We start from the raw sequence: 54,781 nt of genomic DNA on the forward strand, positions 1-54,781 counted from the left end.
CGGATGTGGAAGCCCAGTAATGGGTGGAGCTGACCGGTACTAATAGGCCGAGGGCTTGTCCTCAGTTGCTCGCGTCCACTGTGTTAGTTCTGAAGTAACGAACACGCCCCCCTTTGGGTGGTGCGGCGGTTCATATCTTCATAGAGTTTCGGTGGTCATAGCGTTAGGGAAACGCCCGGTTACATTCCGAACCCGGAAGCTAAGCCTTTCAGCGCCGATGGTACTGCAGGGGGGACCCTGTGGGAGAGTAGGACGCCGCCGAACAATCATTGTGGGAAAGCCCCGCACCTTATGGTGCGGGGCTTTTCTGCGTTCCGGGGCAGAAATGGGACTGCCTGTGCTTCTTATGCCGGTTATGCCGGCGCTACCAGTTGGGTGTCGTAGGCCAGGATGACCGCCTGGACGCGGTCGCGGGCGCCCGTCTTCGCGAGGATGCGGCCGATGTGCGTCTTCACCGTGGACTCCGCGAGATGGAGGCGTTCGGCGATCTCCGTGTTCGTCCAGCCCTGGCCGACGACCGTGAGGATCTCGCGTTCCCGTTCCGTGAGGGTGGAGAGGCGCGGGTCCTCCTCGGGCGGGGCCGGCGGCGCGGTGGGCCGGGGCAGGTGCTGGATGTAGGCGTCCAGGAGACGGCGCGTCAGGCTCGGGGCCACGACGGCGTCGCCGCTCGCGACCGCGCGGATGCCCGCGAGGAGCTCCTCCGGCTGGGCGTCCTTCACCAGGAAGCCGCTCGCACCCGCGCGCAGGCCCTCGTACGCGTACTCGTCGAGGTCGAAGGTGGTGACGATCAGGATCCGGGTGCGGGCGCCCGTCGTGACGATGCGGCGGGTGGCCTCGATGCCGTCGAGACCGGGCATGCGGATGTCCATCAGGACGACGTCCGGGTGGTGGCGGTCGACCAGGCGGATCGCCTCGGTGCCGTTCGACGCCTCGCCGACGACGGTCATGTCGTCCTGGCTCTCCAGCAACATGCGGAAACCGAAGCGCTGCATCGGCTGGTCGTCGGCGATGAGTACGGTCGTCACGAGGGGGAGTCCTCCAGGGGGAGTAGGAGACGGACGCGCCAGCCGCCGGCCGGCAGGGGGCCGCAGTCGAGTCGGCCATCGTAGAGGGCGGCGCGTTCGCGCATGCCGGTGAGGCCTTGGCCCGTGCCGTCGGTGAGGGGTGGGGTCGTGGTGGTCGTGCCTGTGTCGGCTACTTCCACCAGGAGTTCCTTCGGGGACCAGGACAGGAGCACGGTCGCTCGTGCCGAGGGGCCCGCGTGCTTGAGGGTGTTCGTCAGGGCTTCCTGGACCACCCGGTAGACCGTCAGCTGGGCACCCGGCGCGAGGGGTTGGGCGGTCGGCTCGTCGCGGATGTCGAGCTCCACCGCGAGGCCCGCCTTCCGTACACCGGTCAGGAGTGTGCCCAGGTCGGCCAGGGTGGGCTGGGGGTCGCGGACCGCCTCCTGCTCGTCGTCGCGCAGGACGCCGAGGAGGCGGCGGAGGTCGTCGAGGGCCTGACGGCTCGTCGTACCGATGGCGTCGAGGGCCTGGGCGGCGCGCTCGGGGCTCTTGGCCGCCGCGTACCTGCCGCCGTCGGCGAGACCGGTGATGACCGAGAGGTTGTGGCCGATGATGTCGTGCATCTCCCTCGCGATCCTGGTGCGTTCGGCTGCGGCGGCGAGCCGGACCTCCTGGTCGCGTTCGATCTCCAGGCGGCGGGCCCTGTCGACGAGGGAGGTGGTGTGGTCCCGGCGGGAGCGGACGACCAGGCCGAGGAGGGCGACGAGGGCGTACCCCCACAGGGTGGGGATGACGCGCTGGTCCCAGGTCTCGTGGGGGAAGCGGAGTGCGCCCGTCACCAGCGGCGGCAGGATGAGGGCGAAGGCCCAGAGGAGTGCGCGGGGCGGGCGGGTGAGCGCGAGGTGGAACACCGGGAGCATCTGGAGGTAGCCGGCTTGGAGGAAGGCCCCGGAGCCTTCGCTGACGAGCGTCGCGCAGGCCATCACGCCGAGGGCCGTCATGGGCCGGCTGCGGCGCCAGTAGAGCGGCAGGGTGAGGGCGAGGCTCAGGGCGAACACGAGCCGGCCGGGGACGGACGGGTCGCGGGCGGTGTTCTGCCAGCCGCCGGCCGCGTCCACGAGCGCCGCGACCGTCCAGACGAGCGTCAGGCCGGCGTCCCACACCGCGGGGTGTCGGATGTCGAAGGCCCGTGCCCGGGCCAGCAGGCGCTGGATGTACCTGCTCAGGCCCGTCGCCTCGGCAGTCGTCTCCTGTGTGGTCACCCGGTCATCATCCTCATACGTCACGGGACTTGAGCAACAGAGCGGGGACCGCGAGTGTCGCCGCCGCCCACAGGAGCAGGGCGAGGAGTGCGGCGCCGGGGGAGGCCGCGCCGGGCATCGGGGTCGCGGAACCGAGGGCGCCGGCCGCCTGGGTGGGGAAGTACCGGATGGCGGTGTCCATCGCCTCGTACGGGAGCATCCCGAGGATCTCGGGGACGATCAGGACCCCGCCGACGAACGCGCCGATCGCGCCCGGCACGGAGCGCAGGCCGGCGCCGAGGCCGAGGGCGATGACGCCGAGGAGCGTGACGCCGGCGGCGTTGCCCGCGATCGCGGTGAGGACGCCGTCGTCGGTGAGGGAGGCGGCCTGGTCGGTGCCGGAGAGGAAGGCCTGGGCCGTGAGGAAGGTGGCGAGGGCGGTGACCAGGGAGACCGTGAAGACGACGGCCGTGTAGACGGCGGCCTTCGCCCACAGGACGGGGAGGCGGCGGGGGACCGCGGTGAGGGAGGCGCGGACCATGCCCGTCGCGTACTCGCCGGCGGTGACGAGGATGCCGAGGACGGCGAGGGCGATGCCGCCGAGCTGGGAGCCGTAGAGGGTGAGGACGACGGTGTCGACGTCGGAGTCGCCGCCGTCGGAGGTGTACGTGGAGCCCATGAGGATGCCGACGCCGAGGACGAGCGCGGCGGCGGCGAGGACGGTGATCCAGGTGGAGCGGACGGTCCGGAGCTTGTGCCATTCGGAGCGGAGGATCCGGGTGAAGGTGAGGCCGTAGGGCGAAGGGGTGGTGGTGGCGGCCGTGGTGGTCGTGGTCGTCGTCATGCGGGGGCTCCCTGGTATTCGACGGAGTCGCGGGTGAGGTCCATGAACGCCTGCTCCAGTGAGGCGGCCTGCGGGGTGAGTTCGTGGAGGGGGAGGCCGTGGGCGGCGGCCGTGCGGCCGATCTCCGGGGCGTCGAGGCCGGTGACGAGGAGGGTGTCGGGTGCCTCGGTGGTGCAGCGCGCGTCGGGGAGGAGTGCGCGCAGCCGGTCCGCCTCCGGGGTGACGACCTTGACCGAGGCGCCGCCGGAGGTGCGTACGAGCTCGTCGACCGTGGTGTCGGCGAGGAGGCGGCCCTTGCCGATGACGATCAGGTGGTCGGCGGTGAGGGCCATCTCGCTCATGAGGTGGGAGGAGACGAGGACGGTACGGCCCTCGGCGGCCAGGGACCTGAGGAGGGTGCGGATCCACAGCACGCCCTCGGGGTCGAGGCCGTTGACCGGTTCGTCGAGGACGACGGTGGCCGGGTCGCCGAGGAGCGCGGCGGCGATGCCGAGGCGCTGGCCCATGCCGAGGGAGAAGCCCTTGACGCGCTTGTGGGCGACGTGGGTGAGGCCGGTGAGGGCGAGGACGCGGTCCACGCGGGTGCGGGGGAGGCCGTGGGTGTGGGCGAGGGCCATGAGGTGGTGGTACGCGGAGCGGCCCGGGTGCAGGGAGCGGGCTTCGAGGAGGGCGCCGACCCGGGTGAGCGGGGCGCGGTGGTCGGCGTAGGGGCGGCCGTCGACGGTGGCGTGGCCGCGGGTCGGGGTGTCGAGGCCGAGGATCATGCGGAGAGTGGTGGACTTTCCGGCGCCGTTGGGGCCGAGGAAGCCGGTGACGGTGCCGGGGCGGACGGTGAAGCTGAGGTCCTGGACGACGGTGGTGTCCCCGTACCGCTTGGTGAGGTTCTCTGCTCGGATCATGTCGTCGACGCTACGGAGCGGGGGGTGGCCGGACGTCGGACCCGGGGAGGGGACCGGGGCGCGGGGGTGGTACCGCGGTACGACGGGGCGGGTGTGAGAGGAAATGCCTTGTCAGGGGCGTCCTGTCGTGGCGAGGATCGTGGGCATGGACTATTCGATACGTACTCTCCGCGCCGACGAGTGGGAGAAGGCCCGTGAGCTGCGGCTCGCCGCCCTCCAGGACCCGGTCGCGCACCTCGCGTTCCTCGACACGTACGAGGACGCCGTGGAGCGGCCGGACAGCTTCTGGCAGGAGCGTGGTGCGGGGGCCTCGGAGAGCGGGGACGGTTCCGTGCGTCAGTTCGTCGCGGAGGCGGCGGACGGGCGGTGGGTCGGCTCGGTGACGGTGCTGGTGGAGCGGGCGTCGGCGGACGCGGTGTTCGGCGCGTCGGCGAAGGTCGACCAGACGCACATCGTGGGGGTGTACGTACGGCCGGAGGCGCGGGGCGGCGGGGCGATCGACGGGCTGTTCCGGGCGGCCGTGGAGTGGTCCTGGACGCTGTCGGATCCGGTGGTGGAGCGGGTGCGGCTGTACGTCCACGAGGACAACGCGCGGGCCGCGGCCTTCTACCGGCGCTTCGGGTTCGTGGCGTCGGGGGCGCGCGTGACCCTGGAGAGCGGTGTGAGCGCGGGCGCGGAGGAAGTGGAGTACGAGCTGCCGCGCCCGGGCGCGTAACGCGTGCTCAGGGGGTGAGCGCGCCCTCCGGCCAGCGGCTGCGGGCCTGTTCGCGGGAGCGGAGGAGGGCCAGGGTCGGGAGGCCCTGGTCGTGGCCGGTGGCGAGGAGCTCCGGGAGGTCGGGGAGCGGGGCCACGGCGGCGACGTCGTCGAGGACGAGCGTCAGTGGTGGGTCGAGCCGACCGTCGGATGACCGTGCGGCCATGCGGCGGCCGTGCTCGACCACGCTGGTGGCGAGGGCCGTGAGGAGCGGCATCGCGCCGGGGTGGGCTCGGGGGTCCTCGATCGCTTCGCCCACCAGGTAGAGGGTGCCCCCTTCGGCGAGGAAAGATGCGAGCGCCAGCGAATCCGTTCGATTCGGGACGCAGGACTCCCTGATGTGGATCGAGGAGAGCGCGGCGAGCGCACGGGCCGTCAGTTCCTGGGCGAGGCGGCGGCTTTCGGGGTGGGCGGTGAGCGCCGATTCGAGGAGGCCGGCGAGGCCCGAGGCGGCCTTGGGGTGGCTGCGGAGGATGCGTACGGGCTCGTGGGCGCCGGCGCCCTGGGCCCAGCGGTGGACCTGGCGGAAGGAGCGGCCGTCGACGGCGGCGGCGTGCAGCCAGCACCGCAGGAGCGTTTCGGCGGTCTCGGCGGTGGTGGCGTCGAGGCGGGAGTGCGGGCGTACGGGGGCGAGCAGGGCGGCGGCCCGCTGCTGGGCGACGGCCGGGTCCTCGCAGTGCTCGGACGGGGACCAGTGGAGCCGGGCGGGGGTGTCACAGAGGTGGCCCGGGTCGTGGACGAGGACCGGGCCGAGTTTGCCGCGCGCGTCCTTCGTCGCCGACCAGACGGTGGGGTCCGAGGTGACGACGAGGACGGGGCCTTCGGCGTCCCGGATCGCCTGGACGGCGAGGGGGTGGCGGGTCTCCGGGGGGCCGAGGAGGAGCCGGGGGGTGGCGGCGCCCAGGGGGGTGGCGGCGGGGGCGACGGCGGGGGTGACGGTCGGGGTGGTCGGGAGGACCGGTGGGACGGTCGGCGGGGCGGGCTGCGGGAGGGTGAGCCCGGGCGGTTCCGGGGCGTGTTCCTCCGCGGAGCGGCGTGGGGCCGGTGGGGCGCGGTCCGGGAGGGGCGCGGGGGCTTCCCGTACGAGCGTGGGGTCTTCCCGTACGGGAAGGGGCTTGCGGTCTCGTGCGCGGGACGGCTCGTACGCGCCGGACTTGCGGTTCGCGCGGACCGCGCGCCAGCGGGCGATCGTGCCGAGGGCGAAGATCGCGAGGACGAGCAGGATCATCGCCTCGCCGATCAGCAGGCCCCAGAACAGCCCGTATCCCGACAGCCCGCCGGCCGGGGTGGCGGGCCAGGCGGCCGCCAGGTCGGTCGGGGCGGTCGCGAGGGAGCGCAGGGCCGCGGGGGTGCGGGTGAGGGCGACCCCCTCCGGCCAGGCGCCGTGGGCGAGGAGACCGCCCAGGCCGGTGGCCGCCCAGACCAGGACCGTGAGGCAGAGGAGGAGGCCGAACAGGCTGAGCAGCAGCCCGTCGGAGATGCCTCCTCCTCTCTTCGCCGGTTCCATCTACGCCACCGTCGACTGCGACGTGCCGTTCATCTGCTGCTCGATGAGGATCGCGCGCTGCTCCGTCTCCCACTCGAGTTCCGGGTCGGCGACGACCGAGGACTCGGTCATCGCGCGGTCGGTGTAGACGAGGGGGCGTTCGCGCTCGGTGATGAGGTGTTTGACCACCTGTACGTTGCCGTTGACGTCCCAGACCGCGATGCCGGGGGTGAGGGTCGGGATGATCTCGACGGCCCAGCGGGGCAGGCCGAGGACCCGGCCCGTGTTGCGTGCCTCGTCGGCCTTCTGGGCGTAGATGGTCCGGGTGGAGGCCATCTTGAGGATCGCCGCGGCCTCCTTGGCCGCCGCTCCGTCGACGACGTCGGAGAGGTGGTGGACGACGGCGACGAACGACAGGCCGAGGCGGCGGCCGAACTTGAGCAGCCGCTGGAACAGCTGCGCCACGAACGGGCTGTTGATGATGTGCCAGGCCTCCTCGACGAGGAAGATGCGCTTCTTCCGGTCGGGGCGGATCCAGGTGTGCTCCAGCCAGACGCCGACGATCGCCATGAGGATCGGCATGGCGATGGAGTTGCGGTCGATGTGGGAGAGGTCGAAGACGATGAGGGGCGCGTCGAGGTCGATGCCGACGGTCGTCGGGCCGTCGAACATGCCGCGGAGGTCGCCGTCGACCAGCCGGTCCAGGACGAGGGCGACGTCCAGGCCCCAGGCCCGTACGTCGTCTATGTCGACGTTCATGGCCTCCGCCGATTCGGGTTCGGGGTGGCGGAGCTGCTCGACGATGTCGGTGAGGATCGGCTGGCGGTCGGTGGTGTGGCTGGTGACGTAGGCGTGGGCGACCTTGAGGGCGAAGCCGGAGCGCTCGTCGAGGCCGTGGCCCATCGCCACCTCGATGATCGTGCGGAGCAGCGCGAGCTGTCCCGTGGTGGTGATCGAGGGGTCGAGGGGGTTGAGGCGGATGCCGGAGTCGTTGGCGACCATCGGGTCGAGCCGGATGGGAGTTATTCCCAGCTCCTGCGCGATGAGGTTCCATTCGCCGACGCCGTCCTCGCCCTGGGCGTCGAGGACGACGACCTGCCGGTCGCGGAAGCGGAGCTGGCGGAGCACGTACGTCTTCTCCAGCGCCGACTTGCCGTTTCCGGACTCGCCGAGGACCAGCCAGTGCGGGGCGGGGAGCTGCTGCCCGTACAGCTGGAAGGGGTCGTAGATGTATCCCTTGCCGCTGTAGACCTCGCGGCCGATGATCACGCCGGAGTCGCCGAGGCCGGGGGCGGCGGTCGGCAGGTAGACGGCCTGGGCCTGTCCGGTGGAGGTGCGGACGGGTAGGCGGGTCGTCTCCACCTTGCCGAGGACGAAGGAGGTGAAGGCGTCGGTGAGTGCGGACAGCGGATCTCGCATCGGTCGGTGCCCCTTCGGCCTTAGCGGCGGATGCCGGTCGCGAACGGCAGGGTGTTCACAAAGGCCCGGTGGTGCTCGCGGTCGCACCACTCCAGCTTCAGGTACGACTTGCCGGCGGAGGCCCTGATCGTGCGCTTGTCCCGGGCGAGGGCCTCGGGTGAACGCGACGACACCGTGATGTACCCGACGAGGTTCACTCCGGCCGCGCCGCTGGCGAGATCTTCACCCCGCTGGTCGAGCCGGCCGTGGGCGGCGATGTCGCGGGGGTCGACGGTGCGGTTCATCTTGGCGGCGCGGCTGGCGTCGGCCTCGTCGTTGGTCTTCTCGGTGAGCATGCGCTCGATGGCGACCTCGGTGGGCTCCAGGTCCATGGTGACGGCGACCGTGCGGATGACGTCGGGGGTGTGGACGAGGAGCGGGGCGAGGAAGTTGACGCCGACCGGGGTCATCGGCCACTCCTTCACCCAGGCCGTGGCGTGGCACCAGGGGGCGCGGGTGGAGGACTCGCGGGTCTTGGCCTGGAGGTACGTCGGTTCCATCGCGTCGAGTTCGGCCGGCCAAGCGTTTCGTTTCGTCATGGCCTGGATGTGGTCGATGGGGTGGTCCGGGTCGTACATGGAGTGGACGAGGGAGGCGAGCCGGGACTGGCCGAGGGGCTGGCGTACGCGGATGTCGGCCTCGGCGAGGCGGGCGCAGATGTCGGTGAGCTCGCGGGCCATGACGACGGCGAGGCCGGCGTCGCGGTCGAGCTTGCGGGCGCCGGAGGCGTGGCGGGCGGCGCGGGCCATGACGTTGGCCTCGGCGGCGAGTTCGCGCGTGTAGTGCATGCAGGCGACGAGGTAGGCGCGGTGCTGCTCGCTGGAGGTGGAGACCATCGACTGGAGCTGCTCGTACGACTCCTTGAGCCAGCCGGGGGCGGTGGCGTCGCCGCGCTGGGTGACGTCCTTGGCGTGGGCGTCGGGGTCGGCGGGGAGGGTGCGGGCCAGCATCTGGATGCGGGTCACGAAGCCGTCGCCGTTGGCGACGTGCTTGAGGAGGGTGCCGAAGCGGTCGACGAGGGCTTCCTGGTCCTCGCTGTCGCGCAGGCCGACGCCGGGGCCCTCGATCTCGATGGCGGCGGTGACGGTGCGGCGGTCGGCGTGGAGGAGGACGGCGATCTCGTCGGGGCCGAAGGGGGCGGCGAGCCAGCCGACGCGGCCGATGCCGGGGGGCGGGCCGACCTCGACCTCGCGGCCGTCGAGGCGGGTGCCGGACTCGGCGGCGACGGAACGGTAGGCCGTGCCGCGCTTGAGCATGCGCTTGAAGCTGCGGTTGATCTCGAACCACTTGTAGAACGTGCGGCCCTTGTACGGGAGGTACACGGCGGCGATGCCGACCATGGGGAGGCCGGCGAGGAGCGCGATCCGGAGGGGGAGGACGGGGACGAGGAGTCCGCTCATCATGCCGAGGAAGGCGCCGACGATGATGAGGGCGATCTCGCCCGTCTCACGGTTCTTGCCGACGATCGCGTTCGGCCGGGCGCGGCCGACGAGATACGTGCGGCGGGGCGCGACCGGCTGGGACTGGGTCGTCAACGCCCTCCACCTCCAGAGTTGCGGTTGCTGTGCGGGGTACCCGTGGTGGGACTGCTGCTACGGGGTGCGGGCGGGGGTGTGGCCCCGCCGCCGCGGTTGTCGCCGCCGCGGCTGCTGTGGGCGGCGACGCCGCCGGCGAGGGGGTTGGCGGGGCGGGCCTGGGAGCCCTGGCCGCCGCCGCTGTCGCGGGTGCTGTGGGTCTTGATGCCCTGGGAGACGAGGGAGGCGGGGGAGGAGATGACGGCGGCGGCCGTGTTCTCGCCGGCGCGGTGGAGCCGGTTGTTGCGGGAGGCGGCGATCTCGTCGCCGAAGCCGGGGACGAAGCGGTAGATGACCGCGGAGGAGAAGATGGCGAGCAGGATGATCGCGAGGCCGGAGACGACGGCGGAGAACGAGTCGGGGCCGGTGCCGGAGGAGAGGGCGCCGGCGAGGCCGAGGACGATCACGATGACCGGCTTGACGAGGATCACCGCGATCATGATTCCGGCCCAGCGGCGGACGTGGCCCCACATGTTCTTGTCGACGAGGCCGGAGTAGACGACGACGCCGAGGAGGGCGCCGACGTAGAGCATCACGGCGCGGAGGAACAGCTCCAGGTAGAGGACGCCGGCGGCGAGGACGGTCACCAGCGACACGATGATCAGCATGATGGGGCCGCCACCGATGCTGTCGCCCTTCTGGAGGGCCTGTTTGAAGCTGCCGAAGAAGACGTCGGTCTGCTGGCCGGTGCCGGAGGCGATGACCTCGGTGACGGCGTCGGTGGCGTTGACGACGGTGTAGAGGATGAGCGGGGTGAAGGCGGAGGCGAGGACCGTCAGCCAGAGGAAGCCGATGGCCTCGGAGAGTGCGGTGGTGAGGGGGACGCCGCGGATGGCTCGTTTGGCGACGGCGAGGAGCCAGAGGAGGAGGGTGAGGAAGGTGGCGGCGGCGAAGACGATCGCGTACCGGCCGAGGAACTCCAGGTTGGTGAAGTCGACGTCGGCGGTTTCTTTGACGGCCTTGGAGAGGTAGTCGATGGTGGCGATGGCGGCGTCGGCGCAGCCGCGGGCGAGGGAGGAGAGGGGGTCGAGGGCGGTGGTCGGGTTGGGCAGGGGTGCCTGGGTGCCGCCGCCGGACTCGCTCCTCTCGCAGAGCTGGCGGGCCGTTCCCGTGAGGAGCTCGCACGCCTTGTTGCCCGGGGTCGGGGTCGGAGTGGGGGCCGTCGGGGTCGGGGTGGGGGCCGCGTGGGCAGCCGGGGCGAGCAGGAGGGGGGCGGCGAGGAAGGCGGCGAAGGCCGCGGTCGTCGCGCGCCCGGCCAGGCTTCGGCTAGCGGGCATAGGTGAACGCTCCGTATCCCTCGACGGCCTCGGCGATCTCGTCGGCCGTGGAGGCGCGGTTGTCGCCGTTGACCGGGGTGGGGCCTTCGCTCTGGCTGAAGGACTCGATGCGCCAGTCGCCCCCGACCCACGTGAGCTTCTGCGTGACGGTGAACCAGGTGGCGGTGACGGGCTTGGTCGATCCTGCGCCGGCGAGGCCGCCCAGACCGGTGCACCAGACGTCGACCGTCGCGGAGTTCTCCGTGTAGTCACGGACCTTGGCGCCGACGGGGACGGTGCGTGAGACGAGGGTCGTGCCGGCGGGCGCGGTGCCGTTCTCGTCGAGTCCCATGCCGGCCATGAGGCCGGCGGAGTAGGAGGCGTCGAGCTTCTTCAGGAGGTCTTCCACGACGGCGGGGTCGTGGATGGCGCGCACGATCTCCTCGCGCGGGCCGTCCTGGAACATCTCGGCCGAGCCGAGCACCACCGCGTAGTTCGTCGCCGCGCTCTGCGCGCCCTGCTCGGTGCGGGCGAAGCCTGCGGGGAGGCGGCCGTTCTTGCCGGTGACCGGGCGGATGCCTGTTGCTGCCGTCGGGGCCGTCTTGCCCGGGGTGCCTGCTGCGGGGGCCGCGTCCGCCGGGTCTCCGCCGCCGCGGTTGGCGAAGGCGATCGCCGCGATGAGGAGGACCACCACGCCCACGACCGTGAGGAGGGAGCGGGAGCTGCGGACGGGGCGGCGGGCGCCTCCGTAGACGTCGCCGCTGTTGCCCTCGGGCAGGCGGGTCCGGGTCTGGCCCGAGCCGCCCACGCCGCCGAAGCCGTCGTGCTCGTCGCCGAGGCTCATGCCGGGTACGCCCCCTCACTCGTTCGCGGGTACGACAGTGCTGCAGGATGGCTGGCCATCAGGGAACGCACACACAACATCAGCAGGCCTCAGGAGGATGGAGTCCGACGGGGGATCAGACGGCCATCCCGTACACGATGGTGAAGAGCGTCCCCAGCGATCCGATGATGAAGACGCCGGTGAGGCCGGCCACGATCAGGCCCTTGCCCTGTTCCGCGCTGAACGTGTCGCGGAGTGCGGTCGCGCCGATGCGCTGCTTGGCCGCTCCCCAGATGGCGATGCCGAGGCAGAGCAGGATGGCCACGGCCATCACGACCTCGATCATCACCTTGGCTTCGTTGCCCAGGCTGCCGAAAGGCCCCCAGTTCGGGGCGATTCCACCGATGATGGTGGTGATGTCGCCCTTTTCTGCCGCCAGGTACATGTAACTCACCGCCCCTGTTGGGTAGTTAACTGCCCTTGCCGGACGGCATGGGTCATCGCCCTATCTTCGCTGATGAAACCGCTCGCGTGTGACGGCTTGACGGCTCTCTTTACCCGATCCCCGCACACTTGACCGGTCTGACCGTCTTGACCTGCGGTGGTGTGGCCGGTTTCTATGCGAAGAAGCGTATGGTCACTCTGTGTATCACGGAGGGTGACTCCGGGCAATGATTGTCGTTGTTGCACTCTTGGGGCGCCGTCGCGCCGCCGGTTCGGTCGTCGGTGCGCGTCCTGCGGAAGAACTGACGGCACGTCGCGCAACCACCCCGTCGGGCCCCTCGCCGCCTAGACTGACTCCGGGGCGTACTGCCAAGAGCCAAGGGGTGGTTGACGGTGCGTAAGGCTGGCAAGGCGTGGCTGGTGGCCGGTGGGGCCCTCGGGGTCTGCCTCGGCTTCGTCGCCCTGCTCGTCGTCGGGACGTACTCCGCGGCGGCGGGTCTCATCGGCGGAGCGGGCAGCGGCAAGAACGGCACCGTGGGGCTGGCCAAGGGCTCGGTCCCCGCCGCCTACCAGGGGCTCGTGCAGAAGTGGGGCAACCTCTGCCCCGCGATCAACCCCGCCCTGCTCGCCGCGCAGCTCTACCAGGAGAGCGGCTGGAACCCGCGGGCCGTCTCCCCGGCCGACGCGCGGGGCATCGCCCAGTTCATCCCGGGGACCTGGGCCGGGCACGGCATCGACGGGGACGGCGACGGGGACCGCGACATCTGGGACCCGGCGGACGCGATCCCCTCGGCCGCCTCGTACGACTGCGAGATCGCCGGCTACGTGAAGAACGTGCCCGGGGACCCGGCGAACAACATGCTGGCCGCGTACAACGCGGGCGCGTACCGGGTCATCCGGCACAGCGGGGTGCCGCCCATCAGCGAGACGCAGAACTACGTGCGGATCATCCGCTCCCTGGAGAAGAGCTTCGCCCGGCCGGTGGGCCGCGTCGAGCCCTCCCGGCAGGCCGCCGGCGCCATCCACTACGCCCAGCAGAAGCTCGGCACCCCCTATCTCTGGGGTGGTACGGGCACGGCCGCGCAGAATGGCCGGTTCGACTGCTCCGGGCTGACCAAGGCCGCGTACGAGAACGTCGGCATCGAGCTGCCGCGCGTCGCCAACGACCAGTACAACGCCGGGCCGCACCCGAGCAGGGACGAGCTCCTCCCCGGCGATCTCGTGTTCTTCTCCGACGATCTGACGAACTCGCGGGCCATCCGCCACGTCGGTATCTACGTCGGCGGCGGGTACATGATCGACGCCCCGCGCACCGGTGCGGTGATCCGTTTCGACCGGATCGACACCCCCGATTACTTCGGTGCGACCCGGGTCACCAAGGAAGGCGCCGCCGCGCTGCCCACCCATCTTCCGCAGGCGTAGGGGCAGGAGACGGACCGTCGGGTCGTAAGGGACATGGCCGGAACTCTCCGTCATGCAGTGGCCCTGAGCTGCGGTGAACCGTCACTCTTCGATAACGTCCTCATGATCCACCGGCGACAGCGGAACGCGCGCCTCAGGCAGTTCGTTCCCTGATCCGAACGCTCTGACCACGGGGGTGGGAAGACAGACACGAGAAGCAAGGGGCCGCAGCAGATGGCTGGACTCGCATCGGACGGTTCCAACCCCGATGTCAGCCTGCTCTACGACATCAACGGCCTCGCGAAGGCCGCTCCGCCGTGGTTCGACCGCGTCATGGAGTTCGTCGGCGAGTACGGGATCATGCTCGGGATGGTCCTCGTCGTGCTCTGGTGCTGGTGGAGCGTCCGCCGCGGCGGCACCCTCGGGGACTCCGTGTCCGCCGTCGCCGGGCTCGTCTGGGCCCCGCTGGCCGCCGGTATCGCCCTTCTCGTCAACATCCCCATCCGGGGCTTCGTCGAGCGCCCCCGGCCCTTCAACGACCACCAGGGCCTCGACGTCCTCGTCGCGGGCAAGACCGACTTCTCGTTCGTCAGCGACCACGCCACCATGGCCATGGCGCTCGGCGTCGGCCTCTTCGTCGCCCATCGGAAGTTCGGCCTCGCCGCCATCGGCCTCGCCCTCGCCGAGGGCTTCGCCCGGGTCTACATGGGCGTGCACTACCCGACCGACGTGATCGGCGGATTCGCCCTCGGTACGGCGGTGGCGCTGCTCCTCGCCCCCGTCGCGCTCGCCCTGCTGACCCCGCTCGTCTCCGCCGTCGCCCGCTCCGGCCGCGGCGCCCGGCTCGTCCGCTCCCGGCGCGCCCCGGAACCGCGCAGGCCGGAGGCCGTCGGCATCCCCGAGCCCCGGCTCGGCGGCCCCGCCACCGGCACGGACCAGAACGACCTCGCGGCCTAGGGGGTACACGGCCCAGGGCGTACACGGCCCAGGCCTGACACGGCCCAAGCCGGACACGGCCCAGGGGCTCAGCCGCTCAGGGGCCTTCGGGGGATGTCGTGCGGAGATGTTCCGAGGCGTCCGTACGGGCTCTGTCCCGCGATCTGCGGGCCGGCCCCGACCAGCCGCAGCTGCACCTGGCCAGCGCGAACGAGCCGCGCTCCGTCGTCGTGGTCGCGTGAGGGGAGGACTGCGCATGCACACGACCACCGTACTGCGCGTGACGGCTCGCCCGGGCCGTCGTTATGCGGAGCGGGTGTCCCCGAGCCCGCGGGATCCGGGGACGTGCGGGTCCCGGGCAAACAGCGGTGAGGCGTTGGGGGTTGGCAGGCGATGGTGGTGCAGGGGTACGGGCGTCCGCACGGTCGCGGGAGCGGGGCGTTCGCCGTCACCGCCGCCCTGGTCGGCTCACTCGTCGGGGGTTCGGCGGTCGCGGGCTGCGCCGCACCGGAAGACCCGAAGCCGGCGGTGGACCCGCTCCTCGCCGTACGGAACGCCGCCGACGCGCTGACCAGGGCCGGGACCTCCAAGGCGAGCACCTCCATGGAGATGGCCGCCGGCGGGACCCGGGTCACCATCCGGGGCGAGGGCGGCTACGACTTCCGCCGCCGCACCGGCCGGCTCCAGGTGGTGCTGCCCAAGGACGCGGCCGGGACCGACGAGCACCGGCCGATCACCGAGCTCCTCACCCCCGGCGCCCTCTACATGAAGAACCGGGGCGCGGGAGTGCCCGCCGACAAGTGGGTCCGCGTCGACACCACGGCCCTCGACGACGGGAACCTCGTCACGGGCGGGGCCACCGACCCGGCGGCCGCGGCGGAGCTGCTGCGGGGCGCCCGGGAGGTCACGTACCTCGGCGAGGTCGAGCTGGCAGGGGTGAAAGTCGGCCACTACCGAGGCGTCGCCGACATCGCCCACGCGGCACGCGTCGCCTCGCCGCAGCTGCGCGGGGCGCTCGCCGCGGCGGCGAAAGGGTTCGCCAAGGACACGGTGCCCTTCGACGCGTATCTGGACGCGGAGGGCCGGCTGCGGAAGGTCCGCCACCAGTTCAGCTTCAGCAACCAGGGCCGTACGGTCGCGGTCGCGTCGACCACCCTGCTGTACGGCTTCGGGGTCCGCGTCCAGGTGACGCTGCCGGACCGGCGGGACATCTACGCCGGGAAGATCAAGGCCTGAGCAGGGCCGCGGCCGGGCCCGGGTGGTTCGGACCATCGCCAAATGGTCCGGACGTGTCATGCGCGCTGGGTGGCGCTCTCCCTACGCTGGGAGACCGCCGGGAACCCTGGGAGACAGACGCCGGCAGGAAGAGGTGACCGCACGTGGCCCCGCCCGGTACAGCGACCATCCCCGCAGACCCGGACTGCGTCGCCCTCGCCGAGATCGAACTGTGCGGCGAACTGATCATCGCGGCCTCCGCCGCGGACGGGGAGCGCCTCAGCGCCGACCGGATCGACGAGATCCTGAGGGTCGCGGCCGAGCGGGCCGTACGGGAACGCTGACCGTACGGCCCCCCCCACCGCGCAGAAGGGGCCCGCTCAGGTGCGCATCATGCGGGCGATGGCCTTCGTGGCCTCCTCGACCTTGGCGTCGATGCCCTCGCCGCCCTTGGCGGCCGCGTCCGCGACGCAGTGCCGCAGGTGCTCCTCCAGGAGCTGGAGCGCGAAGGACTGGAGCGCCTTCGTCGACGCCGAGACCTGCGTGAGTATGTCGATGCAGTAGACGTCCTCGTCGACCATCCGCTGGAGACCGCGGATCTGGCCCTCGATCCGGCGGAGCCGCTTGAGGTGCTCGTCCTTCTGCTTGTGGTAGCCGTGCACGCCGTGGTCGTGGTCGGCAGGCTCGACGGCCCCGACAGCCTCGACGGTCTCGGGGGTGACCTGGTCCGCCTCGGTGGTCGTCATCGCGTCCTCCCGTTGTCCAGAAAGGGGGTGTATACCCCTCGTGGGTATATGGTACCGATCCCCGCCGGTCCGGGCGGGGGCCCGTGCAGTTCACTGTGCCTGATGGGCGACACTGAGAGGACGCCGGTTAGCCGTGGCCGGATGATGCGCCTAGCATCAGCCTGACCGAAACCCAGCACCCCGAGGACCTCACGTGCGATTTCGTCTGACCCCCAGGGAGACGAGCTTCTATGACATGTTTGCCGCGTCCGCGGACAACATCGTCACGGGCTCCAAGCTCCTGATGGAACTGCTCGGCGCGGAGCCTTCCGCCCGGGCCGAGATCGCGGAGCGGATGCGGGCAGCGGAGCACGCCGGCGACGACGCTACCCACGCGATCTTCCACCAGCTGAACTCCTCCTTCATCACACCCTTCGACCGCGAGGACATCTACAACCTCGCGTCGTCCCTCGACGACATCATGGACTTCATGGAGGAGGCCGTCGACCTGGTCGTCCTCTACAACGTCGAGGAGCTTCCCAAGGGCGTCGAGCAGCAGATCGAGGTGCTGGCGCGGGCGGCGGAGCTGACCGCCGAGGCCATGCCGAACCTGCGGACGATGGCCAACCTCACGGAGTACTGGATCGAGGTCAACCGCCTGGAGAACCAGGCCGACCAGATCCACCGCAAGCTGCTCGCGCAGCTCTTCAACGGCAAGTACGACGCCATCGAGGTGCTCAAGCTCAAGCAGATCGTCGATGTGCTGGAAGAGGCGGCCGACGCCTTCGAGCACGTCGCCAACACGGTGGAGACCATCGCGGTCAAGGAGTCCTGAGCTTCGTGGACACCTTCGCTCTGATCGTGACCATCGGTGTCGCGCTCGGCTTCACGTATACGAACGGCTTCCACGACTCCGCCAACGCCATCGCCACCTCGGTGTCGACCCGTGCGCTGACCCCCCGGGCGGCGCTGGCGATGGCGGCGGTCATGAACCTCGCGGGTGCCTTCATGGGCAGCGGGGTCGCCAAGACCGTCAGTGAGGGGCTCATCGAGACCCCGACCGGCGACAAGGGGATGGGCATCCTCTTCGCCGCGCTGGTGGGCGCGATCATCTGGAACCTCGTCACCTGGTACTTCGGTCTGCCGTCCTCCTCCTCGCACGCGCTGTTCGGCGGCATGGTGGGCGCGGCGCTCGCCGGTGGCACCGAGGTGATCTGGGGCGGGGTGCTCGACAAGGTCGTCATCCCGATGTTCATCTCGCCGGTGGTCGGCCTCGTGGTCGGTTACCTGGTCATGTGCGCGATCATGTGGATGTTCCGCAAGGCCAACCCGCACAAGGCCAAGCGCGGCTTCCGTATCGCGCAGACGGTGTCGGCGGCCGGCATGGCGCTCGGCCACGGTCTGCAGGACGCGCAGAAGACCATGGGCATCGTGGTGATGGCCCTGGTCATCGCCGATGTGCAGGAGTCCGGCGACGACATCCCGGTGTGGGTGAAGATCGCCTGTGCCGTGATGCTCTCGCTCGGTACGTACGCGGGCGGCTGGCGCATCATGCGGACGCTCGGCCGCAAGATCATCGAGCTGGACCCGCCGCAGGGCTTCGCGGCGGAGACGACGGGTGCGTCGATCATGTTCGGCTCGGCGTTCCTGTTCCACGCGCCGATCTCGACGACGCACGTCATCACCTCCGCGATCATGGGTGTGGGCGCGACGAAGCGCGTCAACGCGGTGCGGTGGGGTGTCGCCAAGAACATCATCCTGGGCTGGTTCATCACCATGCCGGCGGCGGCGCTGGTCGCTGCCGCGAGCTACTACGTGGTGCAGCTGTTCTTCGGCTGATGCCGTCGAGGCAAATGGTTGGGCCCGGCTCCCCTGTGGGGGAGCCGGGCCCTTTCGTCTTCACGGTGGCACCGCCATGCAGCACCGAAAGACGGTCTTGGGGGGGCGAGCGGTTTAGCCGAAGCGGCCGGAGATGTAGTCCTCGGTCGCCTGGACGCTCGGGTTGGAGAAGATGCGCTCGGTGTCGTCCAGCTCGATCAGCTTGCCGGGCTGGCCGACGGCCGCCAGGTTGAAGAAGGCCGTGCGGTCGGAGACGCGGGCGGCCTGCTGCATGTTGTGCGTCACGATGACGATCGTGAAGCGCTCCTTCAGCTCGCCGATCAGGTCCTCGATGGCGAGGGTGGAGATCGGGTCGAGGGCGGAGCAGGGCTCGTCCATGAGGAGGACGTCCGGCTCGACGGCGATGGCCCGTGCGATGCACAGACGCTGCTGCTGGCCGCCGGAGAGGCCGGAGCCCGGCTTGTTCAGGCGGTCCTTGACCTCGTTCCAGAGGTTCGCGCCCTTGAGGGACTTCTCGACGATGTCGTTGAGCGCGGCCTTCTTGTACTTGCCGTTCAGGCGCAGGCCCGCCGCCACGTTGTCGAAGATCGACATGGTGGGGAAGGGGTTGGGGCGCTGGAAGACCATGCCCACCGTGCGGCGCACGGCGACCGGGTCGACGTTGCTCCCGTACAGGTTCTCGTCGTCCAGCATCACCTTGCCCTCGACGCGGCCACCGGGGGTGACCTCGTGCATGCGGTTCAGGGTGCGCAGGAAGGTGGACTTGCCGCAGCCGGAGGGGCCGATGAAGGCCGTCACCGAGCGGGGTTCGACGGTCATCGAGATGTCGTCGATCGCCTTGTGGGCGCCGTAGTAGGCGGAGAGGCCGCTGACGTCGATTCGCTTGGCCATGGGGATCACTTCCAATTTGCCGCGGTCAGCGGCCGGTCTTCGGGGCCTTCCAGCGGGCGATGCCGCGGGCCACCAGGTTGAGGATCATGACGAAGGCGATCAGGACGAGCGCTGCGGCCCAGGCGCGGGACACGGCTGCGTCGGTGCCGACCGCGTACTGCTCGTACACGTAGAGCGGCAGGGAGGACTGGGCGCCTTCGAAGGGGTTCGGGTTGATGAGCTTCGTACCGAACACGAGGAGCAGGACGGGGGCCGTCTCACCGGTGATGCGGGCGACCGCGAGCATGACGCCCGTGGTGATGCCGCCGATCGCGGTGGGCAGGACCACCTTCAGGATCGTGCGCCACTTGGGGATGCCGAGGGCGAGGGAGGCCTCGCGGAGCTCGTTCGGGACGAGCTTGAGCATCTCCTCGGTGGAGCGGACGACGACCGGCATCATCAGGATGGCGAGGGCCATCGCGCCGGCGAAACCGGAGGGCCCGAAGCCGAGCATCAGGTTCCAGGTGGCGAGGATGAAGAGGCCGGCGACGATCGACGGGATGCCCGTCATGACGTCGACGAAGAAGGTGACGGCCTGGGCGAGCTTCCCGCCGCCGTACTCGACGAGGTAGACCGCGGTGAGGAGACCGATCGGGGCCGCGATCAGGGTCGCGATGCCGACCTGCTCGATGGTGCCGAGCAGTGCGTGGTAGACGCCGCCGCCGGCCTCGGTGTCGAGGACGCCGTTCATCGAGTGGGTCAGGAAGTAGACGTCGAGGACTTCCATGCCCTTGCTGATCGTGACCCAGGCGAGGGAGAGCAGCGGGATGACGGCGAGGACGAAGCAGACCCAGACGAGGCTGGTGGCGACGCGGTCCTTGGCCTGGCGGCTGCCTTCGACCTTGGTGGTGACGGCGTACGTCGTGAGGACGAAGAGCAGGCCGGCGATCATGCCCCACTGGACCTTGCTGTGCCAGCCGGCGGCGAGGCCGATCCCGATGCCCGCGGCGATGGAGAAGGCGGCGACGGCGGCCGGGGTCCAGCGCGGGAGGCGGGCGTGGGAGAGGGATCCGCGGCGCGGATCGACGGAGACCGGACGTTCCTGTATGGCGTGGCTCATGCCGCGGCCCCCGAGTACTCCTTGCGGCGGCCGATGATCCAGCGGGCGGCGCCGTTGACCAGCAGGGTGATGACGAAGAGGACGAGACCGGAGGCGATGAGCGCGTCGCGGCCGAACTCGTTGGCCTCGTTGAACTTGGCGGCGATGTTCTGGGCGAAGGTGCCGCCGCCCGGGTCGAGGAGGTGGCCCGAGATGAGGAAGCTGGGGGAGAGGACCACGGCGACGGCCATGGTCTCGCCGAGTGCGCGGCCGAGGCCCAGCATGGAGGCGGAGATGATGCCGGAGCGGCCGAAGGGCAGCACCGACATGCGGATGACCTCCCAGCGCGTGGCGCCGAGGGCGAGGGCGGCCTCTTCGTGCATCTTCGGGGCCTGGAGGAAGACCTCGCGGGTGACGTTGGTGATGATCGGAAGGATCATGATCGCCAGCAGGATGCCCACGGTGAAGAGGTTGCGGGCGGGGCCGTCGCCGGCCTTGTCGAAGATGTACGTCCAGCCCAGGTACTCGTCGAGCCACTGGTTGAGGCCGTCCAGGTACGGGACGAGGAAGATCGCGCCCCAGAGGCCGTAGATGATGCTGGGCACGGCGGCGAGCAGGTCGACGACGTACGCGAGCGGCTTGGCCAGCTTGCGCGGCGCGTAGTGCGAGATGAAGAGCGCGATGCCGATCGCGACCGGCACGGCGATGGCCATCGCGATGATCGAGGAGACGATCGTGCCGAAGGCGAGGACGGCGATGCCGAAGACCGGCGGGCTGCCGGCGGGGTTCCACTCGAAGGTGGTGAAGAAGTTGGTGCTGTCCTTCGAGATGGCGAGGACGGCACGGTAGCTGAGGAAGCCGGCGATCGCGGCCATGATCACGAGGAGGGTGATGCCGGAGCCTCGGGACAGACCGCTGAAGATGCGGTCCCCGGGGCGGGACGCGCTCTTGGCGCGCCGGCTCCTCTGTATGTCTGGTGTGGTGGTAGCCATCTGCTTCTCCGGTCTGCGGTGCCCGTACGGGTGTGCGGGCTCCTGGCGGCGGTGCACCGGATGCCGGGTCCGGCCCCTGTGGTGAGGGGCCGGACCCGGCCGGGGGTCAGGACAGGGTGGGGACGATCGCGCGGACCTTGGCCGCGATCTCGGCCGGGAGCGGGGCGTAGCCGGCGTCGGTGAGGACCTTCTGGCCCTCCTCGCTCGCGGTGTAGGTGAGGAACGCCTTCAGGGTCGGCAGGGTCTCCGCCTTGTTGCCCTTGTCGCAGGCGATCTCGTACGTGACGAGGACGATCGGGTAGGCACCCTCGGCCTTGGTCTTGTAGTCGAGGGAGAGGGCGAGGTCGTTGCCCGTGCCCTTGACCTTGGCGGCGGCGATGGCCTTGGACGCGTTCTCCGAGGTGGCGGCGACCGGGGCGGAGGCGCCGGTGTTGATGCTGACCGTGGAGGACTTGTTCGCGGCGGCGTACGAGAGCTCCATGTAGCTGATGGAACCCTCGACGTCCTTGACCGCGGTGGCGACGCCGGAGGAGCCGTTGGCGGCCTGGCCGCCCTCGGCGGGCCACGACTTCGACTTCGGGTCGTGCTTCCAGTCGGCCGGGGCGGCGGTCGAGAGGTACTTGCCCAGGTTCTGGGTGGTGCCCGACTCGTCCGAGCGGTGGAAGGCCTGGATGTTGGAGTCGGGAAGCTTGGCGCCCGGGTTCAGCTTGGTGATCGCCGGGTCGTTCCACTTGGTGATCTTGTTGTCGAAGATCTTGGCGATGGTGGAGGCGTCGAGGACGAGGTTGTCCACGCCTTCCAGCTTGTAGCCGATGGCGATGGGGCCGCCGACCATCGGCAGGTTGACGCCGGTGCCGCCCGCGCAGACCTTCTTCGACTCGGCGACCTCTTCGTCCTTCAGGGCGGAGTCGGAGCCCGCGAAGGCGACCTGGCCCTGGTTGAACTTGGTGATGCCGCCACCGGAGCCGATGCCCTGGTAGTTGATCTCGACGCCCTCACAGGCGGCCTGGAAGTTCTTGACCCACAGGTCCATCGCGTTCCGCTGGGCGCTGGAGCCGGCGGCCAGCAGCTTGCCCTTGGCGCCCTCACAGGAGATGTTCGACGCGGCGGCGGAGGTCGTGGTCTTGCCGCCTTCCTTCGCCGGGGTCTCCGTGTTGTTGTCCGAGCCACACGCCGAGAGGACCAGGGCGCCGGAGACGACGAGGGCACCGATCGCGGAGGCGCGAAGCCCGTTCTTGCGCGAAAGCTTCACTTTCGGGTGTTCCTTCCAGAAGCCGCCTTGCCGCGGACCCAGTGTCCTGTTCGTTCTACGGCGGCGTGTGTCGGGTGGTGGTGCACTGTTGCGCTTCGTGCACCGTGTGAGTCCGAAATTAGGCAGAACAGGTGAAGCGGTCGGCGGGGGAGAGTGAACGGAAAGTGAACCGTGCCGTAAGGCCGGGTGCGGGTACTCCGTACGGGGTGTCAGTGGCGTGAGGTGGCCATGGCGGCGTCCAGGAGTTCGCGGTCCCGTGGCTGGGTGAGGCGGGCGCGGGCCTCGCCCGGGGGCAGCCAGGCGAGGCGGTCGACCTCGCGGTTCGGCGCGAAGGCGCCGTCGAGGGCCCGGGCCGCCCAGTAGACGACCTCCTTGGGGCGGCCGGCCACCGGGTAGCGGGCCGTGGGGAGGCGGGGGCCGAGCGCGCAGCGCCGGCCCGTTTCCTCCAGGACCTCGCGCAGCGCGCAGGCCTCCGCGGTCTCCCCGCGCTTCCGCTTCCCCTTCGGGTGCGACCAGTCGTCGTACTTCGGCCGGTGGACGAGGGCGATCTCGATGCCGTGGCCGGAAACCGCCGGGCGCCAGAGCACGCATCCGGCGGCGCGGATCGGTTCCTGGAGGGGAGCGGTGCTCACGGGACCGGGGCCGTCGCTCTGCGCCAGGCGTGCTGGAAGGCGAAGCGGGCCGCTTCGACCTCGTGACGCTGGTCGGCGTGGAGGACCCCGAGGGCGTACGCCGTCGCCGGGGCGATCCGGGGGGTGCGGGCCGCCGCGGCGGCCGCCGCCGCGGCCTCGGCGGCGTCGCGGTGCCGGTCGAGGGCGCGGGCGGACTCGTACAGGACGGGGTCGGGCTCGCCGCCGGTGTGGAGGACCTCGGAGGCGTACCGGTGCAGGCGCAGCAGGTGCCGGGTCCGGTGCCAGGGCGCGTCCTGGGTCTCGCCGGCGGCGAGGGCGAGGGCGTCGGCGTTGTACGGGTGGGCCGCCCGGGTCAGCGGGAGCGCGGCCACCGATTCGAGGAGGCGCCGCTCGGCGACCGCGGCGGGCGCGTCCACGACCTCCATGGCGGGGGCCGAGCCCGCGGGGCCGAGGGGAACCTCGGAGGCGAGGAGGGCGACGGCGTCGGCGACCGCGTGGAAGCGGGCGGAGCCGAGGGCCTGGAGGGCCGCCGAGTGGGCGCGCGTACGGGCCAGGGTCAGCTGGCGGTCGAGGAGGGCGCCGGCCCGGGCGGCGCCGACGGTGAGTCCCGCTCCGGCGCCCGCTTGTGCTCCCGCTCCCGCCGCCGCCGCACCGCCGCGGGCGGCCGGCACCGGGGCGCCGCTGCTCGACAGGCGGGACAGCGCGTCCACCAGCCGGACGAGCCGGGAGGTGCAGGCGTGCTCCAGGGCCAGGGTCCCGGAGAGCCAGGCGAGCTCGGTCCGCAGCTGGTCGGCCCAGGCGGCGTCGAGCAGCGGCCGGAAGGTGTGGAGGGTGCCGCTGATCCGGCGGGCGGCGGCTCTCAGCGTACGGGCGGCCTCGTCCGTACCGGCCGCGTCCGAGCCGCTTTCGCCGTGGATCCGCAGGCCGCGGAGGAAGTCCGCGGCCCGGGCATGGAGATAGGGGGCCACGACCTCCCCCGCCGTGACGTCCCGCAGGGGGTCAAGGTTGTGCACGCCGGCGCCTCCGCGCGTCGATGAGCATCTCCTGGACGTGCCGCAGCGGCCGGCCCTCGGGATCGGTCGCGTGCCGCGTCCAGTTCCCGTCGGGGCCGAGGTGCCAGGAGGAGGTGGTGTCGGACATCCCGGTCTCCAGGAGCCGGGTCAGGGCAGCCCGGTGGGCCGGGTCCGAGACCCGTACGAGGGCCTCGATCCGGCGGTCCAGGTTGCGGTGCATCATGTCGGCGCTGCCGAACCAGACCTCGGGTTCGCCGCCGTTGCCGAAGGCGAAGATCCGGGAGTGCTCCAGGAAGCGACCGAGGACCGAGCGGACCCGGACGTTCTCGGAGAGGCCGGTGACCCCGGGGCGCACGGCGCAGATGCCGCGGACCCAGATGTCGACCGGCACTCCGGCCCGGGAGGCCTGGTAGCAGGCGTCGATGATCGCTTCGTCGACCATCGAGTTGACCTTGATCCGGACGTACGCGGGCCGGCCGGCGCGGTGGTGGGCGATCTCCTTGGTGATCCGGGAGACCAGACCGTCCCGCAGCGACTTGGGCGCCGTGAGCAGCCGCCGGTACGTCTCGCGGCGCGAGTAGCCGGAGAGCCGGTTGAACAGGTCGGACAGGTCCGCGCCGACCTGGGGGTCGGCGGTGAGCAGGCCGAGGTCCTCGTAGAGCCGGGCCGTCTTGGGGTGGTAGTTGCCGGTGCCGACGTGCGAGTACCGGCGGAGGAGGTCGCCCTCCTGCCGGACGACCAGCGACAGCTTGCAGTGCGTCTTCAGGCCGACGAGGCCGTAGACGACGTGGCAGCCGGCCTCCTCCAGCTTCCGCGCCCACTTGATGTTGGCCTGCTCGTCGAAGCGGGCCTTGATCTCGACGAGGACGAGGACCTGCTTGCCGGACTCGGCGGCGTCGATGAGGGCGTCCACTATCGGGGAGTCGCCGGACGTCCGGTACAGCGTCTGCTTGATCGCGAGGACGTCCGGGTCGGCCGCCGCCTGCTCCAGGAAGGCCTGCACGGAGGTGGAGAAGCTGTCGTACGGGTGGTGCAGCAGCACGTCCCGCTCGCGCAGCGCCGCGAAGATGTCCGGCGCGGACGCCGACTCGACCTCGGCCAGGTCCCGGTGCGTGCCCGCGACGAACTTCGGGAACTTCAGCTCAGGCCGGTCCTGCCCGGCGATGCCGAAGAGACCGGTCAGGTCGAGCGGGCCGGGCAGCGGGTACACCTCGGCGTCGGAGACCTTCAGCTCGCGCACGAGGAGATCGAGGACGTACGGGTCGATGGACTCCTCGACCTCCAGGCGGACCGGCGGGCCGAAGCGGCGCCGCATGAGCTCCTTCTCCAGGGCCTGGAGCAGGTTCTCGGCGTCGTCCTCCTCGACCTCCAGGTCCTCGTTCCGCGTCACCCGGAACATGTGGTGCGCGAGCACCTCCATGCCGGGGAACAGCTCCTCCAGGTGCGCCGCGATGACGTCCTCCAGGGGGACGTACCGCTGCGGGGAGGCCTCCAGGAAGCGGGAGAGCAGCGGCGGCACCTTGACGCGCGCGAAGTGGCGGTGGCCGCTGACCGGATTGCGGACGACCACGGCGAGGTTGAGGCTCAGGCCGGAGATGTACGGGAAGGGGTGCGCCGGGTCCACGGCGAGCGGGGTGAGGACGGGGAAGATCTGCTGCCGGAACAGGGTGAAGAGCCGCGCCTGCTCCTTCTCCGTGAGCTCGGGCCAGCGGATCAGGTGGATGCCCTCGTCGGCCAGGGCCGGTGCGACGTCCTGCTGGTAGCAGGCGGCGTGCCGGGCCATGAGCTCGCGCGAGCGGGTCCAGATGAGTTCGAGGACCTCGCGGGGCTGGAGGCCGGAGGCGGAGCGGGTGGCGACGCCGGTGGCGATGCGGCGCTTGAGACCGGCGACCCGGACCATGAAGAACTCGTCGAGGTTCGAGGCGAAGATCGCGAGGAAGTTCGCTCGTTCGAGGAGGGGGGTCGTGGGGTCCTCGGCCAGTTCGAGGACGCGTTCGTTGAACGCGAGCCAGCTGCGTTCCCGGTCGAGGAAGCGGCCCTGCGGCAGCTCGTCGCCGAGGGAGCCGTCGGCGACGTACGTGTCGGGATCGGCGTCCACGTCGGCGACGATGGCGGCGTCGGCGCTGTCCATGGCCTGCGGGCGGTGTGCGGCTATGGACCCGAGGGACGACGCGGCGGACGTCCGGGCGGACGAGGACGCGGACGTCTGGGATGACGTCTGGGCCGACGACTGGGCGGACGTCTGGGCGGACGGCGTGGCGGAGGACTGGACCGGGACCTCGGCGGGCTGCTGGCTCATGGCCCCATTCTTCCGCGCGAAGGGGTCATCGGGCGCGTCGGAGCGGGCCGTGGGGGAGGGAAGTCTCCCCTTGGGGAGGACCGCCCTGCCGGGCGTGGTCACGGAGCGCTTCATTGCGTGAGCGTCGCAAGCGCGTCTGAATGGCCGGTAACGACGACATGTCGTCCCGGAATCGGGGGCGGGGCCGTGTCAGGGCCCCGCCCCGGGCGTGCGGCGTGCGGGTCTACGCGTGTCGGGCACGCAGGACGCGGAAGGCGGCGTACAGCGCGAGGGCGGCGAGGGCGAGGACGATTCCGGTCTCGATGAGCTGGGTGGGCCAGAAGTGGGATGCGGGGTGGTAGTCCCAGTAGCTGCCGGTGACGTTCATGTCGGCCGGGCAGACGTCCCAATGCTCGGTCCGGTCGAAGCAGGCGTGGCTCGGCAGGCGTTCCCCGGTGGCGGTGAGCAGGCCTGTTTCGGTCCCGCGGGAGGCGATGTCCACGGAGATGCCGTGGGTTCCGGGGAGAGGCCCGGTCAGGGTCTTCACCGGAATCAGCGACCAGCGGAGCGAGGCGATGACGAGCAGGATGAGGCCGGTGACGAGGCCGGTGAGGGCCATGGCCGTCACGGTGCGGCGGACCAGCTGGCCGATCAGGGAGCCGAGGGCGAGCGCGAACAGCGACTGGGCGACGAGGACGGGTCCGGTGGACACGTACGGGCCCGGTTCGTACCAGAGGAAGGACGAGGTGTCGCCGAGGTTCGCCCAGCCGAGCCGGTAGGCGCCGATCAGGGTGATCGTGCCGACGACGGTCACGGCGCCGGCGACCGCGAGCTTCGTGCCGAGCCAGCGTGCGGGGGAGACGGACTGGGTGAGGGCGAGCTTGTACGTGCCCGATTCCAGCTCGCGCGCCACCATCGGGCCGGCGACGAACGCTCCGACGAGGAAGGGGACGACGGTCATGCCGGTCTGGGCCCAGTCCACGGCGATGCGGAGGAGGGAGTGGGCGTGGACCCCGTTCGTACCGACCGTTCTGCTGTCCCAGTAGCGGACCCAGACCATGCCCACGAGGCTCAGCAGGACTCCGGCGCCCGCCAGCCACAGCGTCCGCCGGTACTGGCGGACCGTCACCCAGGAGGGGCCCTTCAGGGCGAGCGTGCTCATGCCGAGGCTCCTTCGGGGGCGCGGAGGTGGGCGAGGAGGAGGTCCTCCAGGGAGGGTTCCTGGGTTTTCCAGGGCCCTTCGACCGGGCCCTCGTGGCGGATGAGGGCCGTGAGCTGACGGCCCGTCGTGCGGGACTCGACGACCGCGTGCGGGGAGAGGTCGGCGACCGGGCCCGTGAGCAGGGTGTGGGCGGCGAGGAGTTCGTCCACGGCGCCGTCGAGGCGGATCCGGCCGCCGTGGAGCAGGAGCAGGTGGTCGCAGGCGCCCTCCAGCTCGGTGAGGATGTGCGAGGACATGACGACGGTCGTGCCGTGTTCGGCGGCGTCGGCCATGAGCAGGCCCATCAGCTGGTGGCGGGCGAGCGGGTCGAGGTCGGCCATCGGCTCGTCCAGGAGCAGGAGTTCGGCCCGCTTGCCGAGGGCGAGCGCGAGGGCGACGCGGGTGCGCTGGCCGCCGGAGAGGTCGCGTACGAGGGCGTGCGGGTCGAGTTCGTCGGCCACCACGCGCTGCGCGGCGGTCTCGTCCCAGCGGCCCGGGTTGAGCTCGCGGCCCATGCGCAGGGTGTCGGCGACGGAGAGCCGGGGGTGGAGCGGCTTCTCCTGGGCGACGTACGCGAGGTGCTCGCGCGCGGGGGCCTCGATGGTGCCCTCGGTGGGGCGGAGGAGCCCGGCGGCGAGGGCGAGGAGGGTGGACTTGCCGGCGCCGTTGGGGCCGACGAGGGCGCAGATCCGGCCGGCGGGGAGGGCGAACTCGCACTCCCGCAGGGCCCAGCCGCGGCCTCTCCCTCCGTATTTCTTGCCCAGGAGACCGGCCTCCAGCGCGATGCCGTCTCTCGTCATGCGTCGTCCCCCTCGAAGTGTTCCTTCAGTACGGATGTGAAGAGCGCGGACACGTCCTCGCGGTCCAGTCCCGCGGCGCGGGCGCGGCGGGCCCAGTCGGCGAGTTCGCCGCGGAGGGGCGAGTCGGCGGGGCCCGTGCCGAGTGTGGTGCGGACGAAGGTGCCCAGGCCTCTGCGGGCCTCGACGAGGCCCTCGCGTTCGAGCTCGCGGTAGGCCTTGAGGACCGTGTTGGGGTTGATGGCCGTCGATTCGACGACCTCGCGTGCGGTGGGCAGTCGGTCGCCGGGTTCCAGGAGGCCCATCCGGAGGGCCTGCTTCGTCTGCTGGACGATCTGGAGGTAGGTGGCGACGCCACTGCGCCGGTCGATGCGGTACTCGACCACGTTCCCTTCCACCACCCTTTCACTAATCAAGTAGTGAAAGGGTGGTGGAAAGAAGGGGGCGGTGTCAACCGCCCCCTGCCCTCAAAGGGTTTGAAGGAGAGTCAGGACTCCGTGCGGTACATCAGGTCCACCTCGTGCGTCACGAAGCCGAGCCGCTCGTAGACCGTCACCGCCGCCGTGTTGTCCGCGTCCACGTACAGCATCGCCGTCGGCAGCCCCTGCGCCGCCAGGTACCGCAGGCCGATCGCCGTGAGCGCCTTGCCGAGGCCGCCGCCCTGCGCCTCGGGCAGGATGCCGACCACGTACACCTCGCCGAGCTGCTCCTCGGCGTGCGTCTTCGTCCAGTGGTAGCCGATCAGCTTCCCGTCACGCTCCGCCAGGAAGAAGCCCTTCGGGTCGAACCACGGCTCGGCCATCCGGTCGTCCAGGTCGCGCTGCGTGAGCGAGCCCTGCTCGGGGTGGTGCGCGAAGGCGGTCGCGTTGACGGCGAGCCAGGCCGTGTCGTCCTGGCCGGGGACGAACGTCCGGACGGTGACGCCCTCGGGCAGCACCGGATCCGGGATGTCCAGCGGCGTCAGGGACCGCCGCAGCTGGCGCAGTTCGCGGAAGAGCGTCAGGCCGAGGACCTGCGCGAGGTGCCGGGCCGCCGACTTGCCGCCGTGCGCCCAGACGCGCAGCCGCTTGCCGGACGCGCCGAGCAGGGCGGTACCGAGCGCCCGGCCGTGGCCGCGGCCCCGGTGGCTCGGGTGGACGACGAGCTCGGCGGCCGGGGCCTCGATCGGGTCGGTCTCCTCCAGCTGGGCGTAGCCGTAGAGGTGCGGTCCGACGGAGAGCAGGAAGTGGCGCACGCCCTCGCGGCGGCCGTGCCGCAGGTAGAGGCGCCCCTGCTCGGACACGGCGTGCAGCCCGTCGGCCCGGTCGGCGGCCTCAAGGAGCTCCAGTACGTCCTGGATCTGCTCGGGGGAGAGCTCGTCATACGTGTGGATCTGCCGTCCGGGTTCGATGGCCGGCGCCGCGTCGGAAGTCATGGGTACGAGCCTACGGTGACGTACCGCCGCCCCGGGGAAAGGCGGCGGCAACTGTCTTGTAACCCGCTACCCCCTGTTGCGCTACGCGCGTTGACTCTAGGCTGCACCGGCAGACGGGGGAGTAGATCAACGCCGCAAAAGGGGCAAGGGGCAAAGGGGAAAGATGGCAGCGACACCGGGGAACAAGCGGAAGAACAAGACCGGGCGGCGCATTCTGGCCGCCGGGGCGGGACTCGCGACCGTCGGCGCTCTGTTCGCCGCGATGCCGTCGGCGGGGGCCGCCGGGGACGAGTTCGCCGCCGGGAGCGAGAGCGCGTACGGGAACGGCAAGGGCTGGGGCCGGATGGTCGACGTCCAGCTGCTGTCCTTCAACGACCTCCACGGCAACCTGGAGCCGCCGACCGGCTCGTCGGGCCGGCTCACCCACCTCAAAGAGGACGGCACGACCGAAACCATCAACGACGTCGGCGGCGTCGAGTACCTGGCCACGCACCTGCGGCAGGCCCGCCAGGGCAACCGGTACTCCGTCACCGCCGCCGCGGGCGACATGATCGGCGCCTCGCCGCTGGTCTCCGGACTGTTCCACGACGAGCCGACCATCGAGGCGCTGAACAAGCTGAAGCTCGACGTGAGCTCGGTCGGCAACCACGAGTTCGACGAGGGCGCGCGCGAGCTGGCCCGCATGCAGAACGGCGGCTGTCACCCGACCGAGGGCTGTTTCGAAGGGGACAAGACCTTCAAGGGGGCGGACTTCCCCTACCTCGCGGCCAACGTGACGAACGAGAAGACCGGCAAGCCGCTGCTCGACCCGTACTTCATCTGGGAGCGCGACGGCGTCAAGATCGGCTTCATCGGCGTCACCCTCGAAGGCACGGCGAACATCGTGTCCGCCGAGGGCATCAAGGGCCTGAAGTTCGGCGACGAGGTCGAGACGATCAACAAGTACGCCAAGGTGCTGGAGCGCAAGGGCGTGAAGTCGATCGTCGCCCTGCTCCACGAGGGCGGCCTGCCGGCCTCGGGCGCGTACAACTACGACTGTGACAGCCCGGGTCCCGGCAACGGCATCTCCGGCCCGATCGTCGACATAGCCAAGAACGTCAGCCCGCAGGTCGACGCCCTGGTCACCGGCCACACCCACCAGGCCTACGCGTGCACCATCGCGGACCCGGCGGGCAAGCCGCGCACGGTCACCTCGGCGGCCTCCTTCGGCCGGCTCTACACCGACACGACGCTCACCTACGACCGTCGTACGAAGGACATCGTCCGCACCGCCGTCGCCTCCGCGAACCACGTCGTCACCCGTGACGTGAAGCCGGCCGACGACATGGGCAAGCTGATCAAGCGCTGGAAGGACCTGGCCGCGCCGATCGCCGGGCGTCCCGTCGGCCACATCTCCGCCGACATCGAGAACCCCCTCGATGTGGCGGTGTACGAGAAGCCGCTGGGCAACCTGATCGCGGACGCGCAGCTGGAGGGCATGGCCCCGGCGGACAAGGGCGGTGCGCAGCTCGCCCTGATGAACCCGGGCGGCGTCCGCGCGCCGCTGACCCACAAGGCGTCCGGCGCCGAGGGCGACGGGGTCGTGACCTACGGCGAGGCGTACACCGTCCAGCCGTTCACCAACATGATGACGGCGGTCGACCTGACCGGCGCCCAGCTCGTCACCACGCTCCAGCAGCAGGTCAGCGGCCTCAACCTGGCGGCCCCGAAGATCCTCCAGGTGTCGAGGAACTTCACGTACACCCTGGACATGACGAAGACCGGTGCCGACCGGATCGTGGTCGACTCGGTGCGGCTGAACGGTGAGGCGATCGACCCGGCGAAGACCTACCGGGTCGCGATGAACGAGTTCCTGTCCGGTGGCGGCGACGGCTTCGCCGTCCTGAAGGAGCACAAGAACAAGCTGGTCGGCGCGTCCGACCTGGACATGTTCACCGCCTACCTGGCGGCGCACTCCTCGGCCACCGCGCCGCTGGCTCCGCCGGCGACGGGCCGCATCACGGTCGTCAAGTAGCCCTTCCGGGCCCCTGAGCGAGGGGGCGGCGGACCGTTCCGACGGGTCGCCGCCCCCTTTCGCGTACGTCCGGAAGACCCCTGGTGTGTTTGTCGTGACCCTGACATCATCCGGCTCATGGAGCGACGACGTTTTCTCGTGGGTGCCCTCGGCGCCGGGGCCGCAGTGATGCTCGGGGCGCCCGCCGCGTCCGCCGTGGACGTACGGGCCTGGATGGCGGCGCACGGGGACGGTACGGCCCTGCGGCAGCTGACCATCCCTGGAACCCACGACTCCGGCGCCCGCTACGGCGGCCCCTGGACCGAGTGCCAGAACAGCACCATCGCCCAGCAGCTGGACAGCGGGATCCGGTTCCTCGACGTCCGGTGCCGGGTGACCGGCGGGTCCTTCGCCATCCACCACGGCGCCTCGTACCAGAACCTGATGTTCGGGGACGTCCTCGTCGCCTGCCAGGCCTTCCTCGCCGCCCACCCCTCCGAGACCGTCCTCATGCGCGTCAAGCAGGAGTACTCGGAGGAGTCCGACGCGACCTTCCGCGCCGTCTTCGACGACTACCTCGACGCGCGCGGCTGGCGCTCCCTCTTCCGGATCGGCGACGGCCTGCCGCTCCTCGGCGAGGCCCGCGGCCGCGTCGTCCTGCTCGCGGACAACGGAGGACTGCCGGGCGTCCGCTACGGCGACGGCTCGCTCTTCGACATCCAGGACGACTACATGGCCGAGCCGTTCGGCAAGTACCCCAAGATCGAGGCCCACTTCAGGAAGGCCGTCGCCCAGCCCGGGAAGCTGTACGTCAACTACGTGTCGACCGCCGCCGCGCTCCCGCCCCGCTGGAACGCCGACCGGCTCAACCCCCGCGTCCACTCCTGGCTCGACGGCGCCGAGGCCGCCGGGCGGACCGGGCTCGGAATCGTCCCCATGGACTACCCGAACACCCGGTCAGGCCTCGTCGAGGCCCTGCTCCGGCACAACTAGCCGCAACTAGCCGCAACTAGCCGGAGCGCGAGGCCTTCTCGCCGTGGACGGCGGTGTACTCGGCCGCCAGCCAGGGTCCCAGGTCGTCGATGAGCACGGAGAGGACCGCCGGATCGGGCGAGGGCGCGCGGCCGGTCGCCACGGCGAGGCGCATCTGCTCGGCACGCTCCGGGTAGAAGCCGGCGAAGGCCGCGGCGGACCGGTCGAGGTCGCTGGTCCAGCCGCCCCACCGGGGCATGACCAGGGTGAACCCGGTACGGACGAGCCGGCGCCCGACCCTTCTGCCGAGGGCGCGGCGGTCGTCGCCCCGGGCCGCGCGGTCGCGCCAGCCGGGGAGCAGACGGGCGAGGTCGCCGTTCGTCTCGCGGGCGAGGAGCGAGGTGGGGCGGTACCGGGGGAGTTCGTCGGAGAGGTCGGGGCCGAGGAGCGGGGTGCAGAGGCAGGCGACGAAGAAGCCCGCGTCGTGGCGCTCGGCCTCGCTGAGCAGGAGTCGCGTGCCGGACAACAGGATGCCGACGCCGTCGGTCTGGGGGAAGTCGCGGTCGAGCGCGGTCTCGACGGCACGGGCGTCGGCGCGGTCGGCCGCGGTCGGCTCGTCGTGGAGGGCGAGCTGGAGATCGAGGTCGGAGACGCCCGGGGTCGCGGTGCCGCGGGGAACGCTGCCGTACAGGTAGGCGCTGTGCAGGCGGTCCGGGCCGAACGTTCCCGAGATCCGGGCGCGGGCGGCCTCGACGACCGGCGCGAACGCCTCGGACACCCGCTCCAGGGCGCCTTCGCGCGCGATCGTTCCGTCGGGGGCGAGGCCGCGTTCGTCGTCCATGGCGACACTGTGCCCCGCGACTCGCGTCGGCCGCCTCCGGGTTTCGGCCGACGCAGGCGGCGACGCTCTCCGGTGCTCCGGTCTTCAGCGCTCCGGTCTTCAGCGCTCCGGCCGTCAGTGCTCCGGCCGTCAGTGCTCCGGTCGTCAGCGCTCCGGCGGCGGAGTCGGCGCGCCCGGCAGGCGGACCGTCGCCACCGTGCCGCCGCCCGGGGCCGGGGCGAGGCTCGCCGAGCCGCCCGCCTGGTGGACCGTACGGGCGACGATCGAGAGGCCCAGGCCCGAGCCCGGCAGGCTGCGGGCCGACGGGGAGCGCCAGAAGCGGTCGAAGACGTGGGGCAGCTCGTCCGGCGGGATGCCGGGGCCGTGGTCCCGGACCGTCAGCTCGCCGCGCATCAGGGTCACCTCGACCGTGCCCCGGGGCGGCGAGAACTTCACCGCGTTGTCCAGGACGTTGACGAGGGCGCGCTCGATCGCCGCCGGCTCGGCCCGTACGTACCAGGGCGCGAGGTCCGTGACGAAGGTCAGCTCCGGGCCGCGCAGCCGCACCCGGTCCAGGGCCGCGCGCAGGATGGTGTGGAGCGGGACCACTTCGAGGGGGCCGGGCCGTACGGTGTCCGGGCGCGCCAGCTCCTGGAGGTCGCCGATCAGGGCCGCCAGTTCCGTCATCTGCGCCTTCACCGAGGCCATCAGGGCCCGCCGGTCGTCCGGCGGGATCGCCCGGCCGGTCTCCTCGCTCCGCGCGAGCAGCTCGACGTTCGTCCGGAGCGACGTGAGGGGCGTACGGAGTTCGTGGCCGGCGTCCGCGATCAGCTGCGCCTGCCGGTCGCGGGAGGTCGCGAGCGCCGCCGTCATGGCGTTGAAGGAGCGCGACAGGCGGGCGATCTCGTCCTCGCCGTCCACCGGGATGCGGACGGTCAGGTCCTCGGTCGCGGCCACGTGCTCGACGGCGCCGGTCAGCCGGTTCACCGGTTCGAGGCCGGTCCGCGCCACCCACAGCCCGGCCGCGCCGGCGCCGACGACGCCGATCCCGGAGACCAGGAGGAGCACCCAGCGGAGGGTGGACATCGAGTTGTCGATCTCGGCGAGCGGGCGGGCGACGGAGACCGCGAGCCCGGGCGGGCCGTCGTGCGGGTAGGTGTAGACCCGCATCTCCCGGCCGTCGTCGTCCTTCACCGTGTGCAGCGCGTACGACAGCTGGCCGCGTGCCACGGCGAGGTCGGCGGGGCCGGCCGGGATCGCGGCCTGGCCCGAGGTGCACACGCTGCCGTTGGCGAAGAGCAGCTGCACGGTGTACGAGCCGCCCACCGGCGGCGGCGTCGTGCCCAGGCGGCACAGGGTGAGCAGGTTCTGCACGGAGGCGGCCTCCAGCCTGCTGCTGCGCAGCGAGGAGTCCAGCTCCGCCTCCAGCTGGGCCCGCGTCACGAACCAGCAGGCCAGCGAGACCGCCGCCACCGCGACCGCCACCGCGAACGCGGTGAGCAGCGCGAGCCGCGACCGCAGGGGCCGCGACCGGAACCAGGCGAGCGGGCGGAAACGGGCGAGCGGCCGGAAGCGAGACCCGGGGCGGGGTCCGTCGCCGGGCGCGGGCCGGGGTCCGTCGCCGGACGTGGGTCCGCTGCCGGGCGCGGGCCGGGGTCCGTCGCCGGACGTGGGTCCGCTGCCGGGCGCGGGTCGGGGCTCGTCGCCGGACGTGGCTCCGCTGCCGGACCCGGGCCGGGGCTCGTCGCCGGGCCGTGGCGTCTCCGGGACGGTCACTCGCTTCCTCCTCCGCGCAGGACGTAGCCGACGCCCCGCACCGTGTGCACGAGGCGCGGCTCGCCGCCCGCCTCCGTCTTGCGCCGCAGGTACATCACGTACACGTCGAGCGAGTTCGAACTCGGCTCGAAGTCGAAGCCCCACACCGCCTTGAGGATCTGCTCCCGGGTCAGGACCTGGCGCGGGTGCGCCAGGAACATCTCCAGGAGCGTGTACTCGGTGCGGGTCAGCTCCACCGTCCGCCCGCCGCGGGTCACCTCGCGCGTCGCCAGGTCCATCCGCAGGTCCTCGAAGGACAGCACGTCGCCGTCGGCCGGGGCCGCGGCGGCGGAGGCGTACGAGCTGCGCCGGAGCAGCGCCCGGATCCGGGCGAAGAGCTCGTCGAGCTCGAAGGGCTTCACGAGGTAGTCGTCCGCGCCGGCGTCGAGGCCGGTGACCCGGTCGCCGACGGTGTCGCGGGCGGTCAGCATCAGGATCGGCACGGTCGAGCCGGCCGCCCTGATCCGCCGGGCCGCCGTCAGCCCGTCCATACGGGGCATCTGGACGTCGAGGACGACGAGGTCGGGGGCGTACGCCTCGATCCGGGCGAGCGCGTCGAGGCCGTCGACGGCGTCCTGCGTGTCGTACCCCTCGAAGGCGAGGCTGCGGCGCAGGGCCTCCCGCACCGCGGGCTCGTCCTCGACGATCAGGATGCGCTCGCGGGCGCCTTCGTTCACCTGGCCAGTCATGGCACCAGCCTCGCACGCGCTCTCTTCACCAGGTGGTGCGCCGTTCAGTTGCCGCCGCCGGAGCGGAGGCTGTCGAGGTCGGCCTTCACGGTGTCGATCGGAATGGCGAATCCGAGGCCGACACTTCCGGCCGTGGAACCGCTCGAAGAACTGGGCGAATACATGGCCGAATTGATTCCGATGATCTCGCCGTTCATATTGATCAACGCGCCGCCGGAATTCCCGGGGTTGAGCGAGGCGTCGGTCTGGATCGCCTTGTACGTCGTCTTCGACGAGCCCGTGTCGCCGTTGAACTGCTGTCCGCCGAACTCGAACGGCCAGCCCTGTCGCGGGTCGTACTGCTGCTGCCCCTGCTGCTGGTCCTGGCCGGAGCCGGCACCGGCACCGGCACCGGCACCGTCATCGTCCTTGGCGACGGTCACGTCCCGGTCGAGCGCGGAGACGATGCCGCTGGTGACCGTGCCGGTCAGGCCCTCGGGGGAGCCGATCGCCACGACCTCCTCGCCGACCTTCACCTTCGACGAGTCGCCGAGCGCGGCGGCCTTCAGACCGGAGGCGCCCTGGAGTTTGATCAGCGCCAGGTCCTTGTCGGGGTCCGTGCCGACGACATCGGCCTCGTACGACTTCCCGTCGCTGAGCTGCACGGTGACCGTGGAGGCGCCGGAGATCACGTGGTTGTTGGTGATGATCTCGCCGTCGGAGGTGATGATCACGCCCGAGCCGGTGGACTTGCCGGAGTTCGAGGTCGCGGAGATCTCGACGATGGAGGGGGAGACGGCCTGGGCGACGCCGGCGACCGTCCCCACGCTGCTCGCGGAGACGTTCGTGCCGTTCACGGCCGAGGAGGCGGTGGCGGGGGCGTCGGAGGTGAGCTGCTGGACGAGGGTCGCCGTGCCGCCGCCGACGGCCGCGGCGGCGATGGCCACGGCCGCGAGCAGCCCGACCCCGCGTTTGGCGCGACGACGGGAGTCCGGAGCGGCGCCTGGGGCGGGGGCCGCGGCTCCGGCGACCGGTGGATCCACGGGCGGCGGGACGTGCCCGCCGGACGGAGGCACCTGCCCGCCGGACGGCCAGATCGTGGTCCCCGGCTCCGTGGTGATCGGCTGCGTCGCCTCGTACGGCTGGGCCGGGGCGTACGGGGGCCTCGGGGGCTGCGGCGGGTAGTACGGCTGCTGCTGCGGCTGCTGCTCCTGGAAGTCCGTCATGGCTACGACTCTCGGATCCGTACATGAGAGCCGTCTGAGGACCGGCTGAGAAGCCCGACAGAACCCTGTATGCCCGAAATAAGGATCCCGGGCCATAAGGATCCCGAGCCATGAGGATCCCGGGCCATGAGGATCCCGAGCCCGTGTGGTGACGAGCCCGTGTGATCACACGGGCTCGTACCGGCCTGCGGTCCTGCTCGGCGCTACTCGCCGCAGCCGCAGGAGCGGCGGACGACCAGGGCCGACGGGAAGAGCTTGAGCCGCTCGCGGCGCGAGCCCGCGACCCGCAGGCTGTCGTCCAGGACCAGGTCCACCGCCGCCCGGGCCATCGCCGGGCGGTCCGAGGAGATCGTGGTCAGCGGCGGGTCCGTGAGCGCCGCCTCCTTCACGTCGTCGAAGCCCGCGACCGCCAGCTCCGACGGCACCTCGATGCGCAGCTCGCGCGCCGCCCGCAGGACACCGAAGGCCTGGTCGTCGGTGGAGCAGAAGATGGCCGGCGGCCTGTCCGGGCCGGCGAGCAGCTTCAGGGCCACCTGGTAGGCGTCGTAGCGGTTGTACGGGGCCTCGAAGAGCCGGCCCTCGGTCGGGAGGCCCGCCTCCACCATGGCGCGCCGCCAGCCCTCGACGTGGTCGGCGACCGGGTCGCCGACGGCCGGGGTGTTCGGGATGCCGCCCAGGCAGGCCACGTACGGGTGACCGTGCTCCAGGAGGTGCCGGGTGGCGAGCTGGGCGCCGCCGATGTCGTCCGTCACGACGGCCACGTCGTCGATCGCCTCGGGGCGCTCGTGCAGCAGCACCACGCGCGCGTCCCAGGCCTCGATCTCGCTCGCGGCCTGTTCGCTCATGCCCTGGCTGACGAGGATCAGTCCGGAGACCCGCATGCCGAGGAAGGCCCGCAGGTAGTGGACCTCGCGCTCGGTCCGGTAGTCGGAGTTGCCGACGAGCACCATCTTTCCGCGCTCGGCGGCGGCCTGCTCGACCGCGTGGGCCATCTCCGCGAAGAACGGCTGCCGGGCGTCGGGGACGATCATGCCTATGAGGTCCGTGCGCCGGGACGCCATCGCCTGGGCCACCCGGTCCGGGCGGTAGCCCAGCTCCTTGATGGCGGCGAGGACACGCTCGCGCGTGGCCGGGGCGACCGGCCGGGGTCCGTTGTTGATGACGTAGCTCACGACCGCGGTCGAAGTACCTGCCAGTCGAGCTACGTCATCCCGCGTCACCTTGGCCACGCGCGGCAGTCTACGCGGGGTGACCTACCTACCGGCAGGTCGCACTGTGGCGTCCACCACGTTCCTGTCCTCCGCCGGGGTGACTTCCCGGTCGGCCTCCTTGACACGGGCGGTGCGGGCGGCTTCCTCCGTACGGGGGTCCGTCCGGGTGTCCTTCGCCCTGGCCTCGTTCGCCCGGGCCTCCTCGGCCGCGCGCTCGACCTTCTCCGGGGTGACGAAGCGGTAGCCGACGTTCCGCACGGTGCCGATCAGCGACTCGTGCTCGGGGCCCAGCTTCGCCCGCAGCCGCCGCACGTGGACGTCGACCGTACGGGTGCCGCCGAAGTAGTCGTACCCCCACACCTCCTGGAGGAGCTGGGCACGCGTGAAGACCCGGCCCGGGTGCTGGGCCAGGTACTTGAGGAGCTCGAACTCCTTGAAGGTCAGGTCCAGGACCCGGCCCTTGAGCTTCGCGCTGTACGTCGCCTCGTCGACCGACAGGTCGCCGTTGCGGATCTCCATCGGGGAGTCGTCGGAGACGATCTGCTGGCGGCCCATCGCGAGCCGCAGCCGCGCCTCGACCTCGGCCGGTCCCGCGGTGTCGAGGAGGACGTCGTCGATGCCCCAGTCGGCGGTGACGGCCGCGAGACCGCCCTCCGTGACGACGAGGATCAGCGGACAGCCGGGCCCCGTGGAGCGCAGCAGCTGACAGAGCGAGCGGACCTGCGGGAGGTCGCGCCGGCCGTCGACGAGGATCACGTCCGCGCCGGGGGTGTCCACGAGGGCGGGGCCCTCGGCCGGAGCGACCCGGACGTTGTGCAGCAGCAGGCCGAGTGCGGGCAGCACCTCGGTCGACGGCTGGAGGGCGTTGGTCAGGAGCAGCAGAGAGCTCATACCGCGCCACCTGCCATCGGTCGGTCGTGCTTCGTTCGCTCGCTCATCACGCGGTTCCTCCTCGGTCCCTGCGAGGACGTGCACTGCTTCGTACAGATCACTGGTCGGTGATCTGTACGATCACCGGCCGCTCTCGCGCCCTGAGAGCTTTTGTTCACCTATCCGTAACAACGGTCGGAAAACGCAAAAGGACCCGGGGGCTGCGTCGCCCGGATCCTCTGCCCAGCAGAATAGCCCACATGAGTTCAGAGGGAGAGAGGCGATTTCATATGGTGGATGTCTCGTCGCTCACTTCCGTCCATCCGCGTGATCCACGGCGTGTGATGTTGCGTACGGATGACGGTGTCCGTATCGAGGCGGTTTACGAACCCTCCGGTGCAAGTGTCACCGAAACGGCGGTCGTCGTCGCCCACGGCTTCACCGGATCGGCCGACCGGCCCGCCGTCCGCCGCGCCGCCCGCGCCTTCGCGGAGCGCGGCGCGGCCGTCGTGACCTTCTCCTTCCGCGGGCACGGCGGCTCCGGCGGCCGCTCCACGGTCGGCGACCGGGAGGTCCTCGACCTGTCCGCCGCCGTCCGCTGGGCCCGCGAGCTCGGCCACGCGCGCGTGGCGACGGTCGGCTTCTCCATGGGCGGGTCCGTCGTCCTGCGCCACGCGGCCCTGGAGCGGGGCACGGACGGACGCGTGGACGCGGTGGCCGCCGTCTCCGCCCCCGCACGCTGGTACTACCGGGGTACGGCCCCGATGCGCCGCCTCCACTGGGTCGTCACCCGCCCCGCGGGCCGGCTGGTCGGCCGGTACGGGCTCCGCACCCGGATCGACGGGCGGACCTGGGACCCCGTACCCCTCTCGCCCGTCGAGGCGGTCCCGCTGATCGCGCCGGTCCCGCTGCTGATCGTGCACGGCGACCGGGACGCGTACTTCCCGCTCGACCACCCGCGCACGCTGGCCGCCGCCGGCGGCGGCGCGGCGGAGCTCTGGCTGGAGCGGGGGATGGGCCACGCCGAGAACGCGGCGGACGAGGAGCTGCTCGCCCGGCTGGGGGACTGGCTCACGCGCCGATAGCCCATCATGGGGGGCGGCGCGCACACGAACGAAGGGAGCGCCGCTATGGCAGCGGGAACCATCCGCTACTGGGCCGCGGCCAAGGCCGCCGCCGGTGTCGCCGAGGAGCCGTACACCGCCGAGACCCTGGCGGAGGCCCTGGACGCGGCCCGCGAGAAGCACCCGGGCGAGCTCGTCCGGGTCCTGATGCGGTGCTCGTTCCTGATCGACGGCGACCCCGTCGGCACCCGGAGCCATGAGACCGTACGGCTTGCCGAGGGCGGCACGGTCGAGGTGCTCCCCCCGTTCGCAGGAGGGTGAACCCCACAGCATGAGCAACGACCAGCAGTACGACCCGTACGCGAACGGGCACGGGCAGCAGGGCCATGGGCACCAAAGCCATGGGCAGCAGGGCCACGGGCAGCAGGGCCACGACGTCACGCAGACGTGGGAGGGCCAGACCTGGGACACGCAGTTCCAGCCCGCGGTCCAGCAGCCGCAGCCGCAGCAGCAGCCCGTGACGTACGAGGCGCCCTATCAGGCGCCGTACCAGGATCCGTACGCGCAGCCGGCCTACGAGCCCGCTTACGAGCCCGCCTACGACAACACGGCGTACCTGGCGCCGCAGGGCGCCGTGGCGTACGAGCAGCAGCCGTACGCGGCGGCCCAGGCGGCTGCTCCCGTGGCACCCGCGCCTCCCGTGGCGTACGACACGCCCGTACCGGCGGCGTACGCGCCGGAGCCCGTGGCCGAGGCGGCGCCCGCCGCCGGCTACTCGTCGCCGACCACCTCCGGGAACACCCGGATCACCGACGCCCAGCGCGCGCGTGCCGAAGGCCGCTCGCCCGTGATCGAGCCCGGGCTCCAGCCGGCGGCCCTGACCGCCGTCCTCGGCCTGCTGCTCGCCGGCGGCGCCGCGATCGGCCCGTACGGGCTCCTCGTCCCGCTCGTCCTGCTCCAGGGCCTCACCGCCGCCGGCTGGTTCCGGCTCAACGGCATGTGGCCCGCCCGGCAGGGCATCGCCCTCGCCTTCGCCGGCGGTCTCGTCGCCGACGCCGCCCTGCTCGCCACCGGCCGGGAGCACGCGGCCGCCGCGATCCTGGGCACGCTCGGCGTGTGGGTCCTGCTCTGCCTCGTCCTCCAGCTCCGCAGCCACGCCGACCCGGACGAGCGCATGTACGGCCTGATGGCCGGCATCGCCTCGGCCGCGCTGACGGTCGTCGCCGCCGGGCACCTCGGCGCCGCGCCCGACGCGGTCGTCGTCGGCGGGATCGCGGTCGCCGCGACCGTCGTCGCCCGGGCGCTCCCGCTGCCCGGCCCGGTCTCCCTGATCGTCGCGCTCCTCGCGGGCGCGGGCGCCGGGATCGCCGCCGGCGGGCTGAACGACCTGGGTTCCTCCGGTGCGCTGGTCGGTCTCGCGGCCGGGGTCTGCGCGCTGGTCGGCCTGCGGGTGGCCAGCTACGACTACCCGTCGCGCTTCGTCCACATGACCGCGGGGATCGCGCTGCCGCTGACGGCCGCCGCGCCCGCCGTCTACCTGCTGGGCCGCGCCCTGGCCTGATCCGGGCCGGCAGCGGCACGGGAACCAACCGGCCCCTCGACACGTCGATCTTCGTGTCGGGGGGCCGAACGCTTAGTCGAACGCCTATCTGTCTATCGGGGGGACGCACAGCCCATGCGAGCACTGCGGATTCTGTTGATCGTGGCCGTCGTGCTGGGCGGGGTGCTCGTCGGGATCGACCGGCTCGCCGTGGCGTACGCCGAGTCGGAGGCGGCGAGCCGGGTGAATCTCTCGGGGGCGCGCAGCAAGTCGATCGAGATCGACATCAAGGGCTTCCCCTTCCTCACCCAGGTCGCGGACAAGCGGTTCGACGAGGTCGACGTGGTGGCGAAGGACGTCGAGGCGACGGCCGGCAGCCGGAAGATCAACATCGCCGAACTGACGGCCTCGCTCCGGGACGTGACGGTCACCGGCGACTGGTCGGGCGCGCGGGCGGGCTCGGCGTCCGGCACCGCCCTCATCTCGTACGCGGACCTCACGGCCGCCGCCGACCGCGAGGCCACCGTCGCCTACGGCGGCGACGGGAAGGTGAAGGTCACCGGAGGGATCGAGATCATGGGCCGCAAGCTGACCCGCTCGGTCCTGTCGACCGTGACCGTCGTGAACGGCGACACCATCAAGGTCCGCGCGGACGAGGTGCCGGGCGAGGGCATTCCCGGCGTCGAGGGCCTGGTCCGCGAGCGGACCGACTTCCAGCGGCCGATCGGGCTGATCGCCGGGATGAAGGTGGAGAAGGTCGAGGCCAGGCCGGACGGCCTCGCCGTCGCGGTGTCGGGCAAGGACATCGCCCTGGCGGGCTGAGCCCCCTGGGAGGGGCCTCGGGAGGGCCCCGGCAGGGCCCCGAGCGGGCCCCGGGAGGCCTTGAGCGGGTCCTTTGCCACCCCTCTGATCACATGGTGAGACACCACCGTCCGATCCGCAGAAAGCGAACCGGACACCTCTGTGCGGAGGCGTCCGGAGCCGACCCCTGCGGTGATCACGTCTCGCATCTCGGACGATCGCGTCTCAAAATACGACACACCGGTGACACGGCCGCCTGTCCGTCCCTACGATCGAGGGCATGAAGCGACAGGCGGATCTCACGAAGCGGCGGGCAGTAGACCTGTGCCGCGTCGCCGCCATGCTCTGTCGCTCAGTCTGAGCGGGACCACCGACTCCCGTATTCCTTCAGGCCCTTCGACCGCGGTCGGGGCCGACCTGTGCAGCCGTACGCACGTCGTACGCCACGCGACGACGCGTACCGCATCACAAACCCGCACCAACCGCACCACACCGCCGCACACTGCCCCGGAGGAGAACAGCATGGCTCGCAGCGACGTCCTGGTCGACGCGGACTGGGTCGAGGCCAACCTCGACAACCCGCAGGTCGTCATCGTCGAGGTCGACGAGGACACCTCGGCCTACGAGAAGAACCACATCCGCAACGCCGTCCGGATCGACTGGACCCAGGACCTTCAGGACCCGGTCCGCCGCGACTTCATCGACCAGGAGGGCTTCGAGAAGCTCCTCTCGGCCAAGGGCATCGCGAACGACACCACGGTCGTCCTCTACGGCGGCAACAACAACTGGTTCGCCTCCTACGCCTACTGGTACTTCAAGCTCTACGGCCACCAGGACGTGAAGCTCCTCGACGGCGGCCGCAAGAAGTGGGAGCTCGACTCCCGCGACCTGGTCGACGGCTCCGCCGTGCCGGCCCGCCCGGCCACCGCGTACAAGGCCCAGGCCCAGGACTCCTCGATCCGCGCCTTCCGCGACGACGTCGTGGCCGCGATCGGCGCCCAGAACCTGGTCGACGTCCGGTCGCCCGACGAGTTCTCCGGCAAGCTGCTCGCCCCGGCGCACCTCCCGCAGGAGCAGTCGCAGCGCCCCGGCCACGTGCCGAGCGCCCGCAACATCCCGTGGTCGAAGAACGCCAACGACGACGGCACCTTCAAGTCGGACGCCGAGCTCAAGGCCCTCTACGAGGACGAGCAGGTCGATCTGGCGAAGGACACCATCGCGTACTGCCGCATCGGTGAGCGCTCCGCGCTCACGTGGTTCGTCCTGCACGAGCTGCTCGAGGTCACGAACGTCAAGAACTACGACGGCTCGTGGACCGAGTACGGCTCCCTCGTCGGCGTGCCGATCGAGCTCGGCGCCAACAAGTAAGCCTCCGGACCTCCCCTTCTCCGGACCCCTCGACCGTAAGGACAGAACACCATGTGTGGAGCGCAGCCCGGCGGCCCCGACGCCTCGACGATCAAGCCCGGTGAGACCACCATCCAGGGCTTCGTGACCAAGGACGGCGAGCCCGTCACCGGTTACGTCCGCCTCCTGGACTCGACCGGCGAGTTCACGGCCGAGGTCCCGACCTCCGCCACCGGACAGTTCCGTTTCTACGCGGCCGAGGGCACCTGGACCGTCCGCGCCCTGGTGCCGGGCGGCACCGCCGACCGCCAGGTCGTGGCGCAGAAGGGTGGCCTCGCAGAGGTCGCCATCGCGGTCTGATTCTCTGACGCGCCCCTCGCACCGCTCGGCGCCGGGGGCGCCTCACAGGCTTCGAGCCGCTGCGTCGGCCTCCGGCCGCCGGAGTCCGGCTCAGCGCGAAGCCTCGTATACCGGCCGGAGGGCCGTGCCTCCTGGGGGGTTGGACGCCATTTCCAGGACTTGAGGCACGGCCCTCCGGTCATCTTTCCGTCCGCACCCCTCGTGCCGCTCGGCGCCGGTGACGGCCGGCCCGCTCGGACGTACGCTGAAGAGGTGTACGCACGCCGTCGCCACGTCTATTTCTGGATGATGGGCGCCTGCCTGGTGCTTTTCGTGGGCGCCTGGGCCGTCGTGCGGCTGTTTTCGATGCCGGTGGCGATCGGGATGTGCGTCGTCGCCATGGTCATCCCCCCGTTCGCCGCGATGGTCGCGAACCGCCGGGGCCCGGAGGACCGCTGGTGGGACGACCCTTCGGGGGACCCGAAGTCGGACGAGTGGTGGGACGAACTCGACGGCAAGAAGCGCCACCGCGAGCGCTGAGTACTCGCCTGCGGAATCAGTAGACGAGGGCCTGGGTCTCGTCCGCCATGGCCTCCTGGACGAAGACCTGCGCGCCCGCGATGCGGATGCCGTCCAGGACGTCCTTCTCCGTGATCTCGCGGCGGGTCGCGCACTGCGTGCAGAGCGTCACGCGGCCGGCCGCCAGGACCGAGTCGATCAGGTCCGGCAGGGGCGCGGCGTGCGGCAGTTCGAACTCGGCGGCGCGGCCCGGGAGGGCGAACCACGAGGACTCGCCGGTCAGCCAGAGCGAGACCTCGACTCCGCTGGCGACGGCGACGGCGGCCACCGTGAAGGCCTGGGAGCAGCGTTCGGGGGCGTCGGCCCCTGCGGTCACCTTGATCACGAGCTTCTTCGCCATATGCCGAACTGTAATGCGCGGCACGGCAACCCCCTGCGGCTCTCGCGTGTCAGTTGGGTGCGCGGGTTACGGAATCCGCCATTCAGGTCTCGTGGGGGGACTGTTGAACAACGAAGAAATCATCCCTGATCAGGGAATAGTGCCGCCGTCCGAGGTCGTACGACCGCGCCGCCGTGCCCTCCGTACGGTCGGGCTCGTCGCCGTCGCCGCCGTCCTCGGCCTCGTCGGCGGCACGGCGGTCGGATACGGCGTCCAGGCTCAGCGCGAACCGGCGCCGCTCCCGCCGCTGAACCAGCCGGCCCTCGCCTATCCCAAGCCTCTCCCGAAGGGGCAGGCGCCGGATCCGCTCCCTGCTTCGGAGGACCGTCAGGCCAAGGCGCAGGGCGACCTGCGGAAGCTGTTGGTCCCGAAGCCCGCGGGCGCGAAGAAGGACGAGTTCGGAGACCGCGACGGCTGGATGTCGGTCCGCGAGTACGCCTCCGACTTCGAGCGGGCCGGGGAGGCGCTGAGCTACCAGCTGGAGCTGGGCATCCGGCGCGTCGCGGTCACGTCCTGGAAGACGGGCGAGAAGCGGCTGAGCCAGGTCCGCCTGATCCAGTACCGCCCCGGCGACGAACTCGGCGCGCAGGATCACGTCGAGGACCAGCAGGGCTACATGACCGAAGACGAGTACGCGGAGGACGAGGGCGAGGCCCTCAAGGGCTCCGGCGACGGGCGCTACTACGTCTTCCCCGTGCGGCGGGAGGCCGGCTACCTCGACTTCTACGAGGCCAGGGCCTACTTCCACCGCGGCGACATCGCGGTCGAGATCTTCATCTTCGACACGAAGAAGATCGCGGAGAAGGACATCCGTTCGCTGGCCGAGCGACAGCTGGGGCGCCTGTGACTGAGGACCGGAACGACGTGAACGCACCCATCGAAACCATCGCGCCCGCTCCACTCGGTGAAGCCGCCGCCGAGGCCCCGCGGCAGCCGAAGCGCGGCGTGCGCCGCACCCTGCTCGGGGTCGTCCTGCCCGCCGTACTGGTCCTCGGCGCGGCGGGCGGCGGCGTGACGTACACCGCCGTCACCGTCTCCTCCGCCGACCGCACCGCGCCGACGGAGGTGTGGGGTCCGGCGGATTCGACCGCGAGCGACACGGACCCGGCCGCCGAGTCCGCCGCGCGCGGCAAGGCGGACACGCCGCTGAGCAAGCTGCTGCTGCCCGTGCCTCCCGGGTACGAGCTCGGCCCCGACCACGAGCTGTTCGGGAACGACGGCGAGCTGGGCGAGGCGGAGGCCGTCGCGCAGATGAAGCAGGAGGGCGAAGGCCTCTCCGGCAAGAAGCGGCGCGCGTACGAGAAGGACGTCGACCGGCTCGGCATCCAGGGCATCGCGGTCCGCTCCTTCGCGGACCTGAGCGACGCCGCCGTCGTCTCCGTCCAGATCACGCGGATGAAGGACAAGAGGCGGATCAAGGACAGCTTCCGGCTCCGCAAGGAGGTCCTGGAGTTCCTGGAGTTCCCGAAGGGGCCCAAGGTGAAGGACCACCGGAACGCCGCCTGCTACCTCATGCCCGAGGACAAGACGCTGAAGAAGAAGGAACGGGAGGAGCAGCTCGACGGCATGGTCTGCGTCGCCTACGACTCCGAGGTCATGGTCTCGGTCACGGCGGCGGGAGCCAAGCCGTTCGACCGGGCGGCCGTGGCCGACCTGCTCAAGCAGCAGCTCGACCACATCGAGTCCCCGGGGGAGTACGTATGACCGAGCAGACCCAGACCCAGACCGAGCCGCAGACCGAGACCCAGACCGAGCCGCAGGCCGAGGCCCAAGCTCAGGTCGAGGCCCAGGCCCAGGTCGAGCCCCGGATCCCCGCGCCGTCCGTGCCTCAGGCCGAAGCCGTACCGGCACCCGAAGGCGCACCCGCCCCCGCGCCGAAGAAGTCCCGGCGGCCGCTGCTCGCGGCCATCGCCCGCTGGACCGCCGCGGTGCTCGTGTGCGGCGGCGTCGGTGCCGGTACGGCCCTGGGGCTGACGTCCATGGAGCGCGACGAGGTGCCCGGTCTCGCGACCGAGTCCGACGGCCGCTGGACCTACCCCAGGATCGCTCTGCCGGCGCTGCCCGAGGGGGTCCCGCGTCCGTACTCCGACGGGAACGGCGGCGAGGTCCACCACGCCGACCTCCGCAAGCTCGTGCTGCCCGCCCCGGAGGGCGCCACCGTCGACCCCCGCCTGAACGGGGGCTGGATCGGCCTCGACACCTACCTCGCGCACTTCCACGCCGACGACCGGGTCGCGGTGAAGGAGGCCCTGGCCGACTCCGCCCTGCGGCACATCGCCGCCCGCGGCTGGACGACGCCGGACGGCACGACGACCCGGGTGTACCTGATGCGGTTCACGTCGGTCGCCTTCGCGGAGGCGTTCAAGGACGACGTCCTGGACACGGGCGTACGCGGCAGCAGGCTCCCGGCCGGCGTCGACGGCGAGACGGCGGACACCCTGCTGAAGGACGTCCGGGTGCCCTCCCTCTCCCTGTACGCCTTCGACGAGCGGAAGCCGTACGGACCCGAGCAGACCCGGTGGGCGTACATCCAGGCCGGCGACACCCTCGGGCTGGTCACCCAGACCCGTAAGGGCGAGGCGCTCGCCGTGCCCTTCCAGCAGACCGTCGCCCTCCAGGCGCAGCTGCTCGGCTGATCGCCACCGTGTGTCGCTAGACCCACCTCACAGAGTGGGCCGGGCCCCCGCCCACTAAGCTGGGGTCCGGCCCGTTCCGCCTTCACCGCTCAGCCGAGGAGCACTCTGTGATCATTTTCTTCGAAGTTCTGCTGGTCCTCGTCGCTGTCGGCGTGCTCGCCTTCACCGGACTGGCTGTGAAGAAGCTGTACCAGGGCCAGCGCTAACCCACCTCTAGAGAACGCCAGAGCTGCTCATGATCGAGATCCCGTCCGACCTCAATCCGGACCTCGTCCCCCTCGCGTTCCTGCTCGGTACGTGGGAGGGCGCGGGTGTCTCCGACTTCCCCGGCGCCGAGAAGTGCAACTTCGGCCAGTCCGTGACGTTCAGCCACGACGGCCGGGACTTCGTCGAGTACCACTCGCACTCCTGGGTCCTCGACAAGGACGGCAACAAGGTCCGTCCGCTGGAGAGCGAGAGCGGCTACTGGCGCATCGACAAGGACCGCAAGGTCGAGGTCGTCATGGTCCGCGACGAGGGCATCGTCGAGATCTGGTACGGCGAGCTCGCCGACCAGAAGCCGCAGATCGACCTCGCGACGGACGCCGTCGCCCGCACGGCCGCCTCGGGCCCGTACAGCGGCGGCAAGCGTCTCTACGGCTACGTCAAGAGCGACCTCATGTGGGTCGGCGAGAAGGCGACCCCCGAGGTCCCGCTCCGCCCCTACATGTCGGCGCACCTGAAGAAGGTCGTGACGCCCGAGGAGGTCGCGGAGATGGCCCGCAACCTCGGCGACCTGCCGGACGACGGCATCGCCTTCTTCCGCTAGACACCTGGGGGTGGCGCGCCGCGCCCTCCTACACTGGAGGGCGTGGTGACCACCGACTGGAAGAGTGACCTGCGGCAGCGCGGCTATCGGCTGACGCCGCAGCGGCAGCTTGTCCTGGAGGCCGTCGACGCGCTGGAGCACGCGACGCCCGACGAGATCCTGGTCGAGGTCCGCAGGACCGCGTCCGGCGTGAACATCTCCACCGTGTACCGGACCCTGGAGCTCCTGGAGGAGCTCGGGCTCGTGAGTCACGCGCATCTGGGGCACGGGGCACCGACGTACCACCTCGCCGACCGGCACCACCATCTGCATCTGGTGTGCCGGGACTGCGCGGAGGTCATCGAGGCGGACGTCGAGGTGGCCGCCGAGTTCACCGGGAAGCTCCGCGAGACCTTCGGCTTCGAGACGGACATGAAGCACTTCGCCATCTTCGGGCGGTGTGCGGAGTGCACCAGGAAGGCCGCGGACGCCGAGTCGTAGGCTTTCCCTTATGAAGAGCCCTCTGCTGTCCCTGCCGGGCGCCGTCGCCGCCGAAGGCCGCGACGAAGGCGTCGCCGCCCACTACGGTGACCTGTTCCGCGAGCAGCGCTCCCTCGCCGACGGCTCCGGTTTCGTCGACCTCTCCCACCGCGGTGTCGTCGCCGTCACCGGTGACGACCGGCTGAGCTGGCTGCACCTGCTCGTCACCCAGCACATGACCGACCTGCCGCCCGGGCAGGCGACCGAGGCGCTCGTCCTCTCCGCGAACGGGCACATCGAGCACGCCCTCTACCTCGTCGACGACGGCGAGACGCTCTGGGCGCACGTCGAGCCGGGGACGCGGGCGGAGCTCGTCGCGTACCTGGAGTCGATGAAGTTCTTCTACCGGGTGGAGGTCGCCGACCGCACGGACGACATCGCCATGGTCCACCTCCCCGCCGGCTCCATCGCCGCGGTCCCCGAGGGGGCCGTCGTGCGGGAGACCTCGTACGGCCGCGATCTGTTCCTGCCCCGCGCCGAGCTGGAGGCCTTCGCCGCCTCGCACGGTCCGGCCGCCGGGATCCTCGCGTACGAGGCGCTGCGCGTCGAGGCGCACCGGCCGCGGCTCGGCTTCGAGACCGACCACCGGACCATTCCGCACGAGGTCGGCCTCATCGGCAGCGCCGTCCACCTGCAGAAGGGCTGCTACCGGGGGCAGGAGACCGTCGCCCGCGTGCAGAACCTGGGGAAGCCGCCGCGCCGTCTGGTCTTCCTGCACCTGGACGGCAGCGAGGTGCTGCTGCCGGGGCACGGTGCGCCGATCCGGCTGGCCGCCGACGGCGAGGAGGGCCGGCAGCTCGGCTTCGTGACGAGCGCCGTCCGCCACTACGAGCTGGGGCCGATCGCCCTCGCCCTGGTGAAGCGGAACGTCCCGGTGGACGCGCCGCTGCTCGTCGGGAACACGGCGGCCGCGCAGGAGACGGTCGTCGAGCCGTAGAGCTGTAGCCGCTGGGACTTACACGTCCAGGAGGACCGTGAACGGGCCGTGGTTCGTGAGCGAGACGCGCATGTCCGCTCCGAAGCGGCCCGTTTCCACGCGCGCGCCCAGGTTCCGCAGCTGCGCGACGACCTCGTCGACGAGGGGCTCGGCGACCGGGCCGGGCGCGGCGGCGTTCCAGGTGGGGCGGCGGCCCTTGCGGGCGTCTCCGTAGAGGGTGAACTGAGAGATCACCAGGAGCGGCGCGTTCACGTCGGAACAGGACTTCTCGCCGTCGAGCACCCGGACGGACCAGAGCTTTCTGGCCAATTGGGCCGCCTTCTCCGGGGTGTCGTCGTGGGTGACCCCGACCAGGACGCACAGCCCCTCGCCGACGATCTCTCCGACGGTCTCCCCTGCGACGACGACGCTCGCGCCGTCCACTCTCTGCACCACAGCTCGCATGCCTCCCAACGTACCGGCCGGGAATCGCGGGGGGCCGAACGGGTGCAGAGCGCCTGCACGTGCACGGGTGGGAGTGGCACGATGCCTGTCAGGCGGTGCGGCTCCGCACCGGTCGAGGGGACGATTCTCATGAGTGCACCTGGCACCGGGCCGACGCCGTCCGGCCCCGTACCGCTGTTCCGCGCCGGAAGCGCGGGGGGAGGTGTGGGACGAAGCGTGAGCGGAGGCCTGGGCGGAAGCCCGATCGGCCGTCCGCCCGTGCAGCGGACCACCGAGCCCGCCCTGGCCGACCGGACGCAGCCGGACCTCGGCGCGCTGCGGCTGCCCGAGCTGCGCGCGCTGCGCCGGGAGGCGCAGAGCGACGAGGCCGACCTGAGCTACGTACGCCGCATGCTCCAGGGCCGGATCGACATCCTGCGGGCCGAGCTGGCGCGGCGGACCGACCCGGAGGCCCCGGTCCTCGACCGGCTCTCCGAGATCCTCGCCGACGCGCCCTCGCGGCACCGGACCTCGGCGCGGCACGTGACGCTGTCGACTCCGCGCGGCGAGGAGTACCGGCGGCTGGCGTCCGAGATGCTGTCGGAGGTCGAGCTGTCGGACCTGACGGCCCGTACGGACGAGGAGCTGCACACGGCGATGGGGCGGCTCGCGGGGTACGAGCAGCAGATCTCGCGCCGGCGGCAGCACCTCCAGCGGACCGCCGACGACTGCAGCGGGGAGATCGCCCGCCGCTACCGGGAGGGCGAGGCACAGGTCGACGACCTGCTGGCCTGACGCGAGGGCGGGTACCCGGGGGGTGGCAGCCGGGCCGGCGAAACCCGGGTGCGGGTCCGGCTCGGCGCTGCGTAGGGTCGGGGGATGAGTGTCGACGTGCGCGCCGTGACGGAGTCCGACTTCCCCGGCTGGCTCCGTGCCCTGCTGACGGGGTTCCTCCGACCGCCCCACACCCCCGACGGGCTGGTCGCCGACCGGCTGGCGAACGCGGACCTCGCACGCACGCTGGCCGGCTTCGACCGGGACCGGGTCGTCGCCACCCTCCGGTCGTTCCGGCAGGAGGTCAGCACGGTCGGCGGGGGCAGTCTCACCGCCGACGCCATCACCCAGGTCACGGTCTCCCCGACGCACCGGCGTCAGGGGCTGCTGTCTCGCATGATGAGCGCCGACCTCGCCGCCGCGAAGGAGCGGGGCGACGCGATCGCCACGCTGATCGCCGCCGAGTACCCGATCTACGGCCGGTACGGCTTCGGCCCGGCGAGCTGGGCCACCGAGTGGAGCGTGGACATACCGCGGGCCGGGCTCGACCCGCGGCGCACCGGCCGTCCGGAGGACGGCGGACGGATCGAGCTGACCGACGGCGAGGAGATCCGCAAGATCGGTCCCGAGCTGCACCGCCGGCTCGCCGGGGTCCGCGCCGGGGTCACCGACCGCACCACGCGCGGCTGGGAGGTCGGCACCGGTCTCGGGTACCAGATCGACCCGTGGAAGGAGCCCTTCTACGCCGTCCACCGCTCCGCTTCCGGTGAGGTGGAGGGGTTCGTCGCCTACTCCGCCGACGACAAGTGGGACGACACCAAGCAGCCGGTGACCACGGCGTCCGTGCGGGACCTGATCGCCGTCACCCCGGCCGCCGAGCAGGCTCTCTGGCGGTACGTCTGCTCGATCGACTGGATCACCCGGATCCGCTCCGGCTTCCGGGCGCCCGACGACCTGCTGCCGCTGCTCCTGCCGGACCCGCGCGCGGCGAAGACGCTGGCGCACGTCGACATGCTGTGGGTCCGGGTCCTCGACGTCGTCCGGGTCCTGGAGGGCCGGACGTATCCGGTGGAGGGGAGCCTCGTCCTCGACCTGCGGGACGCGGACGATCTGGCGGGCGGGCGCTACCGCCTCGACGCCTCCCCGGCGGGCGCGGCCTGTGTCCGTACCACCGAATCCGCCGATCTCGCCCTCGACATCGCGGAGTTGGGGACGCTGGCGTTCGGTGGCGAGTCGGCGGTACGGCTCACCCGCCTCGGTCGCGTCGAGGAGCTCACGCCGGGTGCGAGCGCCCGCGCCGACCTGCTGTTCCGTACGCCGCTGCGGCCGTTCTCGCCCGACATCTTCTGAACCTTGATCCGCATCCGGATCTTCTGAATGCGGATCTTCTGAATCCGGATCTTCTGAGAGGGACCCACTCATGACCTCGGACGCAGCGGAGCCGTCCGGGCTGCGCGAACGGAAGAAGGAGCGCACCCGGCAGGCCCTGTCGGACGCCGCCGTCGCGCTCTTCCTGGAGAAGGGCTTCGACGCGGTCTCGGTCGCGGAGGTGGCCGCCGCCGCCGAGGTGTCGAAGCCGACCCTCTTCCGTTACTTCCCGGCCAAGGAGGACCTCGTCCTCCACCGGTTCGCGGACCACGAGGACGAGGCCGCCCGGGTGGTGGCGGCGGGGCGCCGTGCCGGCGCCGCGCCGCTCGACGCGCTGTACGCGCACCTGCTCGACGGGCTCGACCGGGAGGACCCGGTGACGGGTCTCTGCGATCACCCGGCCGTGCTCGCCTACCACCGGCTCCTGTACGGCACGCCCTCCCTGGTCGCCCGGCTCCACGCGTACCGGGCGCGGTCGGAGGCGGCCCTCGCGGAGGCGCTCGGCGGCGATCCGTTGGACGCGCGGGTCGCGGCCGGGCAGATCGTGGCCGTGCTGCGGGTCCTCGCCGAGGAGAACACGGCCCGGATCGCGGGCGGTGAGACGGCCGGGGAGGTGGCGGCGGACGCGGTGGCGGCGGCGGGGCGGGCGTTCCGGGCGCTGCGGGACGGTCTTCCGTACTGAGTTTTTTCGTGAACGAGTAAAAAACGTTACTCGGTAACGTTTTCCGTTAGTCTTGTCGGAATGACGTCACTGGACCCTGAGCTCGCCCGCGAACGCGCCCACCACGACGCCTGCCGTGCCGCCCTGACCCGGATGGCCGAGGACGTCGCCGAACAGGTCGTGACCGGCGAGGACGTCGCCGCGTCCGGCGCCGATGCCGAGGCCCTCGGCTTCCACCTCCGCAGCCGCTCCAAGGAGATGGGGGAACAGCCGCCGGGCCCGCTGTTCTTCGGCCGCCTCGACCGCGAGGACGGCCAGACCCATCACATCGGCCGCCGCCGGATCGCCGAGGACCCCGCCGCCCCGCCGCTCGTCGTCGACTGGCGCGCACCCGTCTCCCGCGCCTACTACCAGGCCGGCGCCCACGACCGGCAGGGCGTCCTGCGGCGCCGCCGCTTCGGCTGGGCCCCGCACAGCCGGGGCGCGACCGAGGACCTCACCGCCCTGGAGGACGAGCGTCTCGCGGACGGCGGGGCGCAGGCCGTGAGCGCGCTCGTCGCCGGGGAGATCGAGCGGCCCCGGGTCGGCCCCATGCGGGACATCGCCGCCACCATCCAGCCCGACCAGGACGACCTCGTACGCTCCGACCCGGCCGCCTCGCTGTGCGTGCAGGGCGCGCCCGGCACCGGCAAGACCGCCGTGGGCCTGCACCGGGCCGCGTACCTCCTCTACAGCCATCCGCAGCGGATCCGCCGCTCCGGCCTCCTCGTCCTCGGCCCGCACCGCGCGTTCCTGTCGTACATCGCCGAGGTGCTGCCCTCGCTCGGCGAGACCGGCGTCCGCCAGGCCACCCTCGACGAGGAGCTCGCCCTGTACCCCGTCCGGGCCGAGGACGGGGAGGCGGCGGCCCTGGTCAAGCACGACGCCCGGATGGCGGGAGTGCTGCACCGCGCGCTGTACGGGAGGGTCGTCCCGGTCCCGCCGGGCGACCTCGCCGTCCCCGACGGCTCCTACCACTGGCGGGTGCCGGCCGCCGAGCTGGCCGCGATCGTCGAGGCGGTACGGGAGGAGGCGCCGCCCTACGCCACCGGGCGCGAGCGGGTCCGCGCCCGCGTCGTCCGGGCCCTCCAGCTCCGGGCCGAACGCCGGGCGGGGGCGGTGGGCGCGGCCTGGGCGCGGCGCGTGGAGCGGGCACGGGCGGTGACCGCGTTCCTCGACGCGTGCTGGCCGAGGACGACGCCGGAGGAGGTGCTCGCGGAGGTGCTGACGGATCCGGCGGGGGTCGCTTCGGTGGAGGGCGGGCTGACGGAAGATGAGGTGGCGGCGATTCGTTGGGTGCGGCCGCCCCGCTCGTACCGCTCGGCGCGGTGGACCGCCGCCGATCTCGTCCTCCTCGACGAGCTGGCGGGGCTGATCGAGCGTCCCGCGAGCTACGGTCACGTCGTCGTCGACGAGGCCCAGGACCTCTCGCCCATGCAGTGCCGGGCGATCGCCCGCCGTACCGCCTTCGGCTCGCTCACCGTCCTCGGGGACCTCGCCCAGGGCACCACCCCGTGGGCCGCCCGCGACTGGCGCGAGCAACTG

General features: G+C 71.5%; 58 protein-coding genes and 1 rRNA gene (1 of these 59 cut by a window edge). 29 read left to right on the forward strand and 30 right to left on the reverse strand.

Features of this window, described 5'->3' with window-relative positions; translation table 11 throughout:
* The first annotated feature begins 147 nt into the window (after positions 1-147).
* Positions 148-264: ribosomal RNA gene (rrf, locus tag ACZ6K0_RS00005) — 5S ribosomal RNA — on the forward strand.
* An 89-nt stretch (positions 265-353) separates the two neighbouring features.
* On the opposite strand, the gene ACZ6K0_RS00010 is transcribed toward rrf, so the two are convergent.
* From ACZ6K0_RS00010 to ACZ6K0_RS00025, 4 genes are read right to left on the reverse strand one after another with little or no spacing between them, the layout of a single operon-like run.
* Positions 354-1,025, reverse strand: a complete 672-nt coding sequence (locus ACZ6K0_RS00010) for a response regulator (protein ID WP_376410920.1) — start codon at positions 1,023-1,025, stop codon at positions 354-356.
* Positions 1,022-2,266 carry a sensor histidine kinase gene (locus ACZ6K0_RS00015; protein WP_469228859.1) on the reverse strand — a complete coding sequence of 415 codons (1,245 nt, stop codon included), beginning with the start codon at positions 2,264-2,266 and terminating at the stop codon, positions 1,022-1,024. Before ACZ6K0_RS00015 ends, ACZ6K0_RS00010 begins: the two co-directional genes overlap by 4 nt.
* A 13-nt stretch (positions 2,267-2,279) precedes the next feature.
* The gene (locus ACZ6K0_RS00020) at positions 2,280-3,089 is read right to left on the reverse strand and encodes an ABC transporter permease (protein ID WP_469228861.1); all 810 of its coding nucleotides are present in this window, start codon (positions 3,087-3,089) and stop codon (positions 2,280-2,282) included.
* A complete protein-coding gene (locus ACZ6K0_RS00025) occupies positions 3,086-3,988 on the reverse strand; it encodes an ABC transporter ATP-binding protein (protein ID WP_376410929.1) in 903 nt (300 codons plus the stop codon). Before ACZ6K0_RS00025 ends, ACZ6K0_RS00020 begins: the two co-directional genes overlap by 4 nt.
* Positions 3,989-4,133: 145 nt before the next feature.
* Between ACZ6K0_RS00025 and ACZ6K0_RS00030 the strand changes: the two genes are divergently transcribed.
* Positions 4,134-4,703 carry a GNAT family N-acetyltransferase gene (locus tag ACZ6K0_RS00030; protein WP_469228863.1) on the forward strand — a complete coding sequence of 190 codons (570 nt, stop codon included), beginning with the start codon at positions 4,134-4,136 and terminating at the stop codon, positions 4,701-4,703.
* Positions 4,704-4,710: 7 nt separating this feature from the next.
* Here the strand turns inward: ACZ6K0_RS00030 and ACZ6K0_RS00035 are convergent, their stop codons facing one another.
* From ACZ6K0_RS00035 to ACZ6K0_RS00060, 6 genes are all read right to left on the reverse strand, one after another.
* The gene (locus ACZ6K0_RS00035) at positions 4,711-6,249 is read right to left on the reverse strand and encodes a type IV secretory system conjugative DNA transfer family protein (protein ID WP_469228865.1); all 1,539 of its coding nucleotides are present in this window, start codon (positions 6,247-6,249) and stop codon (positions 4,711-4,713) included.
* Entirely contained in the window at positions 6,250-7,647 is a 1,398-nt protein-coding gene (locus ACZ6K0_RS00040; RefSeq protein ID WP_376410938.1) for an ATP-binding protein, read from the reverse strand.
* A 20-nt stretch (positions 7,648-7,667) separates the two neighbouring features.
* The gene (locus tag ACZ6K0_RS00045; protein ID WP_376410941.1) at positions 7,668-9,221 is read right to left on the reverse strand and encodes an SCO6880 family protein; all 1,554 of its coding nucleotides are present in this window, start codon (positions 9,219-9,221) and stop codon (positions 7,668-7,670) included.
* The gene (locus ACZ6K0_RS00050; protein WP_469228868.1) at positions 9,218-10,537 is read right to left on the reverse strand and encodes a hypothetical protein; all 1,320 of its coding nucleotides are present in this window, start codon (positions 10,535-10,537) and stop codon (positions 9,218-9,220) included. Before ACZ6K0_RS00050 ends, ACZ6K0_RS00045 begins: the two co-directional genes overlap by 4 nt.
* Positions 10,527-11,360: a DUF8175 domain-containg protein gene (locus ACZ6K0_RS00055; protein WP_376410947.1), complete on the reverse strand. Its 834-nt coding sequence runs from the start codon at positions 11,358-11,360 to the stop codon at positions 10,527-10,529. Before ACZ6K0_RS00055 ends, ACZ6K0_RS00050 begins: the two co-directional genes overlap by 11 nt.
* Before the next feature lie 115 nt (positions 11,361-11,475).
* The gene (locus ACZ6K0_RS00060) at positions 11,476-11,784 is read right to left on the reverse strand and encodes a hypothetical protein (RefSeq protein WP_024757447.1); all 309 of its coding nucleotides are present in this window, start codon (positions 11,782-11,784) and stop codon (positions 11,476-11,478) included.
* Between the two features lie 392 nt (positions 11,785-12,176).
* Between ACZ6K0_RS00060 and ACZ6K0_RS00065 the strand changes: the two genes are divergently transcribed.
* The 5 genes from ACZ6K0_RS00065 (at position 12,177) to ACZ6K0_RS00085 (ending at position 15,679) form a co-directional block, all read left to right on the forward strand.
* Positions 12,177-13,205: a C40 family peptidase gene (locus ACZ6K0_RS00065; protein ID WP_469228870.1), complete on the forward strand. Its 1,029-nt coding sequence runs from the start codon at positions 12,177-12,179 to the stop codon at positions 13,203-13,205.
* Positions 13,206-13,418: 213 nt separating this feature from the next.
* The gene (locus ACZ6K0_RS00070; protein ID WP_469228872.1) at positions 13,419-14,141 is read left to right on the forward strand and encodes a phosphatase PAP2 family protein; all 723 of its coding nucleotides are present in this window, start codon (positions 13,419-13,421) and stop codon (positions 14,139-14,141) included.
* Positions 14,142-14,239: 98 nt separating this feature from the next.
* The gene (locus ACZ6K0_RS00075; RefSeq protein ID WP_376410957.1) at positions 14,240-14,362 is read left to right on the forward strand and encodes a hypothetical protein; all 123 of its coding nucleotides are present in this window, start codon (positions 14,240-14,242) and stop codon (positions 14,360-14,362) included.
* Between the two features lie 151 nt (positions 14,363-14,513).
* The gene (locus ACZ6K0_RS00080) at positions 14,514-15,356 is read left to right on the forward strand and encodes an SCO4651 family lipoprotein (RefSeq protein ID WP_376410960.1); all 843 of its coding nucleotides are present in this window, start codon (positions 14,514-14,516) and stop codon (positions 15,354-15,356) included.
* 143 nt (positions 15,357-15,499) lie between these two features.
* Positions 15,500-15,679: a hypothetical protein gene (locus tag ACZ6K0_RS00085; RefSeq protein ID WP_376410963.1), complete on the forward strand. Its 180-nt coding sequence runs from the start codon at positions 15,500-15,502 to the stop codon at positions 15,677-15,679.
* Positions 15,680-15,715: 36 nt separating this feature from the next.
* Here the strand turns inward: ACZ6K0_RS00085 and ACZ6K0_RS00090 are convergent, their stop codons facing one another.
* Positions 15,716-16,081, reverse strand: coding sequence for a metal-sensitive transcriptional regulator (locus ACZ6K0_RS00090; protein ID WP_317597654.1), 366 nt, complete (start codon positions 16,079-16,081; stop codon positions 15,716-15,718).
* Positions 16,082-16,274: 193 nt separating this feature from the next.
* On the opposite strand from ACZ6K0_RS00090, the gene ACZ6K0_RS00095 reads away from it, so the two are divergent.
* Together ACZ6K0_RS00095 and ACZ6K0_RS00100 are read left to right on the forward strand one after the other, a co-directional pair.
* Positions 16,275-16,895: a DUF47 domain-containing protein gene (locus ACZ6K0_RS00095; protein ID WP_327163361.1), complete on the forward strand. Its 621-nt coding sequence runs from the start codon at positions 16,275-16,277 to the stop codon at positions 16,893-16,895.
* Between the two features lie 5 nt (positions 16,896-16,900).
* Positions 16,901-17,899: an inorganic phosphate transporter gene (locus ACZ6K0_RS00100; RefSeq protein WP_376410968.1), complete on the forward strand. Its 999-nt coding sequence runs from the start codon at positions 16,901-16,903 to the stop codon at positions 17,897-17,899.
* 114 nt (positions 17,900-18,013) lie between these two features.
* Here the strand turns inward: ACZ6K0_RS00100 and pstB are convergent, their stop codons facing one another.
* The 11 genes from pstB to mshD form a co-directional block, all read right to left on the reverse strand.
* Positions 18,014-18,790 (reverse strand): phosphate ABC transporter ATP-binding protein PstB, encoded by a 777-nt coding sequence (pstB, locus tag ACZ6K0_RS00105; RefSeq protein WP_376410971.1) that lies wholly within the window; start codon positions 18,788-18,790, stop codon positions 18,014-18,016.
* A 25-nt stretch (positions 18,791-18,815) separates the two neighbouring features.
* Positions 18,816-19,889 carry a phosphate ABC transporter permease PstA gene (pstA, locus tag ACZ6K0_RS00110; protein ID WP_469228877.1) on the reverse strand — a complete coding sequence of 358 codons (1,074 nt, stop codon included), beginning with the start codon at positions 19,887-19,889 and terminating at the stop codon, positions 18,816-18,818.
* Positions 19,886-20,860, reverse strand: a complete 975-nt coding sequence (gene pstC, locus ACZ6K0_RS00115) for a phosphate ABC transporter permease subunit PstC (protein WP_376410977.1) — start codon at positions 20,858-20,860, stop codon at positions 19,886-19,888. The genes pstA and pstC overlap by 4 nt, the downstream gene beginning before the upstream one ends.
* Before the next feature lie 106 nt (positions 20,861-20,966).
* Positions 20,967-22,112, reverse strand: a complete 1,146-nt coding sequence (gene pstS, locus ACZ6K0_RS00120) for a phosphate ABC transporter substrate-binding protein PstS (RefSeq protein ID WP_376410980.1) — start codon at positions 22,110-22,112, stop codon at positions 20,967-20,969.
* 209 nt (positions 22,113-22,321) lie between these two features.
* Entirely contained in the window at positions 22,322-22,744 is a 423-nt protein-coding gene (locus ACZ6K0_RS00125) for an NUDIX hydrolase (protein ID WP_376410983.1), read from the reverse strand.
* A complete protein-coding gene (locus ACZ6K0_RS00130) occupies positions 22,741-23,757 on the reverse strand; it encodes a CHAD domain-containing protein (RefSeq protein ID WP_469228881.1) in 1,017 nt (338 codons plus the stop codon). Before ACZ6K0_RS00130 ends, ACZ6K0_RS00125 begins: the two co-directional genes overlap by 4 nt.
* Positions 23,744-26,056: an RNA degradosome polyphosphate kinase gene (locus ACZ6K0_RS00135; RefSeq protein WP_376410989.1), complete on the reverse strand. Its 2,313-nt coding sequence runs from the start codon at positions 26,054-26,056 to the stop codon at positions 23,744-23,746. Before ACZ6K0_RS00135 ends, ACZ6K0_RS00130 begins: the two co-directional genes overlap by 14 nt.
* A 223-nt stretch (positions 26,057-26,279) precedes the next feature.
* Positions 26,280-27,197, reverse strand: a complete 918-nt coding sequence (locus tag ACZ6K0_RS00140; protein WP_469228882.1) for an ABC transporter permease — start codon at positions 27,195-27,197, stop codon at positions 26,280-26,282.
* On the reverse strand, positions 27,194-28,036 hold the full coding sequence (locus tag ACZ6K0_RS00145) for an ATP-binding cassette domain-containing protein (protein WP_469228884.1): 843 nt from the start codon (positions 28,034-28,036) through the stop codon (positions 27,194-27,196). The genes ACZ6K0_RS00140 and ACZ6K0_RS00145 overlap by 4 nt, the downstream gene beginning before the upstream one ends.
* On the reverse strand, positions 28,033-28,419 hold the full coding sequence (locus ACZ6K0_RS00150; protein ID WP_376411219.1) for a GntR family transcriptional regulator: 387 nt from the start codon (positions 28,417-28,419) through the stop codon (positions 28,033-28,035). Before ACZ6K0_RS00150 ends, ACZ6K0_RS00145 begins: the two co-directional genes overlap by 4 nt.
* Positions 28,420-28,520: 101 nt before the next feature.
* Entirely contained in the window at positions 28,521-29,447 is a 927-nt protein-coding gene (mshD, locus tag ACZ6K0_RS00155) for a mycothiol synthase (protein WP_376410996.1), read from the reverse strand.
* Positions 29,448-29,610: 163 nt separating this feature from the next.
* Here mshD and ACZ6K0_RS00160 point away from each other — a divergent pair, with 163 nt between their 5' ends.
* Positions 29,611-31,461, forward strand: coding sequence for a bifunctional metallophosphatase/5'-nucleotidase (locus ACZ6K0_RS00160; RefSeq protein ID WP_469228886.1), 1,851 nt, complete (start codon positions 29,611-29,613; stop codon positions 31,459-31,461).
* Between the two features lie 117 nt (positions 31,462-31,578).
* Positions 31,579-32,433, forward strand: coding sequence for a phosphatidylinositol-specific phospholipase C (locus ACZ6K0_RS00165; RefSeq protein WP_376411001.1), 855 nt, complete (start codon positions 31,579-31,581; stop codon positions 32,431-32,433).
* Positions 32,434-32,449: 16 nt separating this feature from the next.
* On the opposite strand, the gene ACZ6K0_RS00170 is transcribed toward ACZ6K0_RS00165, so the two are convergent.
* The 6 genes from ACZ6K0_RS00170 to ACZ6K0_RS00195 form a co-directional block, all read right to left on the reverse strand.
* On the reverse strand, positions 32,450-33,253 hold the full coding sequence (locus ACZ6K0_RS00170) for a nucleotidyltransferase (RefSeq protein ID WP_469228888.1): 804 nt from the start codon (positions 33,251-33,253) through the stop codon (positions 32,450-32,452).
* A gap of 144 nt (positions 33,254-33,397) precedes the next feature.
* A complete protein-coding gene (locus ACZ6K0_RS00175) occupies positions 33,398-34,753 on the reverse strand; it encodes a sensor histidine kinase (protein WP_376411221.1) in 1,356 nt (451 codons plus the stop codon).
* Between the two features lie 251 nt (positions 34,754-35,004).
* Positions 35,005-35,736, reverse strand: coding sequence for a response regulator transcription factor (locus tag ACZ6K0_RS00180; protein ID WP_376411007.1), 732 nt, complete (start codon positions 35,734-35,736; stop codon positions 35,005-35,007).
* A gap of 44 nt (positions 35,737-35,780) precedes the next feature.
* Positions 35,781-36,941 (reverse strand): S1C family serine protease, encoded by a 1,161-nt coding sequence (locus ACZ6K0_RS00185; RefSeq protein ID WP_469228889.1) that lies wholly within the window; start codon positions 36,939-36,941, stop codon positions 35,781-35,783.
* A gap of 203 nt (positions 36,942-37,144) precedes the next feature.
* Positions 37,145-38,170 (reverse strand): LacI family DNA-binding transcriptional regulator, encoded by a 1,026-nt coding sequence (locus tag ACZ6K0_RS00190; protein WP_376411012.1) that lies wholly within the window; start codon positions 38,168-38,170, stop codon positions 37,145-37,147.
* Positions 38,171-38,194: 24 nt separating this feature from the next.
* Positions 38,195-39,043: a response regulator transcription factor gene (locus ACZ6K0_RS00195; protein WP_376411015.1), complete on the reverse strand. Its 849-nt coding sequence runs from the start codon at positions 39,041-39,043 to the stop codon at positions 38,195-38,197.
* 239 nt (positions 39,044-39,282) lie between these two features.
* Here ACZ6K0_RS00195 and ACZ6K0_RS00200 point away from each other — a divergent pair, with 239 nt between their 5' ends.
* The 8 genes from ACZ6K0_RS00200 to ACZ6K0_RS00235 all read left to right on the forward strand — a co-directional run bounded on the left by ACZ6K0_RS00200 (position 39,283) and on the right by ACZ6K0_RS00235 (position 44,653).
* Positions 39,283-40,107, forward strand: coding sequence for an alpha/beta hydrolase (locus ACZ6K0_RS00200; RefSeq protein ID WP_376411018.1), 825 nt, complete (start codon positions 39,283-39,285; stop codon positions 40,105-40,107).
* A gap of 45 nt (positions 40,108-40,152) precedes the next feature.
* On the forward strand, positions 40,153-40,407 hold the full coding sequence (locus tag ACZ6K0_RS00205) for a MoaD/ThiS family protein (protein ID WP_376411021.1): 255 nt from the start codon (positions 40,153-40,155) through the stop codon (positions 40,405-40,407).
* Positions 40,408-40,417: 10 nt separating this feature from the next.
* The gene (locus ACZ6K0_RS00210; protein WP_469228892.1) at positions 40,418-41,647 is read left to right on the forward strand and encodes a hypothetical protein; all 1,230 of its coding nucleotides are present in this window, start codon (positions 40,418-40,420) and stop codon (positions 41,645-41,647) included.
* Between the two features lie 114 nt (positions 41,648-41,761).
* Complete coding sequence (locus tag ACZ6K0_RS00215; RefSeq protein ID WP_469228894.1) at positions 41,762-42,448, forward strand: LmeA family phospholipid-binding protein; 687 nt, start codon at positions 41,762-41,764, stop codon at positions 42,446-42,448.
* A gap of 259 nt (positions 42,449-42,707) precedes the next feature.
* Positions 42,708-42,788: a putative leader peptide gene (locus ACZ6K0_RS00220; RefSeq protein ID WP_350497993.1), complete on the forward strand. Its 81-nt coding sequence runs from the start codon at positions 42,708-42,710 to the stop codon at positions 42,786-42,788.
* A 161-nt stretch (positions 42,789-42,949) separates the two neighbouring features.
* Entirely contained in the window at positions 42,950-43,795 is an 846-nt protein-coding gene (locus ACZ6K0_RS00225; RefSeq protein WP_376411030.1) for a sulfurtransferase, read from the forward strand.
* Positions 43,796-43,846: 51 nt separating this feature from the next.
* Entirely contained in the window at positions 43,847-44,134 is a 288-nt protein-coding gene (locus ACZ6K0_RS00230; protein ID WP_017242395.1) for a DUF1416 domain-containing protein, read from the forward strand.
* 252 nt (positions 44,135-44,386) lie between these two features.
* The gene (locus ACZ6K0_RS00235) at positions 44,387-44,653 is read left to right on the forward strand and encodes a DUF3099 domain-containing protein (protein ID WP_376411033.1); all 267 of its coding nucleotides are present in this window, start codon (positions 44,387-44,389) and stop codon (positions 44,651-44,653) included.
* A 16-nt stretch (positions 44,654-44,669) separates the two neighbouring features.
* Here the strand turns inward: ACZ6K0_RS00235 and ACZ6K0_RS00240 are convergent, their stop codons facing one another.
* The gene (locus ACZ6K0_RS00240; protein ID WP_024756301.1) at positions 44,670-45,032 is read right to left on the reverse strand and encodes a DsrE family protein; all 363 of its coding nucleotides are present in this window, start codon (positions 45,030-45,032) and stop codon (positions 44,670-44,672) included.
* Between the two features lie 103 nt (positions 45,033-45,135).
* Between ACZ6K0_RS00240 and ACZ6K0_RS00245 the strand changes: the two genes are divergently transcribed.
* From ACZ6K0_RS00245 to ygfZ, 6 genes are all read left to right on the forward strand, one after another.
* The gene (locus tag ACZ6K0_RS00245) at positions 45,136-45,918 is read left to right on the forward strand and encodes a hypothetical protein (protein WP_376411037.1); all 783 of its coding nucleotides are present in this window, start codon (positions 45,136-45,138) and stop codon (positions 45,916-45,918) included.
* Positions 45,919-45,935: 17 nt separating this feature from the next.
* Positions 45,936-46,775 (forward strand): hypothetical protein, encoded by an 840-nt coding sequence (locus ACZ6K0_RS00250; RefSeq protein ID WP_469228896.1) that lies wholly within the window; start codon positions 45,936-45,938, stop codon positions 46,773-46,775.
* Positions 46,772-47,707 (forward strand): hypothetical protein, encoded by a 936-nt coding sequence (locus tag ACZ6K0_RS00255; RefSeq protein WP_469228898.1) that lies wholly within the window; start codon positions 46,772-46,774, stop codon positions 47,705-47,707. Before ACZ6K0_RS00250 ends, ACZ6K0_RS00255 begins: the two co-directional genes overlap by 4 nt.
* Before the next feature lie 235 nt (positions 47,708-47,942).
* The gene (locus tag ACZ6K0_RS00260; RefSeq protein WP_376411046.1) at positions 47,943-48,515 is read left to right on the forward strand and encodes a heme-binding beta-barrel domain-containing protein; all 573 of its coding nucleotides are present in this window, start codon (positions 47,943-47,945) and stop codon (positions 48,513-48,515) included.
* A 42-nt stretch (positions 48,516-48,557) separates the two neighbouring features.
* A complete protein-coding gene (locus tag ACZ6K0_RS00265) occupies positions 48,558-48,995 on the forward strand; it encodes a Fur family transcriptional regulator (RefSeq protein WP_376411049.1) in 438 nt (145 codons plus the stop codon).
* A gap of 10 nt (positions 48,996-49,005) precedes the next feature.
* Positions 49,006-49,971 carry a CAF17-like 4Fe-4S cluster assembly/insertion protein YgfZ gene (ygfZ, locus tag ACZ6K0_RS00270; RefSeq protein ID WP_376411052.1) on the forward strand — a complete coding sequence of 322 codons (966 nt, stop codon included), beginning with the start codon at positions 49,006-49,008 and terminating at the stop codon, positions 49,969-49,971.
* Between the two features lie 18 nt (positions 49,972-49,989).
* Here ygfZ and dtd read toward each other — a convergent pair whose 3' ends face one another.
* The gene (gene dtd / locus ACZ6K0_RS00275) at positions 49,990-50,415 is read right to left on the reverse strand and encodes a D-aminoacyl-tRNA deacylase (RefSeq protein ID WP_376411055.1); all 426 of its coding nucleotides are present in this window, start codon (positions 50,413-50,415) and stop codon (positions 49,990-49,992) included.
* A 129-nt stretch (positions 50,416-50,544) separates the two neighbouring features.
* On the opposite strand from dtd, the gene ACZ6K0_RS00280 reads away from it, so the two are divergent.
* From ACZ6K0_RS00280 to ACZ6K0_RS00295, 4 genes are all read left to right on the forward strand, one after another.
* Complete coding sequence (locus ACZ6K0_RS00280) at positions 50,545-51,189, forward strand: RsiG family protein (protein WP_376411058.1); 645 nt, start codon at positions 50,545-50,547, stop codon at positions 51,187-51,189.
* Positions 51,190-51,273: 84 nt separating this feature from the next.
* Positions 51,274-52,518, forward strand: coding sequence for a GNAT family N-acetyltransferase (locus ACZ6K0_RS00285; protein ID WP_469228901.1), 1,245 nt, complete (start codon positions 51,274-51,276; stop codon positions 52,516-52,518).
* Positions 52,519-52,588: 70 nt separating this feature from the next.
* The gene (locus tag ACZ6K0_RS00290) at positions 52,589-53,218 is read left to right on the forward strand and encodes a TetR/AcrR family transcriptional regulator (protein WP_376411064.1); all 630 of its coding nucleotides are present in this window, start codon (positions 52,589-52,591) and stop codon (positions 53,216-53,218) included.
* Between the two features lie 60 nt (positions 53,219-53,278).
* On the forward strand, positions 53,279-54,781 hold the 5' portion of the coding sequence (locus ACZ6K0_RS00295; RefSeq protein WP_469228904.1) for a HelD family protein. Its footprint extends 567 nt past the window's final position; 1,503 of the gene's 2,070 nt are visible here — the first part of the coding sequence; the start codon lies at positions 53,279-53,281; its stop codon lies beyond the right edge, outside the window.

Source organism: Streptomyces sp. NPDC042346 (genome assembly GCF_055581845.1).

Excerpts from the sequence above, each read along its gene's own strand:
- ACZ6K0_RS00020 (WP_469228861.1), bottom strand. The coding sequence starts at position 3,089 with ATGACGACGACCACGACCACCACGGCCGCCACCACCACCCCTTCGCCC.
- ACZ6K0_RS00025 (WP_376410929.1), bottom strand. The coding sequence starts at position 3,988 with ATGATCCGAGCAGAGAACCTCACCAAGCGGTACGGGGACACCACCGTC.
- ACZ6K0_RS00030 (WP_469228863.1), top strand. The coding sequence starts at position 4,134 with ATGGACTATTCGATACGTACTCTCCGCGCCGACGAGTGGGAGAAGGCC.
- ACZ6K0_RS00035 (WP_469228865.1), bottom strand. The coding sequence starts at position 6,249 with ATGGAACCGGCGAAGAGAGGAGGAGGCATCTCCGACGGGCTGCTGCTC.
- ACZ6K0_RS00040 (WP_376410938.1), bottom strand. The coding sequence starts at position 7,647 with ATGCGAGATCCGCTGTCCGCACTCACCGACGCCTTCACCTCCTTCGTC.
- ACZ6K0_RS00050 (WP_469228868.1), bottom strand. The coding sequence starts at position 10,537 with ATGCCCGCTAGCCGAAGCCTGGCCGGGCGCGCGACGACCGCGGCCTTC.
- ACZ6K0_RS00055 (WP_376410947.1), bottom strand. The coding sequence starts at position 11,360 with ATGAGCCTCGGCGACGAGCACGACGGCTTCGGCGGCGTGGGCGGCTCG.
- ACZ6K0_RS00060 (WP_024757447.1), bottom strand. The coding sequence starts at position 11,784 with ATGTACCTGGCGGCAGAAAAGGGCGACATCACCACCATCATCGGTGGA.
- ACZ6K0_RS00070 (WP_469228872.1), top strand. The coding sequence starts at position 13,419 with ATGGCTGGACTCGCATCGGACGGTTCCAACCCCGATGTCAGCCTGCTC.
- ACZ6K0_RS00080 (WP_376410960.1), top strand. The coding sequence starts at position 14,514 with ATGGTGGTGCAGGGGTACGGGCGTCCGCACGGTCGCGGGAGCGGGGCG.
- ACZ6K0_RS00090 (WP_317597654.1), bottom strand. The coding sequence starts at position 16,081 with ATGACGACCACCGAGGCGGACCAGGTCACCCCCGAGACCGTCGAGGCT.
- pstB (WP_376410971.1), bottom strand. The coding sequence starts at position 18,790 with ATGGCCAAGCGAATCGACGTCAGCGGCCTCTCCGCCTACTACGGCGCC.
- pstA (WP_469228877.1), bottom strand. The coding sequence starts at position 19,889 with ATGAGCCACGCCATACAGGAACGTCCGGTCTCCGTCGATCCGCGCCGC.
- pstC (WP_376410977.1), bottom strand. The coding sequence starts at position 20,860 with ATGGCTACCACCACACCAGACATACAGAGGAGCCGGCGCGCCAAGAGC.
- ACZ6K0_RS00135 (WP_376410989.1), bottom strand. The coding sequence starts at position 26,056 with ATGAGCCAGCAGCCCGCCGAGGTCCCGGTCCAGTCCTCCGCCACGCCG.
- ACZ6K0_RS00140 (WP_469228882.1), bottom strand. The coding sequence starts at position 27,197 with ATGAGCACGCTCGCCCTGAAGGGCCCCTCCTGGGTGACGGTCCGCCAG.
- ACZ6K0_RS00145 (WP_469228884.1), bottom strand. The coding sequence starts at position 28,036 with ATGACGAGAGACGGCATCGCGCTGGAGGCCGGTCTCCTGGGCAAGAAA.
- mshD (WP_376410996.1), bottom strand. The coding sequence starts at position 29,447 with ATGACTTCCGACGCGGCGCCGGCCATCGAACCCGGACGGCAGATCCAC.
- ACZ6K0_RS00160 (WP_469228886.1), top strand. The coding sequence starts at position 29,611 with ATGGCAGCGACACCGGGGAACAAGCGGAAGAACAAGACCGGGCGGCGC.
- ACZ6K0_RS00165 (WP_376411001.1), top strand. The coding sequence starts at position 31,579 with ATGGAGCGACGACGTTTTCTCGTGGGTGCCCTCGGCGCCGGGGCCGCA.
- ACZ6K0_RS00170 (WP_469228888.1), bottom strand. The coding sequence starts at position 33,253 with ATGGACGACGAACGCGGCCTCGCCCCCGACGGAACGATCGCGCGCGAA.
- ACZ6K0_RS00180 (WP_376411007.1), bottom strand. The coding sequence starts at position 35,736 with ATGACTGGCCAGGTGAACGAAGGCGCCCGCGAGCGCATCCTGATCGTC.
- ACZ6K0_RS00185 (WP_469228889.1), bottom strand. The coding sequence starts at position 36,941 with ATGACGGACTTCCAGGAGCAGCAGCCGCAGCAGCAGCCGTACTACCCG.
- ACZ6K0_RS00195 (WP_376411015.1), bottom strand. The coding sequence starts at position 39,043 with ATGAGCTCTCTGCTGCTCCTGACCAACGCCCTCCAGCCGTCGACCGAG.
- ACZ6K0_RS00200 (WP_376411018.1), top strand. The coding sequence starts at position 39,283 with ATGAGTTCAGAGGGAGAGAGGCGATTTCATATGGTGGATGTCTCGTCG.
- ACZ6K0_RS00205 (WP_376411021.1), top strand. The coding sequence starts at position 40,153 with ATGGCAGCGGGAACCATCCGCTACTGGGCCGCGGCCAAGGCCGCCGCC.
- ACZ6K0_RS00210 (WP_469228892.1), top strand. The coding sequence starts at position 40,418 with ATGAGCAACGACCAGCAGTACGACCCGTACGCGAACGGGCACGGGCAG.
- ACZ6K0_RS00215 (WP_469228894.1), top strand. The coding sequence starts at position 41,762 with ATGCGAGCACTGCGGATTCTGTTGATCGTGGCCGTCGTGCTGGGCGGG.
- ACZ6K0_RS00220 (WP_350497993.1), top strand. The coding sequence starts at position 42,708 with ATGAAGCGACAGGCGGATCTCACGAAGCGGCGGGCAGTAGACCTGTGC.
- ACZ6K0_RS00225 (WP_376411030.1), top strand. The coding sequence starts at position 42,950 with ATGGCTCGCAGCGACGTCCTGGTCGACGCGGACTGGGTCGAGGCCAAC.
- ACZ6K0_RS00230 (WP_017242395.1), top strand. The coding sequence starts at position 43,847 with ATGTGTGGAGCGCAGCCCGGCGGCCCCGACGCCTCGACGATCAAGCCC.
- ACZ6K0_RS00240 (WP_024756301.1), bottom strand. The coding sequence starts at position 45,032 with ATGGCGAAGAAGCTCGTGATCAAGGTGACCGCAGGGGCCGACGCCCCC.
- ACZ6K0_RS00255 (WP_469228898.1), top strand. The coding sequence starts at position 46,772 with ATGACCGAGCAGACCCAGACCCAGACCGAGCCGCAGACCGAGACCCAG.
- ACZ6K0_RS00260 (WP_376411046.1), top strand. The coding sequence starts at position 47,943 with ATGATCGAGATCCCGTCCGACCTCAATCCGGACCTCGTCCCCCTCGCG.
- ygfZ (WP_376411052.1), top strand. The coding sequence starts at position 49,006 with ATGAAGAGCCCTCTGCTGTCCCTGCCGGGCGCCGTCGCCGCCGAAGGC.
- dtd (WP_376411055.1), bottom strand. The coding sequence starts at position 50,415 with ATGCGAGCTGTGGTGCAGAGAGTGGACGGCGCGAGCGTCGTCGTCGCA.
- ACZ6K0_RS00280 (WP_376411058.1), top strand. The coding sequence starts at position 50,545 with ATGAGTGCACCTGGCACCGGGCCGACGCCGTCCGGCCCCGTACCGCTG.
- ACZ6K0_RS00285 (WP_469228901.1), top strand. The coding sequence starts at position 51,274 with ATGAGTGTCGACGTGCGCGCCGTGACGGAGTCCGACTTCCCCGGCTGG.
- ACZ6K0_RS00290 (WP_376411064.1), top strand. The coding sequence starts at position 52,589 with ATGACCTCGGACGCAGCGGAGCCGTCCGGGCTGCGCGAACGGAAGAAG.